The sequence below is a fragment of the Enterococcus sp. 5B3_DIV0040 genome, from assembly GCF_002140755.1.
Classification (GTDB): Bacteria; Bacillota; Bacilli; order Lactobacillales; family Enterococcaceae; genus Enterococcus_D; species Enterococcus_D casseliflavus.
Genome location: NZ_NGLC01000001.1, coordinates 297,808 through 355,478, shown reverse-complemented (window position 1 = coordinate 355,478; position 57,671 = coordinate 297,808). Strand labels below are relative to the sequence as shown.

The following is a 57,671-nucleotide window of genomic DNA, read 5'->3' as shown; positions in this document are numbered from 1 at the left end:
GATCAAAGTTGCTGAACGGTGATTCGGCAATCGCTTCTTTAAATGCATCACTTTCTAATACTTCCGTAACTGCCTTAGCAAAATCACTGTCTTCTTCTTCGGTGGACACCACAAAGACATTTTTATATTCTTCTTTCAACGACTCCAACGCCAAAGCATCTGCAGGATCAAGAGAAGCTGCCCAAGCGAAGTTTCCTGGTACTAAAGCTAAATCGACTGTATCTAACGAACGAGCCAATTGGGCTGCGTCTAATTCTTTAAATGTCAGATTCTTCGGATTTTCTTCGATATCATTCACCGTTGCCTTCGTTTCGTCGATATTGTCTGCGATGGTGATCAACTCATTGGCAGCTAACAGTTGCAAGGTCCGAGCTAAATTTGAGGCATCATTGGCAATCGAAACAGTCGCCCCGTCTGCTAACTCATCCAAGCTGGACAGTTGCTTCGAATAGATGCCCATTCCCAATGTTGGCACTTTTTGTAATGCCGTAAGAGATAACTGGTTATCTGCCGAAAATTTTTCTAGATAGGCCGTATGCTGAAACAAATTGGCATCGATTTGGCCATTCGCCAAGGCATTGTTCGGCTGAATATAATCATTAAACACTTTGGTCGTTAGTTGATACCCTTTTTCTTCCAGTAATGGAGAGATCATCTCTGTCACCATATCGCCATATGGTCCTGGTGCCACTCCAACGACTTTTTCTTCCACTGCATCTACACTGTTTTCAGCAGACTGTGTATCCTCTGTGCTGCTAGTATTGCCACAAGCTGCCAATGTAATTAAGACAGCAGCAGCAACTAACCCAACGATTCCCTTTTTCAACTGTTTCATTTTTTAGTTCCCCCTTTTTATAATAAAAAAACGTCCTTTCTCCATCATAGAGAAAGGACGAAACAACCATGTTCGTGGTACCACCTTTAATTCATTGGCACAAGCTGCCAACCTTATCAGTTTATCAACTGCTTTGCTGTAACGGGCAATCCCGCTGCACGCTTGCTTTTGCTCACGTCCAAACGCTCCAAGGCCATCTTCAGTCAAACGGCTGTGCTCTTTCTCACCAATCCGAGCTCTCTGATCCAATCGAAACTGACTTACTCTTCTTATCATCGCGTGTTTTTAAGTTGTGTTTAACTATACGATAGCCTCAAATGAATGTCAATTCTTTTTTTCACGAAAATATCATCTTTTTGCAATAATTTTCACAGTGTTTACAGAGCCAAATTCTCATCTAAAATCAAGCCTTCAGATACCATAACCGCATCGCCGATCAATTCTAATGCGACCTGATCAACATCAACTTCTACCGTTAACTCGCCACCCAACACGTGCAGCAAGACATTCGCTGCCGATTGCTGGTGACGTTTGGTCACGACATACGCAGTGGCACCAGAACCTGTGCCGCACGCATAGGTAAAACCTTCCACCCCTCGTTCATACGTGCGAACGATCAGATCACCCTTGTCATCTTCTTCATAGAAATTGACATTCGCCCCTTTGGGAAAAACCTCCCAATAGCGTATCTCTTTGGCAAGTTCAGCCAGCTGTTCCAACTCAGTTTCTGCCAGACCAGGATAGTGAACCACCGCATGAGGGATTCCTGGATCACCCAATTCCACATAGTCCACGAATGAAACCATTGGATTCGGGTACGCTTGATCAAATGTAGTCACGGTGGGTGGATTCAAGGTTACTTTGTAGTGTTTTGCCGACAAGCGCCATGCGGGGACATCGCCAGCAACTGTTTCGATGGTCATCTGCTCGCCAGCAATTCCCTTCTCAAAGGCATAACGGGCAATACAGCGAGCGCCGTTGCCGCACATTTCTGCTTCGGTCCCATCAGCATTGTAAAACCGCATCCGAAAATCAGCGGTTCCTGTGGGAAAATCCACAGCCATGACTGCATCCGCGCCAACAGAAAATTTCCGATGGCAAACCTGAGCAGCAAATTGCGACAGTTGTTCATGGGAGAATTTCAATGTGCGGTTATCGATTACGATAAAATCATTTCCTGCACCTTGCATTTTTGTATAAGGAATCGTCATGTTGTCACCTGCTTTTCAAAATTTTACTTGCTGGAAGCTCCCTCTTTTAGAAACGAAGGAACCACTTCATTTTGCAGCATTTGCTCGTAGGACTGGCGTTTAACGGCTAATTCCGCTTGGCCGTTTTCCACAAAGACGACTGCAGGAATCTGTAAATTATTGTAGCTGCTGGCCATCGAATAGCCATAAGCTCCTGTTGCGAACGTAGCAAACAGATCCCCAGTTTCAACGGGCGGTAATGCAAGGTCTTTTACTAAGATGTCCGTGCTCTCACAAGCTTTGCCAGAAATGGTGATCTTTTGTGTCGCAGCTTCGGAAGCGCGGTTGGCTAAGATCCCAGTGTAAGTTGCCTGATAAAGACCCGGACGAATATTGTCTGTCATGCCACCGTCAATGCTGGCGTATGTTCTGATTCCCGGCAATGTCTTGATACTGCCGATGGTGTGCAAACTGATACCTGCTTCTGCGACGATACTGCGCCCAGGTTCAATAACGATGGTCGGACGTTCGCTCTGGTGCTGCGCATAAAAGGCGTCGATTTTTTCCATCACAGGATCTAAAAAGTAGCTGTAGGGTTGGCGAATATCTGCATCTGTGTATCGAACGCCAAAGCCGCCGCCAACATTTAGTTCTTTGATCCAATAATCAAAGCGTTCATGAATGGTTTGGACAAGGGCCAAAGCCGCATCAACTGCCGCTAGATGTGAGCGATTGTCCGACAATTGACTGCCGACATGAAAATGCAGGCCATAGAAATCCAATTCAGGTGCTTGAATCACTTCTTCCACTAACGGAAATAAGATTTCTTCATCTAAAGGAATCCCGAATTTCGAATCTTTTTGTCCGGTCGAGATAAATTGATGGGTGCTGACCGAAACCTCGGGTGTGATGCGCAACAAAATTTTAGCAACGACTTGCTTTTCTTGACATAACGCGCGGATCAAGCCGACTTCTTGAATGCCATCAACGATGATCCGTCCTACGCCATAATCAAGGGCGGCTGCTAATTCTTCAATCGATTTATTATTGCCGTTAAACTCGATGTGTTCTGCTGGAAAATCAGCTTGGATCGCTGTATACAGTTCTCCACCGCTAACCACGTCTAATGAGAGTCCTTCTGACTTGATCACTTGCAGCATTGCTGTGGTGCAGAAAGCTTTAGCGGCATAGGCTGCCCGTGTCTTGCTGTAGCGCGTCAAAAACTGCGCCTGAATCTTTTGGCATTCTTCGCGAATTTCCGAAACGGAATACACGTAAAGGGGGGTTCCGAAGGTTTTTGCCAGCTCAACGGTATCACAACCGTCAATGTATAAGTGATTGTTCTTGATTTCTTTTGCCATCGCTTTACTCCTTGTCTGTTGGCTCGTTCAACGCCTCGATCAAACGAACGTAGCATTCGATGCCTTGCAATAGATTTTTTTCGTCAAAATTCATTTTGCTGCTGTGTAAAGGGTGGACATAGCCTTTTTCTTCATTTCGGGTACCCACAAAGAAAAAGACACCTGGGATCTCCTTTTGGTACATCGAAAAATCCTCTGCCAACATATATGGTGGTGTTTCTCGGTAGCTCTCCCCGACCACTTTTTCCAACACTTCCACCATCTCAGGATCATTGTCCACGACACGATAAAGATGTTCGAATTCGACATCCGCCGTGCAATCATATCCTTTGGCGATTTCTTGTGCGACGGTGGTGATTCTGCGCGTCATCGTTTCATAGACTTCATCTTCAAACGCCCGCATCGTTCCTTTTAAAACGACCTTACCGGGAATGATATTTTCCGCATCTCCCCCATGGATCTTCCCAAAAGTGATGACCCCAGCAGAAAGCGGGCTGATATTGCGTGAAATGATCGAATGCAATCCTTGAATAATCGCAGCCGCGGCTAAAATGGCATCATGTCCTTGATGAGGCTGGGCACCATGGGCACTCGTGCCGTTGATCGTTAGATTGATCTCGCCGTTACGGGCCATCATCGGACCTTTCCGGCTCGCAATGACTCCTTCGGGAAAGTCTGGGAAGACATGCAGCCCCACGATTTTTTCCACGCCAAAATCTCGTAAGATGCCTTCATCGATCATCAATTGAGCGCCACCGGGGCTTTCCTCGGCTGGTTGGAAAATCAAAACGATCGTTCCACGAATCACTTCAGGATGTGTTGCCAAATATTTAGCGAACCCTAGCATCGTTGCCATATGGCCGTCATGACCGCAGGCATGCATTTTCCCTTCATGTTTGGAAACAAAGGAAACACCTGTCTCTTCTTTGATCGGTAGTGCATCGATATCCGTTCGAAAGGCCAGCGTCTTTCCTGGGCGATCGCTGCGAAAGACCGCAATCAAGCCGGTTTCAATCACTGGATAGATTTCTTTGATCCCAAAGGATTGCAACTGACGCAGCAAGTATTCCTTTGTTTTGAACTCAGTTAACCCTAATTCAGGGATTGTATGTAATTCACGACGAAAACGAACCACGTCTTCGGTTAATTCTTTGACTGCTTGCGATACTTGCATGTTAAAACACCTTTCTATTCATTCCTTTTAAAAATATCCATAAAAACCAACGAATATTCAGTTTTTCATTGATATTGTTTAATATTATAGTATATAATTCGAATAATCTATAGTATAAATTGTCGAAATGTTTCGATTTTTATTGAAAAATTTACCCCTCGTTTTGGTACACTTATACGTAGAGTTACGAAAAATAAATTGGTTGAAAGGATGTGTCGTAGTTTGACAATATTCAAAGGTTCTGGCGTTGCGTTGATCACCCCTATGCTTCAAGATGGTTCGGTGGATTTCGATAAGCTGAAGGAGTTAGCGGAGTGGCATGTGCAGCAAGGAACGAATGCAATCATTGCATGCGGTACGACCGGTGAAGCATCCACGTTAGACGATGAAGAACATATCGCGGTGATCGAAGCGGTGGTAAAACAAGTTGCTGGTCGAATCCCCGTCATCGGCGGAACAGGCTCCAACAACACCCAACATGGGATCCATCTTTCAAAAGAAGCACAGCGCGTTGGTGCTGACGCATTATTGGTTGTAACACCCTATTACAACAAAGCGACCAAGAAAAGTTTAGTCGCTCACTATGAAGCAATCTGTCAAAGCGTTGAGCTGCCAGTGATCTTATACTCCGTCAGCTCAAGAACCGGCTTAAATTTAACACCTGAAGCTGTGGCAGAACTGAAAAAAATCCCTAATATCAAAGGCATCAAAGAAGCCAGCGGCGACATTTCGCAAATCGCAGAAATCGCTCGTCTTGCGGATGATGACTTTGCGATCTATTCAGGAAATGACGATCAAGTAACCCCAATTCTAGCTTTAGGTGGCTCTGGCGTGATTTCAACGATCGGCAATATCGCTCCGAAACAAACGGCACAACTCGTTGCTGATTTCTTAAATGGTGATGTAAAAGCCGCCATCAAAGAGCAATTGCGACAAAAACCGTTGATCGATGCGATTTTCAGTGAAGTAAATCCTGTGCCGATCAAAGCAGCGGTCTCCTTGCTAGGCAAATGCGAATTGCATTATCGTTTGCCTTTGGGTGTCCCAGAAGATGCGACCCTCGTTCATTTAGAAGAAGAAATGACCAATTACGGATTGCTGTAAGGAGGAGTTTTTGGTGAAACAGATTTTATTAAGCGGTGCAAACGGTCGTATGGGCAAAGTGTTGCAAAGCCTGATCGCAAAGCACCCTCAGTTAGAAGTGGCCGCCGGATTGGATCGTACCGAGCAATTAGATGGTCCCTTTCCAATCTATGATCGTCCAGAAAAAATCACGCAGCCGATCGATTTGGTGATTGATTTTTCTCATTATAGCAATGTCCCTGCCTTATTGAACTATTGTGTCGAACAGCAGCTGCCTATCGTGGTTGCTACAACTGGTTTGACGGAAGACACGCAGATGATGCTGCCGTTGGCTGCTAAAGTGATCCCAGTTTTCTATTCTGCCAATATGTCGTTGGGGATCAATGTACTGATCAAAGCACTACAAAGTATCACCCCCGCATTAGAAGCTGACTTTGACATTGAGATCATCGAAAAGCATCATAATCAAAAACTCGATGCACCAAGTGGTACAGCTTTGCTGTTGGCAGATAGTATCAATGACAGCTGCGAAACGAAAAAAGAGTATCTCTACGGGCGTGAAGGCAGTGATCTAGTAAATGACCGCAAGCAGATGGGCATCCATGCCGTTCGCGGCGGAACGATTCCTGGAGAACACATTGTCATCTACGCTGGGCAGGATGAAATCATTGAATTGAAACACACAGCGCTCTCCCGCGAAATCTTCGCCAATGGTGCGCTAAAAGCAGCGGAATTTTTAGCCAACCAACCAGCTGGTTTTTATTCCATGCAAAATCTAATCGACAAGTAAAGGTGGTCTCTCATGACAGAATTACAATTTTCCGATCCTTATCAATTAGCAAAATACATCAAAGAAGCAAATAAACAAACACCTGTAAAAGTCTATATCAATGGAGATCTTAGTAACGTCCAAGCAGATGGCATCCAATTGTTTGGTAACGGCACCTTCTATTTCGTGGTTGGTGACAGTCAAAAAGTGGCTGAGTTTTTAACCGCGCACCAAGACAAAATCACCGATCACTATCTGGAAAATGATCGCCGCAACTCAGCGATCCCTTTATTGGACTTGACGAAAGTCGATGCCCGTATCGAACCAGGTGCCTTTATCCGTGACCAAGCCATCATTGAAAAAAATGCCGTTATCATGATGGGGGCAGTGATCAACATTGGTGCCGTGGTTGGTGAAGAAACCATGATCGACATGGGTGCGATTTTAGGCGCCCGAGCAACCGTTGGAAAAAAAGCCCATATTGGCGCTGGTGCTGTCTTGGCTGGCGTTCTTGAGCCACCTTCAGCAAGCCCAGTCATCATTGAAGACAATGTTTTGATCGGTGCAAATGCCGTCGTCCTTGAAGGCGTCCGTGTCGGCGAAGGTGCAGTCGTCGCTGCAGGTTCTGTGGTGACGGAAGATGTCCCTGCTGGAGCAGTCGTTGCTGGCTCACCAGCCAAAGTCATCAAAATGAAAGACGAGAAAACGAAAAGCAAAACCGAATTTTTAGACGATCTACGGGGCTAAGCCGCGCTTTTCTCAAAAATAAACAAAAAAACGCAGTGCGGGTTCAGTGATGAGCCTGCGCTGCGTTTTGTCTAAAAAAGGGCGTGCCGAAAGCTTTTGGCACGCCCTTTTTCTATTGGTAAATGTTCTTGTAAAAGTGTTTATTCTGCTTGAAATTCTTTGATCGCTGCTTGGATCTCTTGATAGATCACGGCAACTTCTTCAAGGTCTTTTGCGTTTGCTCCACTGGCAAGGGGATGTCCGCCGCCATGATGGCGTTTGGCGATCTCATTGATCACTGGACCTTTCGAACGCATCCGCACCCGATAATAGCCTTCTGGTTGTTCGACAAAGATCGCCCAAGCCATCACTTCGTCGATTTTCCCTGGTAAGGAAACGACTGCTGAGGTTTCCGAATCCACTACGCCAAAACGCTGCTGCAATTCTTGTGATAGGATCACTTTGCCAGCACCAATCTCATCGATCTCGATGTTTTCGTAGACATACCCTGAAAGGCGAGCAACACTGCGAGAGACTTGATCCAATTGCCGATTGATCTTCGGTGCATCAAAACCGTAATCCAATAGTTCAGCCGCTAAGCGCAGCGTTGTCGCTGTCGTTGCCGGATATAAAAACCGTCCAGTATCACCAACAATGCCTGCATATAGCAGACGAGCCGCTTCTTGCGTCATCGTCAGCTCGTTTTGAAACATTTGCCAAAACGAAACGATCATCTCACTACAGCTGCTGGCATTCGTATTGACCCAGACCAGCTCTCCGTAAGGCTCATCATTAGGGTGATGATCGATTTTGATCAATTTCGCCCCTTGATCATAGCGTTGGTCACTGACCCGTGGTGCATTGGCCGTATCTGTAACGATCACCAACGCTCCTTTATACAAATCATCAGGGATCGTCTGCATCAGCGCCAAGTAATCCAATCCTTCAACAGGTCCGCCGACTTGATAGATTTCTTTTTTGGGAAAACTAGCTCGTAAAATTTCTGCCAAGCCCACTTGTGATCCTAATGCATCTGGATCAGGGCGCTGGTGCCGATGGATAATGATTCGGTCGAATGCTTTGATTGTTGCAAGTATTTCTTCTTGTACCTTCATGAATGGTCTCAACTTTCTCTCTAAAATTTTTCCATAAGTGCCGTTTTCGATGATTTATGGGCGTTCCATTACTTGGCATACCACGATCGCTTTTGCCACTAAGGAATTTTCGATCGATACTTCGATATCGATTTTCGCCGAACGTCGCCCCAGTTCTAGAATCTTCGGTTGAATGATGATCTCGCTTTCTAATTGGATCAAACGGAAGTAATGCAGATTGACTTGCTCGATCCAACTATTGCGCCGTTGATTCAACTGCATCGTTCGTTTCGCCGTATTAGCGATCACTTCACTCAAGACACCAAAAGAGATCGTTCCGACTTCATTGACCATTTGAGGCGTCACCGCAAAGCTGAAATGCGGCTGCGGCAATTTGTTCCCTTCAAAATCTTGTTCGATGACTTGCATCTGTCCCGAGATTTGGTCTGAAATCGTATCTGAAATTTGTGTTTGTCGTTGGACCATCTGCATCGCTTTCATGATGTCTTGGCGTGTAACGATCCCAATCAAAGAAAGGTCATCTGCTACGACGGGCATCACTTCTAAGCCATCCCAAATCATCTGATGGCTGGCAGAGGCCACACTCATCTCTTTTTTTACGACCCGTGGTTCCCGGGTCATGATTCGTTCGATGATCTGCGTGTCAGGCTTTTCTAGGACATCTTTGGCTGTGATGATCCCAACGACCCGCATATTCTTGTTGACAACTGGATAGCGGGAGTGATTGGTAGACTCCGAAAGCAGTTTGTAATCCTTGACCGTATCGAAGGTGTGCAGATACTTGGTTTTTTCCAATGGCATATAAATGTCACTCACCAGCATGATGTCCTTTTTGATCAGCTGGTCGCTCAAGGCACGGTTGATCATCGTTGCCACGGTAAAGGTGTCATAGGTCGTTTGTAAAATCGGCAGCTCCAATTCGTCTGCTAAGCGACAGATTTCCTCTGAGGTTTCAAAGCCCCCCGTGATCAAGACGGCTGCGCCATCTTCCAGTGCCAACTTGTGGACTTCATTACGGTTTCCGACGATCACTAAGGAACCAGGCGTGATGTAGCGTTCCATTGCCGATTCCTTCATGGCGCCGATAACAAATTTGTTCAAGTCTTTGTCTAAACCGGCTGCGCCGCCCAAAACATCGCCTTCAATGATTTGGACGACTTCGCCGAAAGTTAGTTTTTCAATGTGTTTCTTTAGTTTCCGTTCAATCCGAATGGTTCCCACACGTTGGATCGTTGAAACCAAGCCGATATTTTCCGCATCTTTGATCGCCCGATAGGCTGTTCCTTCACTGACATTCAAGTCTTTTGCGATTCCCCGCACCGAGATGCGATCGCCTACAGGCAGATTCTCGATATGCGCTAAAATCAAGTCGTGTTTTGTCGCCATAATTATCCCCTATTCCTACTACAAATCTTCCTGTTGCTTAAACTTCTAATGTCTCACCGACTGCAAGGATCTGGCCCACACCTGCCGGCAATAAATTCACGAAGGTTTGCGGATCTTGCTTGATCATTGGAAACGTATTGTAATGGATCGGTACTACTTTGCTCGCGTTTAAAAGCGCCGCTGCTGTTGCAGCATCTTGAACGCCCATCGTAAAATTATCCCCGATCGGTAAAAACGCCACATCGATGTCGAAACGTTCACCGATCATCGCCATATCGCTAAAGAGGGCAGTATCGCCAGCGTGGTAGATGGTTTTGCCTTCTGCTTCTAAAATGATCCCCACTGGATTGCCCATATAGATCATCGTTCCGTCTTCTTCAAGACCAGAGCTGTGTTTCGCTTCCACCATTGAGATTTTGCCAAACGGGAACTCAAAAGAGCCTCCCATATTCATGCCATGCGTCTCAGCAACGCCTTTGCGGGCTGCATAGCGGCAAATTTCAACGACACTGATCACTGGTGCTTCATTTCTTTTGGCGATCGGCACCATGTCCCCAATATGATCGCTATGACCATGCGTGATCAAAAGCCAATCGGTTTCCACTGTGTCTGCATCCAAATCAGTCAGAGCATTTCCAGTAATAAAAGGGTCAAACAACAATTTTTGGCCATCCGCTAATTGGATAGCAAGCACCGAGTGTCCGTGATACGTAAGTTTCATACAACATTCCCCTTTCCATCTAAGTAATACAGTCTAATATTTTTCATTATAACAGATAACGCCAGAAATCCAAAAGCACAAATTCTGGCAGCTTTATTACATCCGTCCTTTTTCTGGTTCTTGTCAAGAAAAATAAAAAAACTGTTCTACCCTTTCTGAATAAGGAATAGAACAGTTCGACCTGATGACTTCAAGCGATCATAGCGTTTTCTTACGTCCGCCTTGTTTATAGATGCGCCAGACTGTTAAGAATAACGCCGTGATACAAAGAAGGAACGCCCCAAAGAAGGTGATTTTCATGCCATAGGCAAAAATATCTGCCCGACCTGCGATATAGGTCGTCACATGCTTCCCATAGGCTTGACTCATTGCGGCATAAAGAATCGTCGTTGCTAAGGATATCCCTAAGACCATGCCCAAGTTACGGGCAAAGGAATTTAGACTACCTGCCACCCCAAGATTTTCTTTGGTGACGCTGCTCATCACCATCGTATTGTTGGGGGATTGGAACAACGAATTGCCTAACCCCATGATGGCAGTAGCGACGACATAGTACCAAATCGGCGTATGCTGATTCATAAACATATACATCAGCTGAGTGATGGACAGCAACGCTAAGCCAGCTAAGACCAAGATCTCCGGTCCTACACGGTCCGTCAAATAGCCGCTAAGTGGTGAACCGATGACCATCATCAAAGGAAAGACCATCATCAGCATTCCTGCCACACTCGGCGTTAAGCCTCGGGCACTTTGCAAGTAAAAGGGAATCACGACATTGACAAAAAAGTTTGCAGAAAAGATCAGCAACGCCGTGATCAGGCTCATGGTGAAAATTTTATTACGAAAGATCCCAAAGGTAATCAGCGGTTTGCTCACACGCGCTTCTACTCGCAAAAAGACGATGAATGCCACTAAGGCGATCCCCACCAACAGCAGCGGCAGCCACGTTAGAAAGCCACGCTCTTGTCCAAGAAAAATGCCGCCGAAGAAGCTGATAATTGCAATTGAAAACAGCACAAACCCGGTTTTATCGATGGAATCATGACTCATGGTGATATCTTTTGGCAACACCTTTTCTCCAGCAATCATCGTCAGAATACCGACTGGAACATTGATCCAAAAAATAAACGGCCAAGAAAAATGCGCCAAAATCACTCCGCCTAATCCAGGACCGGCGATGGATCCTAACGAAACAAAGGCACCAATCATCCCTAAGGCACGTCCTCGTTCACTCATAGGAAAAACTTCAGTAATGATTCCGGTATTTGTCGCCATCGTCATGCTGGCACCGATCGCTTGCACGACTCGGGCAAATAGCAGAAATGCTAAGGAATGATTAAACCCGCATAACAGCGAACCGATAATAAAAATTAGCATCCCCAAGCGGAATACTTTGATCTTGCCCCAACTATCCCCTACCTTACCGAATAACAAAAGGCAGGCACAAACGATCATCAAGTAGACGGATACGACCCACTCCGCTTGATTCATAGGGACACCCATATCTGCCGAGATCGTGGGCAAAGCGATATTTACGATACTCCCATCCAGTGTTGACATAAAGGTAAACATCGAAACAGCAATGAGAATCCACCACTTTCTCTGTTGTACTACGGGATTTTCTTGATAACTATTCACAAATCGACCATCCTCTCTTTGCTTGTTTTGTTCCTCTAGTCTTAGGGGGACAACTTTGTATTATTGATCGAAATCCATTCGCCGTCAATCCTTATCTGCTCATCACGACCAAAATAAGGGTCATTTTGTAAAAAAAACGCCACCTGTTTTCTTACATAAAAAAAGACAAAAGCTTCGGTGAAAAGAAATCGGCCGTCAAACGGCTATTCTTTCACCTGCTTTTGTCAGTAGGTCAAAACGAATTATTTACGGTTGCGATTTCTTTGGCTTGATTCCATGATGACCGGCAAGATGACTGGACGGCGTTTGGTTTGTTCAAACAAGAAACGACTCAAACGATCACGGATATCTTGTTTCAATTTGCTCCATTCAAACTCTTCATCATGAAGGTGTTTTTCTACGATTTCTTCCACGATCTCGCCACTTTCACGAATCAGATCGCGGCTGGCTTTCACATAGACAAACCCGCGAGAAGTGATTTGTGGTGCAGAAATAATTTTCTTTTCGCGACGATTGATCGTCACTACCGCAACGAAGATTCCGTCTTCAGATAAGACTTTGCGGTCTCGCAGGACGATATTCCCAATGTCACCGACACCGATCCCATCGATCATGACGTTTTCAGCTGGAACCGCACCTGCGGCAAGCATTTCGCCTTTTTTGTACTCTAACACATCTCCACGAGCAGTAATGAAGATATTTTTCATCGGAATCCCGACTTCTTGCGCCAAGTCCACATGGGCGGCTAATTGGCGGTACTCGCCTTGAATAGGGATAAAGTACTTCGGTTTCATCATATTCAACATCAGCTGCAGATCATTCGGGTTGGCATGACCAGAAACACGGAAATTATCCGAGATCTGTTTCACGGTACCGCCAGCGCGATAGATGATATCTTCCGTTTTCGCAACCACAGTTTCCATTGCCGTTGTCGGCGTCGTTGTGATGTAAACAAGATCTCCTTCTTTGATGCGCAGCGTCCGGTGAGAGCCGTTGGCCATTTTTTGCAACGCTTTGATTGGTTCACCCATACGACCTGTTTCTAAAATCAGCAACTGTTCGTCTGAGTATTTTTTCATTTCTTTTTGGGTGATCAGTAAGTCTTCGGCAGGTAATTTTAATTTCCCTAACTTCATGGCCGTTTTGATGATCCGACCAAAATCTTGCCCGGTCAAAACGACTTTGCGATCAGAACGAAACGCCGCATCTAATACTTGTTGCACCCGTTGCAAATTGCTGGCAACACTAGCGACGATGATCCGACCTTCCCAGTAACGGATATTGTCATAAACTTCATCTTGGATCGTCAATTCAGAAGCGATCGGCGTTGGATTTTCGGCATTTGAAGACGTGCTTAGCAATGCTAAGACGCCTTCTTTTCCAATTTCCGCTAAGCGGCCAAAATCGGTTTGATACATAGGGATCGCTGTTTGGTCAAACTTGAAATCTCCTGTATAAACGATATTGCCAGCTTCTGTTTTGACGCTGATCCCAACAGAATCAGGGATGGAGTGGGTCGTACGGAAAAAGCTGATGGTCGCATGACCAAAGTCGATCTCCGAATGTTCATCGATCACATGAAAATCTTTGAAGCGCTTGGTAGCTTCATTTTTATTCACGGTCAATTTTGCTAGTTCGATCGTTAACTCGGTCCCAAAGACCGGTACTTGGATATTCTCCAAGAAATAAGGCAATGCACCAATCGCATCTGCATGCCCATGGGTCAAGAAGACACCCGCCACACGGTCGGCATTTTCTTCTAAATATGTGAAGTCTGGAATCACTGTATCGATCCCTAATAATTCATTTTCTGGATAACGGACACCGCAATCCAGCACAAATATATCCTCGCCAACTTCAGCAATGTACATGTTCTTTCCGTTTTCGCGTACACCGCCAAGAGGAATGATTTTTATCGTTTCCACTTTTATTCACCTCTTAATTTTTTTCTACTGTATTATTTCCCAAGCATAAGCCGTCCCTATTATTATACAACAAAAAAAAGAAAAGCGTGGCATTCACCACACTTTTCTGAAAAACTTATGGTTTACACATGAACTAATCCTTGCTGATGCAGGCTTTCGGCGATTTGAACGGAGTTCCATGCCGCCCCTTTCAGCAAATTATCAGAAACGACCCATAAATGCAAGCCGTTTTCGACATCCAAATCTTTGCGAATCCGACCAACAAAGGTTTCTGTTTTGTCCACACTGGTCAAAGCTTGCGGGTACACTTGTTGACTCGGATCATCTTGCAAGACAGCTCCTGGCGCTTCGCTGATCCACTGTCTGACTTCCTCAACACTAGCATGGTCTTTGGTCTCGATATAAATCGACTCTGAATGACCGCTAAACACAGGGATCCGCACACACGTAGCTGCTACTTTGATCTGCGTATCTTCCATGATCTTCTTCGTTTCATTGATCATTTTCCACTCTTCGTAAGTATAATCCTCTTCGGCGAAAACATCGATTTGCGGCAAGGCATTAAACGCGATCGGGTAGTGCTTCTTGTCGCTGCCTGCTGGTAAAATCTCAGGGTTTAGTTCATCAGCGGCTTTGCCAGCTAATAATTCTTGAGATTCACGAGTCAATTCAGCCAAGGCTTGGGCGCCAGCACCTGAAACTGCTTGATACGTCGAAACCAAGACCCTCGATAAACCGACTTTTTGACGAATCGGTTCTAACGCCACCATCATTTGAATCGTTGAACAATTCGGATTGGCAATGATTCCTTTATGTTGCGCTAATGCATGAGGATTCACCTCAGGAACGACTAGAGGAACATTCGGGTCCATCCGAAAATGACTGGTATTGTCGATCACGACTGCACCGTGTTTGACTGCTTCTGGAGCAAATTGTTTTGAAATGCCGCCACCGGCACTGAACAATGCAATATCGACGCCTGCAAAGGAATCTGTGGTCAGCTCTTGAATAACGAGCGGTTCATTTTTGAACACAAGGGTCTTCCCAGCAGAACGTTTGGATGCCAACAACGTTATTTTTTTGATCGGCAACGTGGTCTTCTCCAACATCTCAATCATTTTTGTTCCTACTGCGCCGGTAGCCCCGACAACTGCTACGTGATACCCTGTACTCATCAAATCACTCCTCGAATAAAAATACATTTTTACTAGTTTATCATATCTTGTAAAAAAGAAAAGACCTTTCGTGGAAAGAAGCACAAAAAGAAGGCAATACTGTCTAAATTTTCAATCTTTTCCCCCTTTACAGAAAAAATCTACCTATATTTAAGGGTTATCATTTGTCACATTCAGGTGTTATAGGATATAATACCGACAGAAGGAATTTTGGGGAAGATTCTTTCCAACGTGCATGGGGAAATTAAAAATACCCAAAACATTGAATGAGGCAAGAATTGCATATGCAATTCTTGCCTCATTTTTATGCTTCATTCGATTCTTCGTTGTTTACTTTCACGATAGCAAAGCCTTTGTTATCAATAATCATCGTTTCATCTTCCAATTGGACAAACTGTTCCATCAGGATCGAATCAGGACGAGAAAGGGTGATTTGGTCATCGCCCGTATTGAAAATACCGATGATCCGCTGTGCCCCTAACTCTCGTTCGAAAATGATCAGTCCATCCTCTTCCGAAACCCAGTTCCAACTCAAGGAACCTTCTGATAAGACTTTCTGGTTGTCTTTGCGAATGCTGATCAATGAGCGAGTGAAATGCAGGAGATCACGATCTTGCTTTTCTTCTTCCCAAATCATACATTTACGGCAATCCGGGTCCATATCGCCGGTCAAACCGATCTCATCACCGTAATACAGGCAAGGAACGCCTTGTTGCAGATACGTAAAGGCCATCACTTGGCGCATCAAGTCTTTGTCTCCTCGAGCCAAAGTTAACAAGCGCGGGGTATCATGAGAATCCAAGATATTGAACTGCACTTGATTGGTTTGCTCCCGATACAACATCAGCTGGTTATTTAATTCCGAGACCATTTTCGTCATAGAGATCTCGTCTTTGACAAAATATTCAATGATTGCATCCGTAAAGGCGTAATTCATTACTGCATGAAACTCGTCGCCTTGTAACCACCGTTGAGAAGAGTGCCAAATTTCCCCAAGGATATAAAAATCATCTTTGGCATCATCACACACTTGGCGGAATTTTTTCCAGAAGTGGTGACTGACTTCATTGGCAACGTCCAAGCGCCAAGCATCGATATCAAACTCTTCGATCCAATAACGAGCGATCTTCAACAAATAATCTTGCACATCGGGATTTTCTGTATTGAGTTTTGGCATATGCGGCGTAAAGGCAAACACATCATAGGTGATGTCATAAGCATCTTCAAAGTTTTCCCCTTCTTTGTAGTTGACAGGAAACTCATTGATGTGGAACCAATCAGCAAAGGGCGAATCTTTGCCGTTTTTGATGACATCTAGCCATTGATGCGAAGTATCCCCCATATGATTGAACACAGCATCTAGCATGACTTTGATACCGCGTTTGTGGCATTCCTCCACTAAGCGTTTAAAGGTGTCGTTATCCCCAAACGCTGGATCGATGGCTAAATAATCGATGGTATCATACTTGTGATTCGAATAGGCCTCAAAAATCGGACAGAAGTAGATTCCATTGATTCCTAGATCAACGAGGTAATCCAAATGATCGATGACCCCTTGCAGATCCCCGCCGAAAAAGTCTTGGCGATCGGGATTTTTTGAACCCCATGGCAATACACCTTCTGGATCATTTGATGGGTCCCCATTTGCAAAGCGTTCAGGGAAGATTTGATACCAAACGGTTTCTTTTGCCCACTCGGGAATTTTGAAACGATCGGCTTCTTGGAAGTAAGGCATCCGAAAATAATTGTTGTTCATTTCTAAATATTGCTGCTCAAAAGGATAGACCCCGTGGTCTCCATAAAAGACATGCAACCCATCGTAACTTTCGATGGAAAAGCCGTAAGACAAACGGCGGAATTCTGCTCCGACCGATACTTGCCAATAATCATGCAAGTCCGTGGAAAGAATTTTTTTCATTTCAATTCTTTGCTGGTACCAAGCTTCTTTATACAGTGTGTAAGGATCACCGCAAAGCAGCTGGACATGGCGGACGTCTTGACGGGCGGTACGCAAACGGATATGCATTTTATCCTTCTCGTACAAATACGCAAATTCACTTTCGGGACGATGATAAATGGCAGTAGTATTCATAGCAGACTCCTTTGACTTGTTTGATATACTCATTGTCGCACAAATCAGAAGTCAAAACAAGAGAAAAACGCAATCGGTTGCTTTATCTAAAAAATCGATAATATAAGTTAATATGAAATTAATCCAGTAATTAAAAAGCAAACGATTGCTTCGCCTTTTTTTAATCAAACGGCGTATTTTGCTCACATTGATTGCCAGTCCGTAAAATGTCATATTTCCGCAAGATCCCCACTGCTTCCGTCAACGACTGACTCAACTGCTGGATATCTTCTGCAGCCATTTGAGCGGTTTTGGCATTCAAGCGGTCTTCCACTTGTTTTTTCTTTTGGACAAACAACTGCTTCCCAGCTTCTTCCAAATAAACATTGACGTTGCGGCGATTGACGTCGTTGGTTTTGCGGACCACAAAGCCAGCCTTTTCTAACCCCGAGATCGAACGACTGATTTGGACTTTTGACGTACCGATTTGCTGGGCCAACTCGGACATCGTGATTCCTTCATTACTAGAGATCACCACGAGTTCCAAGATTTCCATTTTGGTCAATTTTAAATCTTCCAGACCGATTTCTTCAAACAATATGTTTCCCATCAGCGAAAAGATCTCCGCAAATACCGCCATATTGAATGTTCCTAACGCTTTTTCCATACTCTCCCTCTTTTCTGTCTTTAGTTTAGTATAAATTATTTGTTTAAACAATGATAATCGTTGATTTTTGTTAACCATTATGATAGCGTGGTTACATAATGAAAATAATCGTGAAAACGGCAAGAAAAGAGTGACAGCATGTTAGAATTAAAAGATATCAAGAAGTATTATACGGTTGGCGCCAGTACTACAAAAGCCCTCGATGGTGTCTCCGTCGCCTTTCGTAAACAAGAGTTTGTTGCCATTTTAGGGCCAAGCGGCTCTGGGAAAACAACCATGTTGAACGTGATCGGCGGCTTAGATAATTACGATTCTGGTGATATGATCATCAACGGTAAATCAACGAAATCCTTTAAAGATCGTGACTGGGATGCGTATCGGAACAATTCGATCGGCTTTGTCTTCCAAAGCTACAATTTGATCAGTCATTTAGGCATCATCGACAACGTCGAGCTTGGGATGACCTTGAGCGGTGTGTCAAAAGAAGAAAAACGCGCCAAAGCAACCGATGCTTTGACGCGTGTGGGCTTAGCTGAGCATATGCACAAAAAACCAAATCAGCTTTCTGGTGGTCAAATGCAGCGGGTAGCGATCGCTCGTGCCTTAGCAAATGATCCTGATATCCTTCTTTGTGATGAACCAACGGGTGCCTTGGATTCAGAGACCAGTGTCCAAATCATGGAACTGATCCAAGAACTATCAAAAGAAAAATTGGTCATCATGGTTACTCATAATCCTGATTTGGCGCACAAATACGCTGGACGGATCATTGAGTTCAAAGACGGACGAATCATAAAAGATTCAAACCCTCATGTCGAAGGACAAAAGAAAGACCAATTCGAATTAAAGCACACAAAAATGAGTTTCATGACTGCCTTACGTTTGTCGTTTAACAATATCCGCACCAAAAAAGGGCGCACCTTCTTGACAGCCTTTGCTTCTAGTATCGGGATCATCGGAATCGCCATTGTTTTGTCCCTGTCAACGGGATTCCAAAAACAAATCGACAATACCCAGTCAGAAACATTAGCTCGTTTTCCGATCACGATCTCGCAAGTAGCCACTGAACAAGATCCATCGGCCATGGGGACGCGGGATAAATCGGAAGATTTCCCTTCAGATAAAGAGGTCACTGCCAAATTAAGTGATGCGGATCGCGCAACCCATATCAACAAAATCGATCAAGAGTTTCTCGATTACATCAACGACATTGATCCTGAATTAAGCAACAATATCGGCTACACTCGTTCCACTTCCTTGAACCTTTTCCGTAAGATCGACGATACTGTGGAACAAGTCAGCTTCTCCAATGCATCGCCTGACAATGAACAGACCAATGCCATGATGTCTGCCATGAGTGCCTCCACCGGGATTGGGGTTTCGACTTTCCCCGAGCAGTTATCAGAGGATAACGGCAATTTCTTAAAAGACAACTACGACCTTTTAGAAGGCAGCTACCCAAGTGCCAGCACAGATGTCGTTTTGATCGTCGATGAAAACAACGTAACGAATGTCAATGCATTGATCAATCTCGGTTTTGACATTGAAGATGGCGACAAGGTGTCCTTCGACGATATCGTGGGAACAAAAATCACATTGGCGTCTAATGATGCCTTTTACACCGAATTACCAACTGGAAACTTCATTCCAAATCAAGATTTAAATGACGTTTTCGATAACAGTAACAACAAAGAATTAACGATCAGCGGAATCTTACGTATCAAGCAAAACTCTACGATGAACTTGCTGTCAACTGGCATTGCCTACAGTGATGCCCTCGCGCAAGAAGTCATCAAAGAAAACCAAGACTCAGCGATCGTCCAAGCCCAAAAAGACAGCGACACCAACGTGATGACGAATGAACCCGTTGACGAAAGTGCCAAAGATTCATTGATCGCTTATCTTGGCGGCAGTGATTCACCAAACAGCATTATGATCTATCCGAATGATTTCAGTGCCAAAGAAAAAATCCTTGATTACTTGGATGACTTCAACAAAGGCAAAGACAAAGAAGACCAAATCGTTTATTCCGATTTAGCGGGTACGATGACTCAATTGACTGGTGGCTTGATGGATGCCATCACCTACGTCTTGATCGCTTTTGCAGGAATCTCCTTGGTAACTAGCATGATCATGATCGGTATCATCACCTACACCTCTGTGCTAGAACGTACGAAAGAAATTGGGGTCTTAAAAGCATTAGGTGCTCGTAAAAAAGACATCACCCGCGTCTTTGATGCCGAAACCTGTATTTTAGGGATCGCTTCAGGAGCTTTAGGTGTCCTGATTGCTTGGTTAGCCACATTCCCGATCAACGCGATCTTATATAGTATGACTGATCTGGAAAATGTTGCTCAATTAAATCCGGTCCACGGCCTGATCTTGATTGCTGTCAGCACCGTCCTAACGATGATCGGCGGCCACATACCAGCTCGAATGGCAGCGAAAAAAGATGCAGCGATCGCTTTACGCGCCGACTAATTTTATAAGAAAACCCAACAGACAGCAGCCATTCCTTTGGCTGCTGTTTTTTTGTCCTTCCTTCTGACTTCCAAAAGGTTTCTCTTGAAAAATTCATAAATGAGGAATACAATAGATTTGTTTTTAGGTATACCTAAAAAGATAGGACGTGAAACGATGAATGATGAAAAAAAATTGATCCAAGCGGCCAACGGTCCTAGCTTGGAAGAAATAAATAATACAGTTGCCATTCCAAAAAACGGCAGCTTTTGGCGCAATCTCTTAGCGTTTTCTGGTCCTGGGGCATTGGTAGCCGTGGGCTATATGGACCCAGGAAACTGGATCACCTCGATCGGTGGCGGTGCTGAATATGGCTATCTCTTACTTTCTGTGATCTTGATTTCCAGTTTGATTGCTATGCTGCTGCAATACATGGCAGCCAAGCTAGGGATCGTGACCCAGATGGACCTTGCGCAAGCAACTCGTAAACACACCAGCAAAGGCTTAGGCTTTGTCTTGTGGATCGTCACCGAATTGGCTATCATGGCAACGGATATCGCGGAAGTGATCGGAGGAGCGATCGCTCTCAATCTACTATTCGGCTTACCTTTATTAGTTGGGGTCATCTTAACGATTTTCGATGTACTGCTTCTGCTCTTTTTAATGAAATTGGGTTTCCGAAAAATCGAAGCGATCGTCATGACACTGATTTTGGTCATTATGCTGGTCTTTTGTTACGAAGTCATTATTGCTCAACCAAATTTGCCTGCTGTCTTGCAAGGCTTTATTCCCCAAAAGCAAGTCTTGAACCATGGACAGCTGACAATGGCGTTGGGGATCGTTGGTGCGACTGTGATGCCGCATAATCTCTATCTGCATTCTTCGATCTCCCAATCACGAAAAATCGATCGCAGCGATACCCAAGAAGTGGCAACGGCCGTGCGGTTCGCTACTTGGGATTCCAACATCCAGTTATCCGCTGCGTTTTTGGTCAATTGCCTGCTTTTGATCTTAGGAAGTGCCTTGTTCTTTGGTCATAGTGAAGAAGTCGGCACCTTCTCCGCGCTGTTCGATGCATTGCAAGATTCCTCCATTGCTGGTGCTGTCGCCAGTCCAGTTTTGAGCGTTCTGTTTGCCGTGGCGCTCTTGGCATCTGGTCAAAATTCAACGATCACTGGGACACTGACAGGGCAAGTCGTGATGGAAGGATTTATCCATATGAAGATCCCTACTTGGGCGCGACGTCTGATCACCCGTGGCTTATCGGTGATCCCCGTCTTGCTTTGTACGATTTACTTTGGCGGCAACGAACAAGCCTTGGACGATCTGCTGATTTATTCGCAAGTCTTTTTAAGCATCGCCTTACCCGTTTCGATGATTCCGTTGGTTCTTTTTACCAGCTCAAAAAAAATCATGGGGGAACGCTTCAAGAATCCGCTATGGGTCTCTACCTTAGGCTGGATCTGTGCCATTGCACTGACGGTCTTGAATGTCCGCTTGATCATCGAAACACTCGGCAGCTTCTAATAGAAAAAAAGCTTACGAGGTAGCCTCGTAAGCTTTTTTTGGTTAATTCGTTTCTAAATCATGTAAAAACAGACCGCTCAACAGTTTTGGTTCAAACCAAGTTGATTTTGGCGGCATAATTTCTCCCGCATCAGCTACTGCCAAAAGATCGGCCATTTGCGTTGGATACATGGAAAAGGCCAATGTCCATTCTCCGCTATCCACCAAACGTTCCAATTCTTCTGGACCACGAATTCCGCCGACAAAATCAATGCGTTTGTCTGTCCGCACATCTTGGATCGCGAAAATATCAGCCAGCACGTATTGTTGTAAAAGCGACACATCCAGCTGTCCTACCGCATCTTGCGGCACAGCTTCCGGCTTGATGGTCAACTCCCACCACGCATGGTTTAGGTACAGATGAATCGAACCACGTTGCGCTGGTTTCTTCCTTGTAGTTTCTCGAATCGTAAAATGCTGGGCTGCCTGCTCAAAAAAGTTTTCTGGCACTGGTACCCGCAAAACCCGATTGTATTCCCAAATCGCTAATTCATTTTCTGGGAATAAAATCGCTAAAAAGCGGTCGCTTTCTTGACTGCTTTGGCCATCGGCTCGCTTTTGCAAGCCGACTTTGACTGCTGACTCTGTGCGGTGATGCCCATCCGCAATATAAAGGGCATCTACAGCTTGAAACTGCTGGGCAAAAGAGGCGACTAGCGCTGGATCATCGATCAGCCAAACACGATGTTGCACCTCATGATAGCTGACAAAATCATAGATTGGCGCATGCTCTGCTTGCCACGCATCGATCGCTTCTTTGACTGCTGCTGGTTGGCGATAGCTCAAGAAAATCGGACTTGTATTGGCATCACATGCCAGAATATGATTGATCCGATCGATTTCTTTTTCTGGACGGGTAAACTCGTGTTTCTTGATTTTCCCAGCGACATAATCATCGATCGAGGTACAGGCGACAAGCCCAGTTTGGCTTCTACCAGCCATCGTCAATTCATACAAATAATATGCGGGCGCCGTTTCTTGAATCAACCAGCCTTCTTCTTGAAAAGATGCAAGATTTTCCGCCGCTTTTTGATACACCTGTGGATCATAAGGATCGATTCCTGGCAAGTCGATCTCCGAACGGTCGATGTGGAAATAGCTGTAAGGATTGCCTTGCGCAAACGCTGCGGCTTCTTGTGAATTGACCACGTCATACGGTAGCTCGGCCACTTTTTCTGCCAATGAGGCTTCTGGACGAATGGCTTTAAACGGAAATACTTGAACCATTAATACCCAACCTCCTGATTCTTGATGACCCGTACACGAACGATGTTTTCGTTCTCCCGCAGTTTATCTGCTAATTGATTCAATAAGGCTTCATCTTCAGAAGCGACATCGGCTAGGGTGTAAGCAAAGTCTTCCCGTCCACGATTCAGCATATTGTCGATATTGATTCCAGATTCCGCAATGATCGATGAAATCTGACCTAACATATTCGGTACATTGCGATTGATGATCGTCAGACGATAAGGCGAATGAAAAGCCATCTCAACAGTTGGAAAATTCACTGAGCGCTTGATGGTTCCAAATTCCAAGAATTTTTTCAATGTTCGGGCTGCCATTTTGGCACAGTTGACTTCGGCTTCTTCTGTTGATGCACCTAAATGCGGCAAGACGAGGACTTTTTCATTGTGCAGCAATTGTTCATCCGCAAAATCAGTCGTATAGCCCGCTAAACGGTCGGCTTTTAACGCACGTAAAACGGCATCTGTATCGACGATTTCTTTACGAGAAAAGTTGAATAGCTTCGTTGTTGGTTTCATTTTCGCAAGTTCGGCTTCCCCGACGAGATGATGCGTGTTTTCCATTAGCGGCACATGAACCGTAATAAAATCACAGGTTGAAAAGACTTCCGCAATATCATTGGCACGCTTGACCCGACGAGAGATCGTCCAAGCAGTATCCACTGACACGTAAGGATCATAACCGACTACTTCCATCCCTAGACGATAAGCATCGTTGGCGACCATCGCTCCAATAGAACCAAGGCCGATGATTCCTAACTTTTTGCCTTCTAACTCTGTTCCAGCAAATTGACTTTTTTGCGCTTCTGCTTGTTCTTCCACATTATCACCGCTCAAGGTTTGGACCCATTGGGCACCTCGTAAAATCGGACGGACACTTAAGAGCAGACTAGCGATCACTAATTCTTTGACCGCATTGGCATTGGCGCCTGGCGTATTAAAGACGACGATCCCTTTTTCAGTACATGCTTTGACGGGAATGTTGTTGGTCCCAGCCCCTGCACGGGCAATACCTAAGACACTTTCAGGAAAAGCGTAATCGTGCAATTTCTGGCTGCGCAGCAAAATCCCTTGCGGTTGGTCGCTTTCGTTGATGGCATACTTTTCTTTTTCTAAACGCTGTAATCCTTCTGGTGCGATCGCATTGAATGTTTTAATTTGGAACATTTATTTGACCTCCGCTTCAAATGATTTCATAAAGTCGACTAACGCTTGAACGCCAGCTAATGGAAAGGCATTGTACAAGCTTGCTCGCATTCCTCCAACGGAACGATGCCCTTTCAAGTTCTCAAAGCCAGCTTTGACAGCTTCTTCATTGAAGCGCTGATCTAATGCTTTATCCCCTGTCACAAAAGGAATATTCGTTAGTGAGCGGCTGTCAACAGCCACAGGACTACTGTAAAGAGCAGAGGCTTCGATCGTTTCGTATAAAAGCGCCGCTTTTTGGCGGTCTTGTTCTAAAATGACAGGAATGCCGCCTAATTCTTCCAACCATTCAAACACCAATTTAGCAATATAGATAGCATACGTTGGTGGTGTATTGTACAATGAGTCATTTTTAGCCTGTAGACGATAATCCAGCATTGGAGCGAAGACAGCATCATCATTGAGTAAATCTTCTCGGATGATCACTACAGTCAACCCTGCAGGACCAATATTCTTTTGGGCCCCAGCATAAATCACACCGAAGTCTTCTACGCGATAGTCATTGGCTAAAATATTTGAGGACATATCCGCTACGATCGGCACGTTGCCAGCCTGCGGAATCGTTTGAAAGGCCGTCCCTTCAATGGTATTGTTCGTGGTGATATGCAAATAAGCCGCTTCTTGATCGATCGCATCTTCTGAAATTTCTGGAATATAGGTAAAGTTTTGATCCTCACTAGAGGCAACAACTTCCACCGTCACGTTTCCAAGCGCTTTTGCTGCTTCAATAGCTTTCTTCGACCAAGAACCGGTATTTACGTATAAGGCTTTTTTGTTTTGTGCAAGATTTAAAGGGATCATACTGAATTGGAGACTCGCGCCGCCTTGTAAAAACAGTACCTGATAGTTTTCAGGAATTCCCATCAATTTTCGTAAAAGTGCTTCTGCATCTTTAATGATCGCTTCAAACAAGGAGGACCGATGACTCAGCTCCATAACGGACATCCCACTTCCGCGGTAATTCAAAAGTTCGGATTGTGCTTTCTCCAATACGGGACGGGGCAATACGGCAGGACCAGCTGAAAAGTTATAAACTGTCATACAAAAAATCTCTCCTTTATGTTAGATGTGAAAATCATTATAACAGATAGCAGAAAATGAAAAAAGCCTTAAAAGAGAAAATAATTTTGAATTTTCAGAAAAGACTACCAATTTCTTAACGTTCGTCATTTCGGCATTTTTTCAAACAGCCAGCGAGAAATTTCATTGTAAACGATCTCGCGGTTGCGCTCATTCAAAATCTCATGACGTCCCTGCTCAAGCAAATACATCGTCACGTCAGCATTTTGCTTCAGCTGCTGAGCCAATTGGCGGACGCTTTTGCCATAGTGCCCCACAGGATCATCTGCACCTGAAATCAAGAGCAGCGGCAATTCTGGATCAATCCTGCGCAGTTGATCCGGATCACTGGCAGCTTGCGTCAATGTAAAGAGATCCTTGTAAGCCGCTAAGGAAAAATGAAATTGCGTGTAAGGGTCCTTCAAGTAGCGATCCACTTGTTGCGGATCACTGGTCAACCAATCCTTGGCGGTCCGATTGGGACGAAAACGCCGGTTGTGCTGGCCAAAAACCAGCTGTTCCATTACGTGATAAGGCCATTGCTGAGCGGCAAACGGGCGCAACAAGCTCGTAACGAGTTTGCCTCCTTGCATCAGCACGGCTTTTTCCATCGTGGTGCCCATGATGATCGCTCCTGACAATGGATGTGGCTGACTAAACAAATAATTCCGTAACACCAGCGACCCCATACTGTGCCCTAAGATAAAGTATGGTCGGTCTGGGTAGCAAGCAGCTGCGTACTGATGGACCACTCCCACATCTGCCACTAAATAGTTGGCGCCCTCTTTTTCACCAAAATGCCCATAGGCCTGTGTTTCTTTCACGGATTGCCCATGCCCTAAGTGATCATGACCGACCACCGCATAGCCTTGCGCAGTCAAACATTCCGCAAACTCGTGGTAACGTTCAATGTGTTCGATCATTCCGTGAACGATTTGCACGACTGCTTTCGGCTGTTCTTCTGGCAGCCACGTTTTGACAAAAAGCTGATCCTTCCCATTTGATGAAGTCAGCTTTTCTTGATTCATCCTCATAGTTCGCACCTCTTTTGCTTTTTCTTTTCCCTTCGCCAAATAAAACGGTCGTTTTCTTTATTATACATGGAATTTTAGGCTATGGCGGTAGGTGTTGGGAATTTTCAAGGATAAAAAAATCCTGCCACATTGTCTAAAGACAAAGTAGCAGGAGTCAAACGATCATCACCCATGGCTTGGATTTAAAAAACTTCCTCATTATTCTTTATTGGAATTTGACGATTTCTAAACGATCAATACTTAGCGTGTCAACCCCAATCTCAGACGAAAGGGTGATTTCCTGCGATCCTTTCGGTAACTTCATGCGGACTTGTAGCGGTTGATAATATTCGGAAGGATAGACATCCACCACGTGACTTGCTTGTTTCGTTTCAATCTTGACCTGAATTGGGTCATTTAAGGAGAGATAATCAGTGGTTTTGACATAGGCAATCACCAGAAATTCATCTGATTCTTCAATCTGCGGGGTAAAGATAATTTTGTCAGTCGTTGATTCAAAGCCTTGGACGACTTTCTTAGAGAGTGCTGCCTCATCTTCGACAAGCGCTAAATCGCCTTCCAACAAAGCACGGCTAGCAGTTAACCGCAGTCGATTCGGCTCAGCTTTTGGCAACGCTTGAACATGCCACTCATCCAAAGGAGCTTCCAGTAGGACTTTATCCTCTTGATCCCAAACAAACTTTTGCAAGCGGATCGAACGGTCCCAGCCCGAATGATCCCACCGAGCAGCGTGATAAATCAACCAGTCTTCAGAACCATCTTTTGATTTGGCAAATCCATTATGACCAGGTCCATAGACAGTGTTTGTCTGTTGGAAAATCGGCTCTGGTTCCTTTTGCCAATTCGCTCTTTCTAGCGGATCATCAGCTACATCTAGGGTCATAAGACCAAGAGCGTAATCATTGTCCCAGCTTCCACTGGCAGAGTATACCAAATTGACTGTTTCGTCTTTGATAATCACTTGAGGGGCTTCATTGATCAATGGTGTTTGCCGCATTTCCCATTCATATTCTGGTTCTGAGATAAGCCGTTTCTCCCTAATCACTTCCGTAGGGGAGACCATTTCCGCTAAATAAAGATTTTGCGCAACATTTTCATACCCTTCCCAGCCCGACCAAAGGAAATAGCGTTTGTCATTGATCTCTAAAACTGTTCCATCAATCGCAAATTTATCATCCATCCCTTTGATCTCTTCCAATTGCCACTCACCCATGTAAGGATCTTTTTGATGATTGACCAATGCGTACATACGGTGCGTTTCTGAAGGACGATTAGCCGCGAAATACATCACCCAGCGATCATCTAAGTAATGAAGCTCGGGTGCCCAGATACTTTCAAATTCTGCTGGCATTTCCCAGACGACCTTTTTTTCACCAGCAGCAACGTGAGAGAGGTTTTCAGCACGCCAGAGCGTTAAATTATTCCCAGTCGTTTTGGTATAATAAAAGAACGCTTCCGTTTGCAAGATCCAAGGATCTGCCCCATCATTATCGATAATTGAAGTAAAATCGGACACTTCTTCCCCTGGATCAGTTCCAGTGCTACAACCGGTTATCATAAGCGCAGCAATCAAGATACTTACTCCACTGAGCCAAGCTGCTGATTTCCCCATCGGACATCGCCCCTTTCCTTACCAATCATTTTATTCTATCTGTGGTGGATGAAACTGCTCATTGATCTCTTTAATCGCTGCCAAATCAACTTTTGCTTGGCGGTCATAGGTCAGTAATCCATTGATTTCTTGTTCAACATCTGTCAACTGAGTGTAGCAATAGCCCCAGAGTCCGACAGAATCATAAACAGCTGTCATGATTCGCTGATAATCCTTCAAGAAATCTTGTTGATTTTCCACTGAGGTATAGCCCCAACCGAGTTGCCCCGAAACATCGAAGCCAATACCGCCAAACTCGGTCAATAAAATAGGCTGATCCTGATAAGAAAATCCTCCAGCGAAAATCGGCCATGGGGTCGATACTCGATTCACCAATTTTTCTCTCGTGCTGAGACTGTCTTTGAAGTATAGATATTTTTGCCGCTCAGATTCTTGCCCATGCGCATAATTATGAATCGCACAAATATCTGTCTCCGTCATCGCCCAACCATCATTTGAAATAACCAACCGTTGCTGGTCTAGCGAATGGATAAAGTGATACATTGCTTGAGAAAAATGCTGTTGCTGACGATCAAATGATATTTTTGGCACACCCCAGCTCTCATTGATTGGTACCCAAGTAACGATCGAAGGGTGACTATAGTCCCGAGTGATGATCTCTGCCCACTCTTGCATCAAACGCATCACAGAACGATCGGTATAGATTGCCGGCGCCGCACACTCTCCCCAAACAAGAAATCCTAATTTATCTGCCCAGTATAAAAAGCGTGGGTCTTCTGTTTTTTGGTGTTTTCGGCAACCATTAAATCCCATTTCTTTGGCCAATAAGATGTCTTGTTTAAAGTCCTCATCTGTTGGTGCAGTTAACAAGCCGCTCGGCCAATAGCCTTGATCGAGAACCAACTTCTGGTAGTAAGGCTTGTTATTTAAGTAAATCATACCGTTTTCTGTATGTATTTTACGCATACCAAAATAACTTTTTAGCTGATCGATGGCATTCCCTGCTTCTCTAAGCGTCAATTCAACATCAAATAATTGCGGCTTTTCAGGTGTCCAAGACCAGCCTTCGTGGTGAAAATTCGTCCGAAAAATTTCTTGCTGGAAAATATCAACTGCAAAACTCAACTTAGAAGTGATAAAGTCTGCCTTTCCGCTGGTAACTAAAGCATCTTTAAAATAGATTTGATATTCTAAGACTACTTGCGGCTGTAACTGGTTCAGTTCTACATCAATCTTCACGGCACCAGCATCAAAATCACTCGTAAATTTCACCTGTTGCAGATGGGTTTCAGCAACTACTTCAAGCCAGACTGGCTGCCAGATCCCTGTTGAGTTTGTGTACCAGATTCCTGCTGATTCTTCTTCCCAAAATTGTTTCCCCCGTGGAATGCTTTCATCAAAATGCGGGTCAAATGCTCGCACACTTAGTATTTGCTCTTGTCCAGATACTAGAGCATCCGTGATGTCTATAGCAAACGAGGTATGCCCTCCGCAATGATTTTTCACATGATTTCCATTGACAAACACATCTGCTTCATAGTCCACCGCCCCAAAATGCAAAAGGACACGACTTTTTTCAGGGACTTGCACATCGAAGGTCCGATAATACCATACAACGTCGTGCACTTCTCGATGATCAATGCCGCTCAATGCACTTTGATAGACAAAGGGAACATTGATCTTGTACGGATAGTTTGCTTCGTTTGTGTACCACTTTTCTTTTAAACCAAGATTTTGGTCATCAAAGGCAAATTGCCATTCACCATTTAAACTTAACCAATTTTCTCTCTCAAATTGCGGTCTCGGGTATTCTTCTCTACTCATATTTCCTCCAAAAACAAATTATTTTATGCCACTTTGCAACGACATTGACGCCATAAAGCTTTTTTGCGCCACCAAATACAATAAAAAGGTAGGGATCAAAGCCAAGATTGCTCCGGCAGTTCCAATTCCCGGATAGGTCATGTATTGCCCTTGTAGCAATTGCAGCCCCGGTGTAATCGGCAATTTATCAATATCGTTTATCACGATCGATGGCCACAAGAAGTCATTCCATGAGCCAGTAAAACTAAATAACGCAACCACCGTCAATACAGGTTTGATCAACGGTAAAATGATATGATAAAAGATTTGAAACTCGTTGGCCCCATCGATCACAGCCGATTCATCCAATTCTTTAGGAATCCCTAAAATGAACTGCCGAACGAGAAAAATGTTATAAACACCTGCTGCTCCAGGAACGATGACTGCCAGAAATGTATTGGTCCAACCTAACGTATCAACGATTTTAAAATTCGGGATCAAATTGACCACCCCGGGAAACATCATCGTTCCTAACAATAAGGCAAAAATCAAATCTCTCCCCTTAAAGGTGAGTCGTGTATAGCCATAAGCCGCAAACGAGACGATCACCATAACTAACAGCGTATGTGAAGTTGAAATAATCATTGAATTCACAAACCAGCGGAACACAGGAGAAGAATCATTGCCTTGTAACAAGCCCAAAAAGTTAGCCAGCGTCCAATCTTGCGGAATCAAACTGAACCCAACCTTTTGAATCTCTGCCTCCAATTTAAACGAGGTAAAAATTGCCCATATCAAAGGAAAGATCCAAATCACACAGACGATCGCTAGTAAAATAAAGGCAATTCTTTTCCCTAGTTTGTTTTCTCGCATCTTCATCCCTCCTATCTTTCCATTTTTTTGATGACCATAAATTGCACAATCGAAACTGCCATGATTACAAAACCTAGTAGAATGGCCATCGCTGAAGAAATTCCTGCAACCGAGGTACTACTACCAAAGGCATTTTCTTGGATGTACATCATCAACACGCGAGTAGAATTGTTGGGTCCGCCTCCCGTCAGCATTAGTGGCTGACCATAAATATTAAACTGAGCGATGGTCGTCATGACCGTGGTAAAAACAAGCTGGTTGCGAATACTCGGCAAAGAAATACGGAAAAATTTCGTGATACTATTCGCACCATCTAATTCTGCTGCTTCTAACTGCTCTTTGGAGACGCCATTTAATGCAGCAACATAAATAATTAGATTCCCACCTAATGTCCACCAAATCGTCACGATCAAAATAGCGATCCATGCCCATGGTTGCGTGCCTACAAAATTGATGTCGATACCGAATACTTCTTTGATCGGTCCAAAAGATTTGCTCAAAAGGAACCCCCAAATAATCATGACGGCAGAGATTGCAAATAATGTTGGCAGGTAGAGAATCGATTGAAAAAAACGCATCATTTTTGGTTTAGCAGATAATGCAACCGCTAGCAACAAGGGAATTACAATACATAACGGAACGGAGATTGCCGCAAAAAACAGCGTATTTTTCATTCCATTAAAAAATTGCGTATGATACAACGAGTCTTGATCAAACAAAATCGTTTTAAAATTATCAAACCCGACAAAAATCGGCGTACTGAACAGATCCCATTCAGTAAAAGAAACATAGATCCCAATCACTGCAGGAACTAAAAAGAATAAAAGAAAAAGGAGCATATGCGGACCAATAAAAACGATTGGCCAGCCATTTAACCTTTTTTTCATCAATACCCATCCTTCCTTGTATTTCTAGTGCAGCTCTCAACAAGAAACGACTGTGACAGCCCTTTAAGCCTCCCCATCAGAATTCCTACCCTATCAAAAAATGGACTGAATTCTTTTATGGTCGCTCTTCCTTCTGCCACAGCCTCCACGTGAGAAGATTATTTCATCTTTTCTTCTACAACTTTTTGGATCTCACCAAAAGTCGTTTGAATATCTGCTTTTCCTGTGATCATGTCCCATGAACGATTATCATATTCACCAAAGATATACGATAAGCCATCAACTGCGTTAACAGAAATTGCCGCTTGTCCTTTTTCTGTCTTCAATAAGAAGGATTGTGGCATCTCAACATATTCTTCATTGTCTAGCATTGCTAAGGAAGTAGGATTTGCACCTGATTTGACCCACTCTAATTGGTTTGCTTGTAACCAAGTCAGAAAGTCGACCATGCCACTTTTCTTTTCATCGGAACGTTCCTCGTTCGTTTTGAACATCGCAAACTGATCGACGCCTGAACCCTGAATGATATGTTCCGCATTCCATTGAGGAGTAAATGTTTGACCCCAAGTGAAGTCACTGATTTCTTCCATATTACTTAGCATCCATGTTCCTTCTGGAAGAAAAATCAGCTGCTGGTTTGCAAAAAGTTTATTTGCATCTTCACCATCTGGGACCATGTAGCCGGCATCGTATAGATCCTTAAACTCTTGAACGGCATTGTAAGAAAACTCATTATCGATATTGATGTTTCCTTGTGCATCTTGCCATTCCCCACCCATTTGTTGGTAGAGATTCGAATAATTCTGCATGCCCCATGTATAGCCAAAACTATAGATACCATCTGCTTTTGCTTTTTCCCCAGCTTGTCTGATTTCTTCGTACGTCACTACGCCATCATCCAACGCTCCTGGAACATATTTATCCACCAAATCTTGGTTGTAATACATCACCCACGAACCCATGGTTGCCGGAATCCCATATTGACTATCATCCACTACACCAGTGTCCCAAGCAGCTTCTACGTAGTTTTCCCGTGCCAATTCTGTCCCATCGATCATGTCATCCCAAGTTTCAAGCATGTCTTGGTGTTTATACGTAGGCAAAGCTTCTGAGGCGATCAAAGCCAAATCAGGGACACCTTTCCCTGATTTCCCCGCAGTCGTCAACTTTGAAGTAAAGGTGTCACCTTGCATGCTTACTAACTTCACTTTAAAGTCTGGGTCTGTTTCATTGTATTGATCAATCGTTTTTTTGATTTTTTCACCGTCCGGTCCTGTTGTCGAAGACCAAAGCAAAATTTCTGAATTATTACTTGAGCTACCACTTCCGCCACAAGCAGCTAACAACACTGTGCATAATAAGCTTGTCCCTACTAAAACAATTGATTTACTTACTTTCATTTTTTACACTCCTTTTAATTTAACTAAAAAGTAAAATGACATCCAGTTATCAATAAACATAATCGTTAGACTATCGTCGAATAATGTTTACACCGTAAAGTTACTATAAATATAAAGCGCTGTCAACATTATTTTAACAAGGGATATCCAAAAAAAATATCATTTTACTATTTTGTAAATTCACAAGGTTGTGTTATAATTAAACCATCTTTTCATTAAACATTTTAGTATAACGAGGTGATCGCTATGGAATTGGATCTAACGAACGCATCTTTACCGATCTACGAAGCACTGGCAAATGAAACTCGCTTAGCGATTTTAAGAGAATTAGGCGATAAGAAGAAAAGCATCAGTGAAATTGGACAAAAATTAGCAATCAGCAATGCTTTGATGACCAAACATATCCGTAAACTCGAAGAAGCTCAGTTGATCAAAACAGAAAAAGGATCGGGGCAAGACTGGAAGAAAAAATATTTATCTCTAAAAACTGATTTCATCAATATCAATTTCCCAGCAAAAGTGTTTCCAGAAATGAATCTAACCTCCCAATCCGTGAAAATTGGCCACTTCACCGATTTTAAAGCTGAGCCTTCTTGTGGAATGGCGACCAAAGACCGCTTGATTGGCGCCTTAGATGATCCAAAATCTTTTCTGGATCAAGAACGTGTTGATGCAAGTATCATCTGGCTAAATAACGGTTTTTTAGAATACAAAATCCCAAATCCTTTGAAAAATGGCGAAAAAATCGAATTACTAGAAATTAGTATGGAGATCGCTTCAGAGTTCCCAATTTCGAATAACTATTGGCCCAGCGATCTTTCCTTTTACTTAAACAATCACTGCATCGGTAGCTATACCGTACCAGGAAACTTTTCGGATGTCAGAGGTTCTCTGACTCCGCAATGGTGGATCGATGAGTTCAGTCAATATGGATTACTTAAGCATTTACGCATCAATCGCTATGATACTTCCCTCGATGGAGAAAAATTAACAGATCACAACCTGAATGAAATCGACTTAGACCACAGTGATTTTTTCACCTTTAAAATTGCTGCACCTGCAACTGCCGAAAATGCTGGTGGTTTGACCATCTTCGGCGATCGATGGGGAAATTATCCTCAAGATTTATTGTTCAATTTTTACGTATCGGAATAACTGTTATCGTTTCATTACACAAAAAAAGCACGTAGCGAAAAGAGATCACTCCCTCAGCTAGTGCTTTTTTCTATTCTCTTACGCTGTGGCAAAAATGCGTTCGATCAACTGCATCACTGCTCGGACTTCTTCGTTTTTAACGATAGGTTCGGCACCGTTGCGTACAACGTTGTAAAAATTCTTGTAGAAAGGTTCAAAATCCGCTTCGGCTTTCGGGAAAGGAATTTCTTTGGCTGCCAATTCCGATGGGGGTGCCATCGTTTTCGTCAAGCCGACGCCTGCTTGGACTGGTTTTGGTGCTGCCACATCTTCGCGACCTGTTGCTTGCACCATTTCCCCATTTAAATCCCAATCGGTGATGGTGGCTGTTCCTTCTGTTCCTTTGATGTACCAGCGAGGCAATTGCGTGTAATTGGAGGTTCCAACTTCCACGATTGCTTTGACCCCATTTTCAAAGGTAATCAAAGCGAAGAACCCATCATCGACTTCTTCCCCCAACACAAAGCTAAGATCCGCTTTAACATCTTTCACTGGACTGTCGATCAGCCATAGCATTTGATCCAGCAAGTGAACGCCCCAGTCTAAAAGCATTCCCCCACCTTGTTTTTTCACATGGCGCCAGTCTCCTGGGATGCCGTTTGCCCCTTGGACCCGTGACTCTAATTGGAACAAATCACCGATCTGTCCATTACGGTACAGTTCGCGTACAAGTAGAAAATCAGGATCCCAACGGCGGTTTTGGTGAACCATAAAGGTATTGCCAGTTTCTTGGGCAACCGCCACGATCTCATCTAGTTCCGCAGTATTCAGCGCAACAGGCTTCTCGCAAACAACATGTTTGCCGGCTTTCAACGCAGCGATCGATAACTCTTTGTGCAAGTCATTAGGTGTGGCGATCAATACTGCTTCGATCGTCTCATCGGCTAAGACTTCATCATAGCTTTTAAAGATCTTATGGCCTTTTTCTTGGGAGATCGCTTGACGTTCTTCATTGATATCGTAAGTTCCTACGATGTGGATTCGTTCGTTTTCATTTGGTAAGATATTGTGGACATGGTACGCACCCATGCCGCCATATCCGATTACTGCAAAATTGATTGCACTCATGTCTGACACTCCTCGGTTTTCTTCTTATGCCCACCACATGGATGAAGCTTCTTCACGGATCATAATCGTCTTCAAGTTACTGATGGCACGAGTCAGTCCTTCATCAATGGACATGATTGGATCTTCATGTTCAATACTCAAGACATAATCATACCCATAAATCCTAAGCGCAGAAATAATATCTGACCAGACTTGTAAGCTGTGGCCGCAACCGACTGAACGGAAGGTCCAAGCTCGGGTTTTGACATTGCTATATGGTTGCATGTCCGTCAAGCCATGCATGTTGATATTGTCTTGGTCCAAATACGTATCTTTGGCATGGAAGTGATGGATTGCATCGGCTTCCCCTAAGATTTTGACCGCTGCCACTGGGTCGATCCCTTGCCACCATAAATGGCTTGGATCCAAGTTACAGCCGATGGCTTTCCCCGCAGCATCCCGCAGTTTCAACATCGTATAAGGGGTATGTGCCAAAAAGCCACCATGAAGTTCGATTCCGATTTTAACACCAGCCGCTTCCGCTTCCGTGTTGATGCCTTTCCAATAAGGAATCAGTTTTTGTTCCCATTGATAATTATAATTGTCATCGTATTCCGTTGGCCATGGCAATACTGGCCAGTTGACTTGTGTATCTGTTGCATTTCCGCCTGAAACGCCTGAAAATCCATTCACAACAGGTACATTCATTAAGCTGGCTAATTTGATGGTTTTGCGCAAAAGTTCATCGGCTTCTTGCGCTTCTGCTTTTAATGGAGAGATTGGGTTGTTGTGACAGCTCAAAGCTGAGATTTCCAATCCTTTATCAGCTAATTTCGCTAAGTATTCTTTTCGCTCTGCTTCACTTGCTAGTAAACGGTCAATGTCTAAGTGGGCATTGCCTGGAGAACCACCGGTACCGATCTCGACGGTTTGCAGCCCTTTTTTCGCTACTTCATCGATCATTTCTTCAAAGCTAAGTTGATTGAATAACGGGGTAAAAACACCTAATTTCATTTTCTTTCCTCCTCAATTGCTTGAAAATGCCCATATGTTGGGTAACGATTTTCTGTTGGTGCACACCAGCGAGCCGCATTTTGGATCACTTTTTGCACTTTGGGATTGTAATAGCTTGGGAATGTCTCATGACCAGGCTGGAAATAGAAAATCTTGCCATTCCCACGGCGGAATGTACAGCCGCTACGGAAAACTTCACCACCAGGGAACCAGCTGACAAAGAGCAATTCATCCGGCGCTGGAATATCAAAGTGCTCGCCATACATTTCCTCTTGCTCTAGTTCGATCCATTCGCCGACTCCTTCAACGATTGGATGGCTTGGATTGACATTCCAGATCCGCGCATGCTGATCGTCTACTCGCCATTTTAAATCGCACGACGTTCCCATCAACGTTTTAAAGATTTTCGAAAAGTGGCCAGAATGCAAGACGATCAGTCCCATTCCTTCCCATACACGCTGCTGCACACGAGCAACGATAGCATCATCGACTTCTTCGTGCGCCATATGGCCCCACCAAACCAACACATCCGTGTCAGCCAATACTTGCTCCGTCAACCCGTGTTCTGGTTCATCAAGGGTCGCCGTTCGCACTTGGAAATCATCCTCTTCTAAAAACTTGGCAATTTGACCATGGATTCCTTCTGGATACATTTTTTGGACGGCCTCATTCGTTTTTTCATGACGAAACTCGTTCCATACCGTAACATGGATCATTGGTAGACCTCCTCTACGATGTTTTTTAATTGCAGATAATCAATCCCGCTGGCTTCTAAAGGAGCGAATTTTTGAAACGCTTCCTGCTCGACGATCAGCCATGGTAGTTCTAATGCTTTAGCTGCTTCTACATATGACTTGATTGGTAAAATCCCATTGCCGATCTCGGTGCTTTCCTGCGGCTGCTCTTGCATATCTTTGATATGAACCAAGCCGACCTTCGTTTCGCGTTCCTTTAGCCAAGGTAAAACAGCCACGTTTGCAAAGGCTAACCAGTAAAGGTCGGCTTCCAAACGCAGTTGCGGATTGTCTTTGATCAGTTCATCGATCATAGATTCTCCAGCAACTTCAGTAAATTCATGGGCATGGTTGTGGTAGTAGCAAGTCAGCCCTTCTGCTTGCAACTTTTGGGTGATCTGGGTCAGCTCCGCAGCAAAGGCTTGCCATTTTTCCAAAGAATCAAAGCTGGCATACGGAATCACGATCCGTTGATTGCCAATCGTTTTTTCAAAAGCGACGGTTTCTTCAAAACGATCTTGCAATGCTTCAAACGGGATATGGGAAGCCGCGACCGCCAAATCCAACTGCTCCAGCATTTCTTTGATCTGAGCAGCACTGTGTCCATGATAACCGGCAAATTCAACACCGTCATAGCCGTTTTGTTTTACTGTTTTCAACGCTTCAAAAAGGTCTGTCTTGCAGTCCTCTTGAATACTCCAAAGCTGTAAAGCGATTTTCGGTTTTGTCATTTACGCTCGCTCCTTTTCTTCCAGCAGTTCTTATAGGTAGACTGGCTCACCGGTTTGTGATGATTTGTAGATCGCTTCTAAAATCTCCGTCACGACCATTGCTTCTTCAGGTTTGACCACTGGTTCGGTATCGTTGATGATCGCATGGATCCACGATTGTGCTTCTAAAATTTCTGGCGTCTCGCCGTTTCCTTCATAAAAATCAACGCCGCCTGTTTCAAGTTCGATATTTTTTTCATACAGCAGGCTGTGGTCTTCTCCGTTGATGGTCAAACCGTTGTTCATATCCGCACCCGCTTTGCTGCCCATCAGTGTCGTTTTGGCTTCTTTCACATCCAAGCTGTTGAGCGCCCAGCTAGCTTCTAAGAAAATCGTTGCCCCATCTTCCATGACCACAAAACCAAAGGCCGAATCTTCTACTGAGAATTTCTCTGGATCCCAAGGGCCCCAAGCATTAGCGGCATTTTTGGTTTGCGACAACTCATGATACGCTTTTCCGACAACAAATTTTGGTTTGTAATTGTTCATCATCCATAAGGTCAGATCCAATGCGTGGGTACCGATATCGATCAACGGACCGCCGCCTTGCGCTTCTTCATCAAGGAAAACACCCCAAGTTGGCACAGCCCGACGACGGATCGCATGAGCTTTCCCAAAATAAATGTTTCCTAATTGTCCTTCGGCGCACACTTCATGAAGATAACGAGAATCTTTTCTAAAACGGTTTTGGTAGCCGATCGTGAGTTTTTTCCCTGTTCGGTTAGCTGCTTCGATCATTGCTTTGGCTTCTGCCGCTGTTTTTGCCATTGGTTTTTCACACATGACATGACAATCCGCTTCTAGTGCGGCAATCGTCAACTCAGCATGTGAGGCGTTTGGTGTACACACATGGATCACATCTAGATCAGCTTGTGCCAACATTTCTTGATAATCGCTGAATACTTGGGCATCTTCGGTCCCAAATGCTGATTTCGCTTCAACTGCACGTTCAACCAGCAGATCACAAAAGGCAACCATTTCTACTTCTTCTACTTGAGACAAGGCAGGCATGTGCTTGCCGTTTGCGATCCCACCGCACCCAATGATTCCAACTTTAACTGTCATATCTTTCCTCCTGAAAACGCTTATTATTTTCTACCCCCTCATTATAGCGAAACATCGAAAGCAGTTCTTCCCAGTTTCCATTGAAAAAATTCCCGAAAATTATCTTATGAAACTTTAACAAAAAGAACCACTCCACAATTTATGCAAAGCGCTTAAAAAACACTATCGAGAAAAAAATAGTGCCAAATTGACAAAAAAACAGTCGACAAGCAAAGGCTCATCGGCTGTTTCTATCAATTTTGATTCAGTTGTTTCTGGTACTGCAACGGTGATTGACCAACGGCTTCCTTAAAGACATGGTGAAATGTTTTGACACTGGCAAAACCTGCTTTTTCAGCGACTTCTGCCATGGGGATCTTTTCATTGGCCAAGATAAATTTGGCTTGATTGATGCGGTATTCCGTCAAAAACTGCATGAAGGTCTTGCCAGTATTGGTTTTAAAGAAACGCGTGAAATAATGGGGACTAAACCCTACATGTCTTGCGGTGTCCTCCATCGTCAAGACTTCTTGGTAATGAGATTCGATGTACTCAAAGACATCATTCAGACGCTGCAAGGTTTCTTTGTATTGTGCGGCCGTTCGTTTTAGCGGATTGACGGCTTGTTTGCGCTTTGGCAAACTTTGATAGCACTCCCCAATCAACTGGTAAAGCAGCCCGAGAGTCAAATAACGCTTCCCAACAACATTTTCCTCTTCCAACTGATACAACTCGATCAAGAGACCTGTTATTTTTTCCGTAAAACTCGTTGGCCAATTTTTGCTGTGGGGCTCCCCTTCTTCAAAGAGTGTCATCAAGGATACTTCATTTTCTCGAAGCAACGGCTCTTCAAAAAGCTTCATATCAAATTGATAGACATAGCGTTCACTCTCAGGCGATGCTAGAAAATAGTGGGGTTGCCCGCTGGAAAAAAGATACAGATCCCCTTCCTCCAACTCAATGATCGTATCGTCAACACCAATATTGACCGTGCCGCGCTTAGCGTAAATGATCTCGATTTCTTTATGGACATGGGGGTAAACGATGGTCAACCCATCATTTAGAAACGTTCGAAAACGAAATTCACTTTCAAATTCAGGAATTTCAAGGTACATACTCATGGCTGACCGACTCCTTCGCTCTATTCTTATTTATTATAAGCGAAAAATTGTCCAAGAGAAAACCTTTTCTCAGCCAATCATAGTTTCTTCTGCTTTTTTGTGGTATCGTATTCAAGAAAAGGAGTCTTGTTTATGAATTATTATGATCAACATCTGCATACATTTTTGTCTTTTGATTCAGATGAACAGTTTGAGAATTATCTTGCTTACCAGCCTGCCTACTTCGTTGCGACAGATCATTTCGATTTGAAGAACCCCTATTCGGGATTCCGTGATGATATTCCTGACTATGAATTACTAGTAAATACCCACCAGAAGCTGCAAGAGACCACAGCGACGAAACTCTTAAAAGGCATTGAGATTGGTGTCGTGCCTGGTCAAGAACAAGAAATCTTGCGCTATCTTGAAAGCCATCCCTATGACTTGAAATTGATCAGTATCCATCAAAACGGTACCTTTGATTATATGGACGATGCCGTGTTGAACAAGGACAAATTTGCAGTCGCCAAACAATACTTTGACCAAATGGCCCACGTGTTGGACTCGTTTTCTGACGGGCACATCGTGACCCACTTTGATTATGGCTTGCGTCGTTTCCAATTTACAGCTGAGGAATTGGCCGCCCATTTTGAAACAGAGTTAACGACGATCTTCAAAAAAATCGTTGCCCGTGACTTAGCGATGGAAATCAACGCGAAGAGCTTTGGCCCCTATCAAAATGCCCACCTTTATCAATATGCAATCCCGCTGTATCAAAGTGTCGGTGGTAAATTGTTCACCCTCGGCTCTGATGCCCATAAAGCCAGTGACTATCGGTTAGATTTTGCAGCGATGAGCGATCTATTGCGTTCCTTTGGTGTCAATCAATTAGCGGTCTTTCAAGGTAGCGAACGGTTTATGGCGGATCTGCCGACAGAATAAGCTTATTCTTTGACTATCATGCAAAAAAATTAAAAATGACCAGCCAAGGAAAGGAGGATTCCAGCTTCATTAGCAGTTATCCTTTCCTAGGTTGGTCATTTTAGTTGTGCGTATTATTTGATGGTTTTCAATTCTTGCACATTCAGGTCACGAAAATCAATAATCGTTTGATCCGCTGGCAGACCTTGCACAGGGAATGCTGGATTCGCAAAACCAATACAGTACATACCCGCAGCTTTGGCAGCTTTACAGCCATTGATCGTATCTTCAATGACGATACATTGCTGAGGGTTCGCGCTCAACAACGACGCTGCTTTCAAGAATACGTCAGGAAAAGGCTTCGAGCGTGCTACCTCTTCACTACTGACGATCTCAGTAAAATAGTTTCGCAACTGCAATTGATCCAGGTTCTCCTCAATCTCTTTTTTAGGAGAAGAGGAAGCAACACCAAGCTGAAAGTTCGCTTCTACTAACTGCCGAATCAATGTTTGCACATGAGGAATCGCTTTGACGCCATCACGTTTGATCAACGCTTTTCTTCTGCGATTCATTTCTTCAATGTACGCTGAAACAGATTTTTGTAACTGTAATTCTTCCTTCATTTTTTCCCACATAAATTCTGCAGTGGTCCCCATGAACTGATAGTGATATGACTCATCTACAAGGTGTCCTTCACTATGAAGCATCGCTGTTTTTGATTCTAAAAACGTATACTCAGAATCTACGATAACCCCATCCATATCAAAAATTACCGTTGTCGTCATTGGCATAACCCCTGAATCGATGGCGACTTAAACGTCTCGACCCAGTCATTGTGAAAGTCCGTTACTGCTTTTTGAATGGAAGGCATGGCTAATCCTTGTCGATAGATGTCTGGATCAGCAGTGAGCGCATGTGCCCCTGCACGAATCGCGCGATTCATTTGCGTAGTGTTCTTAAAGCTTGCGGCAAGGATCTTACTTTGTGCTTGAGTGGTACGAATCGCTTGTGCCAATGATTCAATGACTGTTGGTGCATCAACATTGATATTTTCCATACGGTTATAGTATGGCGCCAAATAATCGACTCCAGCACCAATCGCTAAGAACCCCTGCAATTCGGTATAAATGGCTGTAGCTGTTAAGTTGAATTCACGCTCTTTTAAGCGTTTGATGGCTTCTAACCCATTTTCATTGACAGGGATTTTGATATAGACTTCTTTTCCCAGCTTATTGATAATCGTTTCTGCATCTAGGATCATCTCATCGACGGTTTCCCCAACCACTTGAACATGTAAGGATGCTTCTCCGATTCGTTCTTTCACTGCTTGCAAATGAGTAAAAAAGTCGATGTTCCCCGCAGCTTTCAAAATCGTGGGGTTCGAGGTTACTCCTGCCAGCGGGAGTACCTTTTGATAGTGGGTGATTTCCTCAAGATTTACTGTATCCAAAAAGAATTCCATTGCTTACACTCCTTCAATCTTACGTTTTACTAGACAGTTTCCTTACTTAATGCTGATTTTCGTTCCTTTTTCAATCACAGGGATCGTTTTTGCTTCTACATAAAGTGTGCCTGGTAATTCAGAGGTCGAACTGCCGTCAAATTTAATCGTGATGTGTCCTAATTCTTGTAAATTTCTTGATACCACATCGCCTACCGAGGTAATTTGATAGCTTTGATCATCGATCCATAATTTTTGTTCAGATGTAATCGTGCCATTCATCGGCTGTACTTCAATATTGTAACAATAGTCAGCTAACGCTGCCGGTGCATCTTTGCCAAAAAGAATGATCATATTTTCTTCGCGAAATAATTCCGCCTCCACACCGATTGAAAGAACTGTCGTAGTAAAAACTGCCATTTCTGCTTCCTCCTATACTGATTTAACTATAAAGTCCAAAACTTGCAAGCCATGCTACGAAGACCCGTGGTACACCATTTAAGAAACGAGAATAAAGAACAGAAGGTACCCCAACCTCAACCGTTTCCGCTTCTGCCTCTTCTAATCCTAACCCAACTGGAATAAAATCACAGGCATTTTGAGTATTGATCGCAAATAATGCAGGTAGAGCAAGTTGTGGTGGAATCGTTCCTTTGCCGATCTCGACCCCAATCAGTGTCCCGATCACTTGACTGATCACTGCCCCTGGTCCAAGTAACGGGGAGAGAAATGGCAAGGAACAAATAAAGCCGATGATCATCAATCCCCAAATATTGCCAGCCAATGGCGCCATCACATTCGCAAAGAAATTTCCAACGCCTGACCCTTGAATGATCCCAATCAACAGGGAAACAAATGCCATGAAGGGAATGACGGTATTGATCATCGTCTGAACCCCGTCTCGTGCAGATTGGTTAAAGGTCGCAACGACTTTCCCGGCGCCCATCCCGATCTTGGCAATAAAATTTTGCTGCTCGGCTTTTTGCTCTGTGATTTTTTTCGAAGTATCGTAGGTGAATTCCCGCTTAGGAGCTGTTGCTTCATTGGCGACGGTGGTTGCTTCTTGCTCTTCACTTAATGAAATTTGGTCGACCCCAACCGCCGAAACATAGATCTGTTCATTGATATATTGTGCTAATGGCCCACTTTTCCCCGTTGCGACGACATTGATCGTCGGAATCCCTTTTTTGGGATAAATACCGCAACGTAGTGTACCACCACAGTCAATGATCGCCAATGCAATTTCATCATCGGGAATCGATGTTTTAAAGCCATTGACTGCTTCCATTCCCGTTAATTCAACAATTTTATCAACGATTGCAGGTCGCTCACCACCACCAGTAATGTAAATAAATTTATGTCTTTCTTCTGTCGGCGTGATCACTAAGGGACCGCCATAACCGCCGCTGCCTTTGACTACTCGTATACTTTTGTACGTCATCTTGATTCCTCCTTATTCTGCCGCTAGTTTGACTGTTTTACTCAAAGTGATGCCTTGCTGCTTACACACGTAAGCAGTCGTAAAGTCGGTGACCCAACCGCCAATAAAGTTCATGATCATACCGACCAATAGGTAACGAATCGCCAGCTCCATCGAGTTTAAGCCTAATGTTGTGATTCCTTGGGCAATACCCAACCATACAAAGAGTTCTCCCGGATTGATATGAGGAAATACCCCATTACTGGTGTGACAAAATTGCGCTTGTGAAGCATAATAGCTAGGCTTATAATATTCAGGTAAAAAGCGAGCCATAGTAAACGACATTGGGTTTCCTAACATAAAGGCAGATAGGAAAGGTAAAAGCAAATAGCGAGTGAAAGGATTTTTTGAAGATAAACGTGCCACTTTGGTCACGCGTTCTTCTCCTAAGAAAGCAATCAACGTATTCATGGCGACCATCAGCATTAGCACCACTGGAACGATACCTGTCATCCATGAGATAAAGGTCTCTGCTCCGGTTTGAAAAAGGCTCATAAAACCTTCAGCAAATTTTGTAATATACTCCATTATTTTGCACTCCTTTTTTCTTTCATATATATTTTTTCTTTCCATGTTTGTATTTGTATTTTCATCAGTGTTACAGGCGACACTCCCTGACTTTCGGTATAGTTCCCGGCTTCTGTGCGCAAATAGATTTCTCTGGCATTTTCCATCGCTTGAATCGTCAACTTGTTTTCTTTCTGCACTTTGGGATGGTACTTATCGATATAATGAATATCTTCTCCTAGATAGACCGGCAGCTCTTTAAACTTCGCCAACACGGTTACCCCTTGCATCTTTCTGGCATCAAGAATGATTCCTGCTGGATCGACCGCAAGTAAAACGATCGTTCCTGCTTTTATTTTTCCAGCTCTGCGTCCAATCGCTACCTTGCCTTTTTTGCGCAGTTGCTGATAGTTTTGATTAAAGTGTTTGATCTGTTTCAACCCAAAAAGAATTTGTAACAAATAGGCGCCTAAGGCAAAAATACCAAATAGATAAACAAAACTCATATAATCAACTCCTTCTGATAAAGCCATTCTTTCAATGCCAATAGATTTTCTTGGGCACTGATTTCTTCTCTGAAATCCGCATTGCCAGCAATCGCAAATAATTCATCATAAATGCGCAACAAGTCTTGTTCGTTTTTCCCTGTCAATTCACTTGGAATACCTAACAAAAAAATCAGTTTGATATTACCCTCAGGAGTAACCAATTTCCTTTTGAACACACCTATCGACAGAACGATTTTATCTGTTTGATCATTGATCGCATGGGGAAAGCCAATCTCAGAATCAAAAATCGTGGCATGTTTTTCCTCTCTTTGTCTGATTCGTTCCAAAAAGCACTCATCTACTATATGCTCCTTTGTTAATTCGGCGATCATTGACTCGACATTCTTTTGATAGGTCAAGTCAGGATCTAAGTGGTTAAAGTGTAAGAGGATCGACTGCTTCCCTACTGACTGCAAGCGTTCGGCTTTTTCCCACTCATTGCGCAACCAATGATCGTCAAATAAGTTGGTCAATTTAATGATTGGACTTTTCACTTGCTCTAAATGTTTTAATGGGATCGTCGTAAAAATGGCGAAGTAATCGGTCAGATTTTCCTGATGATAGGCTTCCTCTGATAAATGGGTGATGCGAATATCATTGCCTAAGACTCGTTCCAATTGACGACGTATGATCATCGCCGTACCTCTGCCACTGTGACAAACTACAGCAATTTGCTTTTTGGCTGGTTCGTTTTGTTGGCTTTTCAAAGCAAGTTCAAAATAAAGTGCTAGATAACTGATTTCGACTGTGGGTATGGTTCGACCAACCATTTCTTCAATCTCTTGTAGACCGACTTTGGCTAATTCATAGGCAAAGGGATATTGTCGCTCGATTTCGCCGTAAAACAAATCGCTTAATTTTGCATGGACCACGATTCGGTTGATCATATACTTTAAGTGTTCTTTCATTTCTAAAAACAAAACTTTCTCATTGATATCCAAAACGAGCGTGCGATGGATTCGCTTTAGCATCGCTTTAAAGTACTGTTCGACTGCTGTCGGGACAACCGTACGCTCAATTAAGGAATTTGCAGATAAATTTAACGGGAACCAGAGAAAGTCCTGTTCTGTTTGACTTAAAGTCACTCGGTATTTGGTCTCTAGATGATAGATCAACTGCTCGATTTGTTCTTCTTCTTTGATGAAATTTGTATAACAATTCGGTATCGTCTCTAAATAATTCCCTTCAATGATCCTTTTCATGGAAATAGAAATCACTTTATACAGTAAACGACCATAATACTGCGGAATCCCTGAGAGAGAAATGATTTTTTGGATCATTGCTCGTGTATCGTTTTCTAAATAATTTTCATAAAAATAATCTTGTACATAATAGATGTAAAGCAAACGCAGATTAAATTCACTTCCTTTAATCTGAATCCCTCTATTTGGCGTTCCAACTACTTCTGTATCAAAAGGCTTGAGTAGCTTTTTTAGCATCCGAAAATCATTATAGACAGTACTCCTACTGATCCCTAGCGCTTCAGACAGATCGTCAATTAAAATAAATGACTTTTCCTCGATCAATTGTTTTAGGATAAATGCTACCCGCTTACTTGCTGAGTTAAAATCGGTTTCTTTTTTCAACTTTCCAGCCAAAATGAGTTCAAATTCTTCAGCATCTTCTACCTCAATCGAATAGCTCTTTTTCCTTTGCACGATTTTCGCAATACCAATTAGTTCTTCATTAAGCAGATCAATACTACTCTTTACTGTTTTTGAACTACTGCTCAACTTTTTCTGTAAATCAATGATTGAAATATCCTTATGGGTTATTAACAAGTCTAAGATTTGATACCATCGATTTACGAATGCCATTTTATCCCCCTATTTCTATCCCCTAGTTTTTCCTCCCGCTACATTTGTTGTCACTCCTGTAATATAACTGGATCGGTCAGACAGGTAATAGCAGACCAAGTCAGCTACTTCTGTCAATTTGCCACTCCGACCTAGAGGAATTGTACTCGTTTTTGTGTATCCTTCTCGCAGTTTTTCAACTGTCGTCCCTCTTGTGTAAGCCAGTGCCTCCTCATAGGCAGACGTTCTCAAGCCCGTTTCTTCCATGATGCCCGGTGCAATACCCACCACTCGAACATTTGATTTTCCTAATTCTTTTGCCCAGGATCTTGTATAGCTATTGAGTGCCGCTTTGGTAGCAGCATATGCACTTTGCCCTTCAGATCCTTCAAGCCCTGATTCTGATGACATATTGATGATGACTCCAGATTTTTTATTGACCAATTCTCGGGCTACTGTTTGCGTCATTAGGAAAACGCCCTTTTGATTGATTGCACTCATCTTGTCAAAAATAGGATCTGATAATTCATATTTCCCATGAGGGTCTTTCTTATCTACTAAAAGACGTGGAATATTGATCCCTGCATTGTTCACTAAACCATCGACAGTTCCAAACCGCTCAATGACTTTTTCTACACCTGACTCCACCTCTTCCCTTACTGAAATATCCGTTTCAACAAACAACAAATTGTCATGTTGTTGCGTAGCTTCTGTAAGGTCAAAATTTGCCACATTCACCCCTTGCTCTAATAAACTTTCAACGATCCTCTTTCCGATTCCTGAAGAACCCCCTGTTACGATCACGGTTTTTCCAGCTATATTTAACCAGTCTTTCATACGTTCCCTCCTACAATTTGATTACGCTTTCAGTATAAGCGTTGACCAATAATAATTAAGACAGGATTTTTTCAAAGATCTGGAAAAAAAGTGTACGAATTTCACTGAATAATCTTCAGATCGTTTGCCTTAAAAAACAATGCAATTTTATTTTGCAACCGAAAGAATCATGTTGAAGCGACTTCTATTCTATCCTATCTTCTCCTTAGATGGAGTCATCCGCTCTTTTTTTAAAGGACGGTTTGTGAATGCGACTTAATTAATTGCTCTCGATGTTTCCACAACAAAGCCACTCCAATAACATGCAGTCAAAGAAAGAAAAACTCCCACCTTTTTCTTCCACAAAAAAAGCTTAGGAAAGATTCCCTAAGCTTTTTGAAACGATTAAATTAGAGTGTATTAAAAAGGCGGCGATTGGTTGGTACGCTCCTTAAGAATGACCCAACTCGTTGACTTTTCCAAATAAAGACTTCGGCGAAAGTCAATCTCAGATATCCGTTTAACCGTCTGGAAGCCAGCACATGTTGACACCTTATTTCCCTAAGTTCAGATATTCCCATTGAAAGAAATCATTCAGTTGTTGCCTGACAAGAAGAAGCTGTTTCCATTAGCACCTCATTCAATGTTTCGATGTTTTTTCTACCGTCTGTTTGCATCCATTGTCTTGCAGCAGCTTCTCCTTTAGTGGCAAATACCTTAACACCATCTGCCCAAGTTGCTCGCCCGCATAATACACCATTGAAGGTTGAACCAGCTGCTTTGGCAAAGCAGAGGGTTTCTTGAAAAAGCTCCGCACTGACGCCCCCGCTAAGAAAAATAAATGGACAAGTAGCCATCTGGCTTTGTTCTTTAAAGAATGCTGCAGCCTCTTTTTGTGTATAGACAACCTCATTCCCGAACCCTTCAACAAACTTCATATTGACAGGAACTTCTACTTTCAAAACAGCTACGTTATAGCGCGACTCTGCAAAAATCTTAATCATTTGATTGACTTTATGTGGTTTGACCGTTGCGTATTCTTTCGATGTGTTATCCGGAATGGTCGCATCATAGGAGACTAGCTCTAAGAAAAAGGGCAGCCCTTCCGCCAGACATTCAGAACCGATTCTTTCTATATAAGCTTTCTTTTGATCGTTGATCGCATCGCTTTCGTCTACATCATAGTAGAGTAAAAACTTACAGGCATCTGCTCCTGCCTCTTTGAGCTTCTTGACTGACCAATAATTTAAGGAGTCTGGGAGTCTCCCTGGCGTCGTTGCGTCATACCCCGTTTTTTCATAAGCCATCAATAGACCGGTTTGCTGAGCACGTTGTTTTGCTGCCGGAAGGCCGTATTCTGGATCCAATAAAATAGCCGATGCATATGGTGTTAGTTCTTCAGAGACGATGGTTTTAAATTGCTCGATCGCTGCGTCCGACACTTCTTTTTTATATTGACTTAGCATTCGCTTTAATGCGCCTCTTTGATCGATCGCCAATGCACTGATGATTCCTTTTGAATTACAAAGTTTTGTTACTGTTATCGGTTGCTTCATTGTCGTAGTCATTTTTTCAATTCCCTTCTAGATACTGATTCATTGCTTGTAGTACAGCTGTTTTAGAAGTAGCTGCTTGGATCGCTTTTTTAAACTCTTCTTTCATCAGCATCCTTGCCACTTGAGACAAAATCGTAAGGTGGGTGGTCCCAGCTTCGTTCTCTGGTATAAACATAGCGATGATCGTATGGATTTTTTGTCCGTCTAAACTGTCCCAATCGATTGCTTCTCTAAGTTTGATTACACTAATAAATGGTCGTCTAATAACACTGCTCTTCGCATGAGGAATGGCAAAGCCATCCATCATGCCTGTAGAGCCTTGTTCTTCTCGAAGGATAAATGCTGCTTCCACTTCTGAAACATTCGTAGCATCGCCTTGCCTCTTACTTTCTTTTGCTAGAAAAGATAGCGCTTCCGCTTTATTCTTTAGGAGGGAATCGACAAAAATATATTCTTCCGTAATCATGCTTTCACGTCCATTCTCTGTTTGGCAACTTTTCTTTTTTGAACCAATCCTAGCAACAACCCACCTGCGATCGATCCTGCCAAAATCGCACTTACCCATAAAAGACCATGAGTAACAACGGGTAATACCAGAAAGCCACCATGGGGTGCAGGCACTTGCACTTTGAAGAGATAGGTCAGTACAGCAGCAATCGAAGAACCAAACATCATGATCGGTAACACTCTCAGCGGGTCTTTTGCCGCAAAAGGTATCGCGCCTTCTGTAATATGTGTTGAGCCTAAGATAAAGTTGACTAATCCAGCATTTTTTTCATTTGCATCAAAATACTTCCCAAAGAATAAAACGGCAAAACCTGTGATCAACGGTGGGGCAATGCACGCTGCGGATACTCCTGCCATGAAACTAGTATTTCCTTGTGCCAATAAAGCAGTACCTGTTACATAAGCTGCTTTATTGATTGGTCCTCCCATATCGAATGCACACATACAGCCAACAATAATGCCTAATACAAAAGGACTAGAGTTTTCGAAACCAGCTAAGAAGGACATCATTGCTTCGTTGATCGTTGCCATCGGTCCTGACACAAAGTCCATAATCAGTCCTGTAATCAAGACTCCTAAAACAGGATAAAGAAAAATTGCTTTCAAACCATCTAATGATTTAGGTAAAAGAACCAATGCCTTCATCAGCCCTAGCACAACATAACCGGCTAAGAAACCTGAAACGATCCCACCTAAGAAGCCAGTTCCGCCATCTGCCGCGATCAAGCCCCCAACAAACCCAACCACTAGTCCTGGTCGTTTCGCGATACTCTCAGCAATAAATGCTGATAGGATCGGGACCATCATACTCATAGCAAAACCACCGATTCCATTGAGTCGTGCAGCAAATTCGTTGTACTGAGCGTTAGTTGGATCCGCCGAATAAATCCCCCAAAGAAATGAAATAGCAATCAAGACTCCCCCACTGACCACAAACGGTAACATATGAGAGACACCATTCATTAAGTTTTTGTAAATCGTATGTCCAATCCCACTGACGGCTACTTCTTCTTTATCAGTCGGAACAGATTGCTTCGACTGTTTGATTTTCCCTGCACCATCTAAGGCATCAGCGATCAATTGATCCGCATTTCGAATTCCTGAGGCTACTGGAACATCAATGATTTTTTTGCCTACAAAACGTTCGGCTTGAACATCTTTATCAGCCGCGATAATGACTGCGTCGGCAGCTTCGATCTCTTCAGCAGTCAACGCATTTTCGATCCCAATCTGTCCATGAGTTTCTACTTTGATCGTAATGCCTCGCTTCTTAGCGGCTTGCTCTAATGCTTCTTGTGCCATATACGTATGCGCGATCCCCGTCGGACATCCCGTCGCAGCTACTATCTGAAATTTTGTCATTTATGGACTTCCTTTCTATGAACATGTATTTGCGCTTCCAATTCAAGGATATCTAAAAAGTCAGTCAATCCCTTTTTAAAAGCAGTTGAACTTCCCGCAGCAATACTTCTTTTCAATGTATGAGAAACCTCCTCCTCGCGAACCATCCCGGCAATAAAGGTCCCTAATAAGCTATCTCCCGCACAGGCTGTATTAACCACTTTGCCTTTTGGGGCATTAGCGATCAGACAAGTTGCTTCATTAAAAAAAATCCCCCCCTCACTTCCTAAAGACAGCAACACATTTTGCGCTCCTTCTGCAATTAACATTTGACCGTATTTCTGATAATCTTCGGGTGCGATCGTGGCGACATCAAACAGTGTCGCTAACTCATCTTCATTTGGTTTGATCAAGTAAGGACGATACTGCAAACACTCCCGAACTTCCTTATAACTACTATCAATAATCAGCTTGACTTCTCGTTCCTGACAGATTTTACTGATCTCAATCAAAACCGTCGGCTGAACACCTTTTGGTAAACTCCCAGAAACACAAAGAAAATCACCTGGAACAAGAGTCTTGATTTTTGCTAACAATCGCTCCACATTTTCTGGACTGATCGCTGGCCCTTGATTGACCAATTTATATTCTTTGTTTTCTTCGTTGACTTGTGTAAAGACATTTATTCTGGTCATTCCATTAACCGCTACAAAATCGGTCTTGATGTGCTTTTCGCTTAAAAAATCTTCAATATATTTTCCTGTAAAGCCACCGCTAAATCCTAAAGCAGTGCTGGGAATGCCTAGCATCTTCAAAATAAGAGAAACGTTCACCCCTTTGCCATTGGCTTGGATCTCATCATCTAGTGTACGATTGACAACTTGAGGCAAAAGCTGTTCTGTTTCGATAAATAAGTCAATCGCTAAATTCATCGTGCATGTGTAAATCGTTCCCATAATTGTTCCTCCTTGCTGTACCTTAAGTATGCACTGTTTCTGAATGTACATGTTTTCTAAAACGATCCATTCTGTTGAAAACATTTTCAATCTTGTTTGATTCCATTTGATTTTCAGATACAATCACACTAAAATAGCGATAAGAGGTGGCAAGATGGACAACAAATTAAGTGAAGCAGAACTATTTTTATGGAATTACATTACGCAAAACCTTTCAGAAATTCCGAGCCTTTCGATTATCAAACTAAGTGAACTGGCAAATGTTTCAACGACAACGATCGTCCGAACCATGAAGAAAAAGGGCTATGAGGGCTACACCTCTTTTAAACATCATTTAAAAGAGCAATCGAATATGACCTTGAATTTTTCAAACGTGGAAATGGTGGATGAAGAGATCCGTCGCTCCATTATTAAAAATGAACAAGAAGTCATTCGTACCTTAAATATGCTGGATACGGGCACTATTGAAGATGCGATCCAAAAAATATACAACGCGAAACGAATCGTTATTTTTGCACGGGGCTTTTCAGAATTGATTGGGGAAGAAATGAAAACAAAATTTCAGCTGGTGGATAAATATTGTGAGTTGTACACTGATCCCAATATTATCACTACGATCAGTAAGCGTTTACGCAAAGAAGATACCGTGATTTTTGTTTCGTTAAATGGGGAGACCGAAGAATTAGTCATTGCGGCTCAAAATTGTTACGATAAAGAAATCGGATCGCTTTTGATCACCGCCTCAAAAGAAAGCCGCTTGCTGGAATTAGTCGAGCTTTCTTTGATTGGCTTCAAATCAGAAATTTCCTTTTTCCCTGATTATGAAGTCCGCTCACGACTGCCCTTATCGGTCATTGCTCGAATCTTGCTGGATTCTTATGCGATACGCATCAAGAAAAAATAAGCAGACTCACTCGAAATCAATAAAAAAAGTCTTTTCGCCCTCATAGTGTTTCTTCTATGAGTGAGCGAAAAGACTTTTTTGCTGAATGATTTGGATGCAGTCTCTTGATATCGCTACTGACTGCTAGCGATTTTACGAGTTATTACCTTCGCAGAAGTGTTATTCTGCTGCTAAAATATCTTCCTTAGCATGGATCATTTGAGTCAAAAAGTCGCAATAAGGCGTTGGCACTTGGTACTTGCGGCCTTTTCGCGAGATTGCGCCATTGATATAATCGATCTCGGTTTTGCGATGATTATTGATCAAATCTTGATACATGGATGGATAGTGCATTCCGATGCCTTCTGGATCATAGGTTTCTTCAATATGGTGGACTACTTCGGATACATCCAGTTCAACAGATTCACGGGCAGCAACTGCCGCAAATTCTTCCACGATCGTTTGGACCATCGCACGCGCCGTTGAGGTTTGTCCGAATTGGGCAATATTCACATTTAAAATCGAACACAAGCCATTTAGGGTGCCGTTGACACAGGCTTTGCGATAGATGGAGTAACGGATGTTCTCAGAATAAGACGCATTCAACCCAGCATCAGCCAAGACTGCCGCCAATTGACGGGCATCTTCTTCTTTCCCCGGTTCGATGTTTTGCAGTTCTACAGAACCAGCCCCAAACAAGCGAACATTACCAGGACCAATCAAGTCCGCCGTCCAAATGGTATTTCCTAAAAAGATTTTATCCGTGCTGACATATTTTTCAATCGTGTCCTCATGACCGATCCCGTTTAATAAGCATAAGACTTTCGTTTGCTCTCCGATCATCGGTTTGATCGTTTGCATCATTTGATCCAGTTGCATCGCTTTAGTAAAGACCAGGATCAAGTCTGCTTGTACAGTCGTTGGGATCTCATTTTGCGAATAGATCGAAAAAGGGACTGCGATCTCTTCACCGTTTAAGTTCGCTCGTAATCCGTGTTCACGGATCGCTTCGATATGCGCAGGCCAGCCGTCGATTAACGTGACGTCATTTCCGCCTCTTTTTAGCATAATAGCAAAACGGCTGCCCATAGCACCTGCACCAGCAATAACAATTTTCATCTGAATTCCTCTTTCCTCTTCCACAATTAGGTATAGTTTACTCTAAAATCGTGAAATATGCGAGAGCCTTGCGTTTTTTCTCGATAGGAAAGAAAAAAGAACAATTGGAATAGTTAGATTTTTCAGATAATTAAAAAACAATCGTTTCCAATTCTGTCCATTCAAAAAAGCCGCACGGAAGGTGGAAAAACTGACTGAGCTAAGCCAGTTTTCGGACTCACGTGCGACTCTTTTAATCCTTCATTTCCTGTGAAACAGTTGTCGGTCTAGGCAGTGACTGTTTCATTTTTTGTTGCAAAGTTTTTTAACCGTTCAGCTTTTTCTGTTTCTGTGATCCCATGTTGCTCCACGTAACGGTTGTGTTCGTGGATGGCACAATCATAGCTGCAGGCACCTAAATGGGCAGCCTGATTTTCCTCAGAAGTTAAGAATTGGCGATTGCATTCTGGGTTGGCACAGTTTACATAGCGCTCGCAAGGTGTCCCATCAAACCAGTCGCGGCCGATGACTTTTTTATCTACATGATTGATTTCCACACTGATGCGTTCATCAAAGACGTACATTTTCCCATCCCAAAGCTCGCCTTGAACTTCTGGGTCATTCCCATAAGCAAAGATACCGCCATGGAGTTGGGCCACATCATCAAAGCCTTCGCGCAGCAACCAGCCTGAGAATTTTTCACAACGGATACCACCAGTACAATAAGTAACGACTTTTTTATCCATAAATTTTTCTTTATTATCGATGATCCATTGCGGCAACTCACGGAAGCTGCGGATATCGGGACGAACGGCTCCCCGGAAATGGCCTAAGTCATATTCATAATCGTTACGGGCATCGATCACCACGGTATCTTCATCTAACAACGCTTCTTTGAACGCTTTAGGATCTAAATATTTTCCAGTCATTTCTAATGGATCGATGTCGTCTTCAAGGTTCAATGAAACCAATTCTTTGCGCGGACGAACGAATAGCTTTTTAAACGCATGTTCTTCTACTTCGTCAATCTTATAAAAAATCCCTTTAAAACGGGGATCAGCTTCCATTTTTTCCATATAGCGATCCGTTGCTTCAACCGTTCCAGAAAGTGTGCCATTGATCCCTTCGTTGGCTACTAAAATACGGCCCTTGATGCCAATTTCTTTTCCAAATGCTAAATGCTCCTTGGCGAAGCTTTCCGGATCTTCAATTGTTGTGTATTTATAAAATAATAAAACGCGGTATGTCAAACCAATTCCTCCTTTTTTTGCACCCTACAGTATAGGTTATCACGTGACAAAAAACGAGTTTTATGCTTGTACCTTTTCACACAATCTTTTTCCTTGCGCAAACAGTGTCATGGATTGGTTTTATTGAGCTCTGCCACGAAAAAAGCTGTGACTTGATCCATCGTTTCTCCACGAACCAGATGGCGTTCTTCTCGCGAGATAAACTGCAAATTTGCTTCTGGATTTTCTGCCACAAAGGCTTCCACATCACCATAAGGAATTTTCTCGTCTTGGGTACCATGCCAAAACAAAAGAGGACGCTGTCCTAATTTCTCTGGTTGAGAAGACAGGTCGTAAGCATCCATCCAGCTTAAAAGCTGACCATAATCCTCGGGTACAAAGAACCCAGCAGCGCCAGCGTGCATTTGGATGCGGTCACGGTATTTCAACATGGAAGGAGAACCCATGATACAAGCTGCCGCTGTAATTTCTGGATGCTGGCACAATAAACCGCACGTGGTCATCCCTCCCATGGAGACTCCGCCAACTGCGATCTGACCGTTGACCAAACCAAGGTTTTCAAAAAAATCGACTAAGTAAGAAAACTCAAATAGATTGGTTTGGATACTTTGCCAAAAAGTTAAAGAAGGAATCTCCGATAGCTGGGTCTTGCGCTCCCCATGATTGGCTGCATCTGGCAAGACCACCCGAAAACCTTCTCTAGCTAACTTTCTGCCTTGTGTCAACACTAATTCTTTACTCGTCTGCCAGCCATGATAGTAAATAATCAATGGCAGCGGCTCATAAATCATTTCTTCTGGTACGACTTCTAAGACCGGAATATTCCCGATTTTTCTTTTTCGAACAGCTAATTTCATTCTTTTCCACCTCAGCTTAAGTATACAAAAAGTCGCCAAAAGCGCCACTGATACGCTGCAAAAAAAGATCATACCCGAAGAGTATGATCTTTTTTTTATTTATGAATGTAAGACCGCTTCTCGAGCCAATGCCAAACAACCGAGGGTTCCAGCGTTGTCTTCCAATGCTGGGGTCACGATATATTTGCTTAACTCAGGTGTTTCGACATAGCCATTGACCAATTTTGCAAATGCGTCGTGGACGTTTTGCAGCATATGGCGTTGTTTCATCACACCACCGCCAAAAATGATCACATCTGGAGAAAACATCAAGGTTGTATTGTAGGCACATTGAGCAATATAGGAGGCTTCAATTTCCCAATAAGGATCATCTTCTGCAACCTCTTGCCCTTTTTTCCCTAAGCGTTTTTCGATGGCGGGTCCAGCGGCCATCCCTTCTAAACAGTTGCCATGAAATGGACAGCTGCCAGCAAAGTCATCTTCTGGATGAGGGACGACCAGCATATGCCCCATTTCTGGATGACTAAACCCTTCGATAAAGCGCCCTTCTTGTAAGGCACCGCCACCAACACCTGTACCGATCGTGTAGTAAACGACACTGCTCAATCCTTTGCCACTGCCGAAGACATACTCACCATAGGCAGCCGCATTGACATCTGTTGTCCAAGAAATCGGGATCGGAAATTCTTTTTTCATGGTACCGATGAAATCAAAATTTTGCCATGCCAATTTCGGGGTCGAGGTAATGTACCCATAAGTGGCAGAATCGCGATGGATATCGATGGGCCCAAATGAGCCAATCCCAATCCCTGCTAAATCTGCTTGGTATTGTTTGAAGAAATCAATGACTAAAGGCATTGTTTCCTCAGGTGTCGTTGTCGGAAAGCTCACTCTTTCCTTGATCGTCATTTCTTCATCGCCAATGGCACACACAAATTTTGTGCCGCCTGCTTCAATCGAACCGTATAACATGCACATCGCTCCTTTTTTTCTAACTACTTGCTGAACTTGACGCTGCGGCATCATCTGCTTTGACGCGATCGATGGCTACCACTAATGCAATGATCAGGTCATCTAGATCTTCTTCATAGATCACAACTTCATAGGTATCCCCCCAAGAGATCCATTTTTTGTGGATCTCTGCGATCCGTTTGCCGTTGCGGTTGACCACAAAATCCATATCCCACCAATTGCCGTCCACATCGATGCCTTCTGCACTGATGGAATAGCGGGCTTTAAAAAATGTGAAATGTTTTTCTAAAACGATCGCTTCTTGGCCGTGGACTTCCACAAAAAATTTCGGTAATAAACTGAACACTTTTTTGGTGATCTCCGCAATCGGTCGCTGCTGCTCATTGAAGATCGTAAAACTTTTCGGGATCTTAAAAAAACTGCCTTCGACATAATAGCGAGGGTTTTGTAAATCATCAGTGACGGTAAATTTTTCACCGATGCTGAAAACCTTCTGTTTGATGTAAAGTTTCTTCAAATGCTACACTCCTTTCTCTTTGACATCGCCCGTATTGATCACCGGCTGCGTGCCTTTATCGGTAATGATCGACACCAATAAATTATTGATCAGTTGGACTTTGCGGTCATCTGTGAAATTGATGTCCTGTCCGTCTTCGATTTGTTCTAACGCCATTTGTGTCATGGAGACGGCCCCTTCAACAATGATTTGCCGTGCTGATAAAATTGCTTTAGCTTGTTGGCGCTGCAGCATCGCACTAGCGATCTCAGTCGCATACGCCAAATGGTTTAAGCGAGTCTCCAAGACTTCGACCCCAGCAACAGCCAATCGTTCTTGCAATTCTTTTGCCAGCTCCTCCGA

At 43.4% G+C, this 57,671-nt stretch carries 53 protein-coding genes and 1 other annotated feature (2 of these 54 only partly in view); of the genes, 8 read left to right on the top strand and 45 right to left on the bottom strand.

Annotated features, from left to right (window positions below):
- The 4 genes from A5883_RS01780 to A5883_RS01760 form a co-directional block, all read right to left on the bottom strand.
- Positions 1-835, bottom strand: partial view of a MetQ/NlpA family ABC transporter substrate-binding protein gene (locus tag A5883_RS01780; protein WP_010749975.1) — the 5' portion only. The gene continues 23 nt to the left of window position 1, outside the view; 835 of the gene's 858 nt are visible here — the first part of the coding sequence; it begins with the start codon at positions 833-835; its stop codon lies beyond the left edge, outside the window.
- A 50-nt stretch (positions 836-885) separates the two neighbouring features.
- Positions 886-1,120 (bottom strand) — a binding site (T-box leader).
- Positions 1,121-1,212: 92 nt separating this feature from the next.
- The gene (dapF, locus tag A5883_RS01770; protein WP_086337891.1) at positions 1,213-2,046 is read right to left on the bottom strand and encodes a diaminopimelate epimerase; all 834 of its coding nucleotides are present in this window, start codon (positions 2,044-2,046) and stop codon (positions 1,213-1,215) included.
- A gap of 23 nt (positions 2,047-2,069) precedes the next feature.
- Complete coding sequence (gene lysA / locus A5883_RS01765; RefSeq protein WP_010749977.1) at positions 2,070-3,386, bottom strand: diaminopimelate decarboxylase; 1,317 nt, start codon at positions 3,384-3,386, stop codon at positions 2,070-2,072.
- A 4-nt stretch (positions 3,387-3,390) separates the two neighbouring features.
- Positions 3,391-4,560: a M20 metallopeptidase family protein gene (locus A5883_RS01760; protein ID WP_005228259.1), complete on the bottom strand. Its 1,170-nt coding sequence runs from the start codon at positions 4,558-4,560 to the stop codon at positions 3,391-3,393.
- Between the two features lie 222 nt (positions 4,561-4,782).
- Between A5883_RS01760 and dapA the strand changes: the two genes are divergently transcribed.
- The 3 genes from dapA to dapD are packed head-to-tail and all read left to right on the top strand — an operon-like array spanning position 4,783 to position 7,159.
- Positions 4,783-5,664 (top strand): 4-hydroxy-tetrahydrodipicolinate synthase, encoded by an 882-nt coding sequence (gene dapA / locus A5883_RS01755; protein WP_008380503.1) that lies wholly within the window; start codon positions 4,783-4,785, stop codon positions 5,662-5,664.
- Positions 5,665-5,677: 13 nt separating this feature from the next.
- A complete protein-coding gene (gene dapB / locus A5883_RS01750; protein WP_015510324.1) occupies positions 5,678-6,433 on the top strand; it encodes a 4-hydroxy-tetrahydrodipicolinate reductase in 756 nt (251 codons plus the stop codon).
- Positions 6,434-6,445: 12 nt separating this feature from the next.
- Positions 6,446-7,159 (top strand): 2,3,4,5-tetrahydropyridine-2,6-dicarboxylate N-acetyltransferase, encoded by a 714-nt coding sequence (gene dapD / locus A5883_RS01745; RefSeq protein WP_005228253.1) that lies wholly within the window; start codon positions 6,446-6,448, stop codon positions 7,157-7,159.
- 140 nt (positions 7,160-7,299) lie between these two features.
- Here the strand turns inward: dapD and A5883_RS01740 are convergent, their stop codons facing one another.
- From A5883_RS01740 to A5883_RS01705, 8 genes are all read right to left on the bottom strand, one after another.
- On the bottom strand, positions 7,300-8,253 hold the full coding sequence (locus A5883_RS01740; protein ID WP_086337890.1) for a DHH family phosphoesterase: 954 nt from the start codon (positions 8,251-8,253) through the stop codon (positions 7,300-7,302).
- 54 nt (positions 8,254-8,307) lie between these two features.
- On the bottom strand, positions 8,308-9,639 hold the full coding sequence (locus A5883_RS01735) for a DRTGG domain-containing protein (RefSeq protein WP_005228249.1): 1,332 nt from the start codon (positions 9,637-9,639) through the stop codon (positions 8,308-8,310).
- Between the two features lie 37 nt (positions 9,640-9,676).
- Positions 9,677-10,360, bottom strand: a complete 684-nt coding sequence (locus tag A5883_RS01730; RefSeq protein ID WP_005228247.1) for a metal-dependent hydrolase — start codon at positions 10,358-10,360, stop codon at positions 9,677-9,679.
- A 198-nt stretch (positions 10,361-10,558) separates the two neighbouring features.
- Complete coding sequence (locus A5883_RS01725) at positions 10,559-11,998, bottom strand: MFS transporter (RefSeq protein ID WP_015510327.1); 1,440 nt, start codon at positions 11,996-11,998, stop codon at positions 10,559-10,561.
- 242 nt (positions 11,999-12,240) lie between these two features.
- Positions 12,241-13,923, bottom strand: a complete 1,683-nt coding sequence (locus A5883_RS01720; protein WP_010749981.1) for a ribonuclease J — start codon at positions 13,921-13,923, stop codon at positions 12,241-12,243.
- Between the two features lie 122 nt (positions 13,924-14,045).
- Positions 14,046-15,098: an aspartate-semialdehyde dehydrogenase gene (locus tag A5883_RS01715; RefSeq protein WP_010749982.1), complete on the bottom strand. Its 1,053-nt coding sequence runs from the start codon at positions 15,096-15,098 to the stop codon at positions 14,046-14,048.
- Between the two features lie 304 nt (positions 15,099-15,402).
- Entirely contained in the window at positions 15,403-17,190 is a 1,788-nt protein-coding gene (locus A5883_RS01710; RefSeq protein ID WP_005228237.1) for a glycoside hydrolase family 13 protein, read from the bottom strand.
- Between the two features lie 160 nt (positions 17,191-17,350).
- Complete coding sequence (locus A5883_RS01705) at positions 17,351-17,836, bottom strand: MarR family winged helix-turn-helix transcriptional regulator (protein ID WP_086337889.1); 486 nt, start codon at positions 17,834-17,836, stop codon at positions 17,351-17,353.
- Positions 17,837-17,974: 138 nt separating this feature from the next.
- Between A5883_RS01705 and A5883_RS01700 the strand changes: the two genes are divergently transcribed.
- Both A5883_RS01700 and A5883_RS01695 read left to right on the top strand, forming a co-directional pair.
- Positions 17,975-20,317, top strand: coding sequence for an ABC transporter ATP-binding protein/permease (locus tag A5883_RS01700; RefSeq protein ID WP_086337888.1), 2,343 nt, complete (start codon positions 17,975-17,977; stop codon positions 20,315-20,317).
- A gap of 156 nt (positions 20,318-20,473) precedes the next feature.
- On the top strand, positions 20,474-21,823 hold the full coding sequence (locus A5883_RS01695) for an Nramp family divalent metal transporter (protein ID WP_086337887.1): 1,350 nt from the start codon (positions 20,474-20,476) through the stop codon (positions 21,821-21,823).
- A 42-nt stretch (positions 21,824-21,865) separates the two neighbouring features.
- On the opposite strand, the gene A5883_RS01690 is transcribed toward A5883_RS01695, so the two are convergent.
- The 9 genes from A5883_RS01690 to A5883_RS01650 form a co-directional block, all read right to left on the bottom strand.
- Positions 21,866-23,089 (bottom strand): DUF1015 domain-containing protein, encoded by a 1,224-nt coding sequence (locus A5883_RS01690; protein WP_010749987.1) that lies wholly within the window; start codon positions 23,087-23,089, stop codon positions 21,866-21,868.
- On the bottom strand, positions 23,089-24,273 hold the full coding sequence (locus tag A5883_RS01685) for a phosphoglycerate dehydrogenase (protein WP_016609459.1): 1,185 nt from the start codon (positions 24,271-24,273) through the stop codon (positions 23,089-23,091). Before A5883_RS01685 ends, A5883_RS01690 begins: the two co-directional genes overlap by 1 nt.
- Positions 24,274-25,353 (bottom strand): 3-phosphoserine/phosphohydroxythreonine transaminase, encoded by a 1,080-nt coding sequence (gene serC, locus A5883_RS01680; protein ID WP_086337886.1) that lies wholly within the window; start codon positions 25,351-25,353, stop codon positions 24,274-24,276.
- 125 nt (positions 25,354-25,478) lie between these two features.
- Positions 25,479-26,405, bottom strand: coding sequence for an alpha/beta fold hydrolase (locus A5883_RS01675; RefSeq protein WP_086337885.1), 927 nt, complete (start codon positions 26,403-26,405; stop codon positions 25,479-25,481).
- Positions 26,406-26,610: 205 nt separating this feature from the next.
- Entirely contained in the window at positions 26,611-28,017 is a 1,407-nt protein-coding gene (locus A5883_RS01670) for a glycoside hydrolase family 43 protein (RefSeq protein ID WP_086337884.1), read from the bottom strand.
- Between the two features lie 30 nt (positions 28,018-28,047).
- Positions 28,048-29,841, bottom strand: coding sequence for a glycoside hydrolase family 2 protein (locus tag A5883_RS01665; RefSeq protein ID WP_086337883.1), 1,794 nt, complete (start codon positions 29,839-29,841; stop codon positions 28,048-28,050).
- A gap of 18 nt (positions 29,842-29,859) precedes the next feature.
- Positions 29,860-30,693, bottom strand: coding sequence for a carbohydrate ABC transporter permease (locus tag A5883_RS01660; RefSeq protein ID WP_086337882.1), 834 nt, complete (start codon positions 30,691-30,693; stop codon positions 29,860-29,862).
- Positions 30,694-30,704: 11 nt separating this feature from the next.
- On the bottom strand, positions 30,705-31,580 hold the full coding sequence (locus tag A5883_RS01655) for a carbohydrate ABC transporter permease (protein WP_016609464.1): 876 nt from the start codon (positions 31,578-31,580) through the stop codon (positions 30,705-30,707).
- Between the two features lie 158 nt (positions 31,581-31,738).
- Positions 31,739-32,980, bottom strand: a complete 1,242-nt coding sequence (locus A5883_RS01650) for an extracellular solute-binding protein (RefSeq protein WP_086337881.1) — start codon at positions 32,978-32,980, stop codon at positions 31,739-31,741.
- A gap of 246 nt (positions 32,981-33,226) precedes the next feature.
- On the opposite strand from A5883_RS01650, the gene A5883_RS01645 reads away from it, so the two are divergent.
- Complete coding sequence (locus A5883_RS01645; RefSeq protein WP_008380365.1) at positions 33,227-34,135, top strand: ArsR/SmtB family transcription factor; 909 nt, start codon at positions 33,227-33,229, stop codon at positions 34,133-34,135.
- Positions 34,136-34,213: 78 nt separating this feature from the next.
- Here the strand turns inward: A5883_RS01645 and A5883_RS01640 are convergent, their stop codons facing one another.
- From A5883_RS01640 to A5883_RS01615, 6 genes are all read right to left on the bottom strand, one after another.
- A complete protein-coding gene (locus tag A5883_RS01640; RefSeq protein WP_010749991.1) occupies positions 34,214-35,242 on the bottom strand; it encodes a Gfo/Idh/MocA family protein in 1,029 nt (342 codons plus the stop codon).
- A 24-nt stretch (positions 35,243-35,266) separates the two neighbouring features.
- Positions 35,267-36,235: a sugar phosphate isomerase/epimerase family protein gene (locus A5883_RS01635; protein ID WP_005228209.1), complete on the bottom strand. Its 969-nt coding sequence runs from the start codon at positions 36,233-36,235 to the stop codon at positions 35,267-35,269.
- Complete coding sequence (locus A5883_RS01630; protein ID WP_086337880.1) at positions 36,232-36,951, bottom strand: ThuA domain-containing protein; 720 nt, start codon at positions 36,949-36,951, stop codon at positions 36,232-36,234. The genes A5883_RS01635 and A5883_RS01630 overlap by 4 nt, the downstream gene beginning before the upstream one ends.
- Positions 36,948-37,700 (bottom strand): sugar phosphate isomerase/epimerase family protein, encoded by a 753-nt coding sequence (locus A5883_RS01625; protein ID WP_086337879.1) that lies wholly within the window; start codon positions 37,698-37,700, stop codon positions 36,948-36,950. The genes A5883_RS01630 and A5883_RS01625 overlap by 4 nt, the downstream gene beginning before the upstream one ends.
- A 30-nt stretch (positions 37,701-37,730) precedes the next feature.
- On the bottom strand, positions 37,731-38,804 hold the full coding sequence (locus tag A5883_RS01620) for a Gfo/Idh/MocA family protein (protein WP_005228203.1): 1,074 nt from the start codon (positions 38,802-38,804) through the stop codon (positions 37,731-37,733).
- 233 nt (positions 38,805-39,037) lie between these two features.
- Positions 39,038-39,904: an AraC family transcriptional regulator gene (locus A5883_RS01615; RefSeq protein WP_060791484.1), complete on the bottom strand. Its 867-nt coding sequence runs from the start codon at positions 39,902-39,904 to the stop codon at positions 39,038-39,040.
- A gap of 132 nt (positions 39,905-40,036) precedes the next feature.
- On the opposite strand from A5883_RS01615, the gene A5883_RS01610 reads away from it, so the two are divergent.
- The gene (locus A5883_RS01610; RefSeq protein ID WP_015510339.1) at positions 40,037-40,825 is read left to right on the top strand and encodes a PHP domain-containing protein; all 789 of its coding nucleotides are present in this window, start codon (positions 40,037-40,039) and stop codon (positions 40,823-40,825) included.
- 113 nt (positions 40,826-40,938) lie between these two features.
- Here A5883_RS01610 and A5883_RS01605 read toward each other — a convergent pair whose 3' ends face one another.
- From A5883_RS01605 to pfkB, 12 genes are all read right to left on the bottom strand, one after another.
- Positions 40,939-41,589, bottom strand: coding sequence for an HAD family hydrolase (locus A5883_RS01605; RefSeq protein ID WP_086337878.1), 651 nt, complete (start codon positions 41,587-41,589; stop codon positions 40,939-40,941).
- A complete protein-coding gene (locus tag A5883_RS01600) occupies positions 41,586-42,266 on the bottom strand; it encodes a fructose-6-phosphate aldolase (RefSeq protein ID WP_086337877.1) in 681 nt (226 codons plus the stop codon). The genes A5883_RS01605 and A5883_RS01600 overlap by 4 nt, the downstream gene beginning before the upstream one ends.
- A gap of 42 nt (positions 42,267-42,308) precedes the next feature.
- On the bottom strand, positions 42,309-42,665 hold the full coding sequence (locus A5883_RS01595) for a PTS glucitol/sorbitol transporter subunit IIA (RefSeq protein ID WP_015510342.1): 357 nt from the start codon (positions 42,663-42,665) through the stop codon (positions 42,309-42,311).
- Positions 42,666-42,687: 22 nt separating this feature from the next.
- Positions 42,688-43,686, bottom strand: coding sequence for a PTS glucitol/sorbitol transporter subunit IIB (gene srlE / locus A5883_RS01590; RefSeq protein ID WP_074934133.1), 999 nt, complete (start codon positions 43,684-43,686; stop codon positions 42,688-42,690).
- Positions 43,687-43,698: 12 nt separating this feature from the next.
- Entirely contained in the window at positions 43,699-44,253 is a 555-nt protein-coding gene (gene srlA / locus A5883_RS01585; protein WP_074934132.1) for a PTS glucitol/sorbitol transporter subunit IIC, read from the bottom strand.
- Complete coding sequence (locus A5883_RS01580) at positions 44,253-44,738, bottom strand: transcriptional regulator GutM (RefSeq protein ID WP_015510345.1); 486 nt, start codon at positions 44,736-44,738, stop codon at positions 44,253-44,255. The genes srlA and A5883_RS01580 overlap by 1 nt, the downstream gene beginning before the upstream one ends.
- Positions 44,735-46,597: a BglG family transcription antiterminator gene (locus tag A5883_RS01575; RefSeq protein WP_086337876.1), complete on the bottom strand. Its 1,863-nt coding sequence runs from the start codon at positions 46,595-46,597 to the stop codon at positions 44,735-44,737. The genes A5883_RS01580 and A5883_RS01575 overlap by 4 nt, the downstream gene beginning before the upstream one ends.
- A gap of 15 nt (positions 46,598-46,612) precedes the next feature.
- The gene (locus A5883_RS01570) at positions 46,613-47,413 is read right to left on the bottom strand and encodes an SDR family oxidoreductase (protein WP_086337875.1); all 801 of its coding nucleotides are present in this window, start codon (positions 47,411-47,413) and stop codon (positions 46,613-46,615) included.
- A 569-nt stretch (positions 47,414-47,982) separates the two neighbouring features.
- Positions 47,983-48,960, bottom strand: coding sequence for a tagatose-bisphosphate aldolase (lacD, locus tag A5883_RS01565; RefSeq protein ID WP_086337874.1), 978 nt, complete (start codon positions 48,958-48,960; stop codon positions 47,983-47,985).
- 4 nt (positions 48,961-48,964) lie between these two features.
- Positions 48,965-49,414: a PTS sugar transporter subunit IIA gene (locus A5883_RS01560; protein WP_015510356.1), complete on the bottom strand. Its 450-nt coding sequence runs from the start codon at positions 49,412-49,414 to the stop codon at positions 48,965-48,967.
- Entirely contained in the window at positions 49,411-50,817 is a 1,407-nt protein-coding gene (locus A5883_RS01555) for a PTS fructose transporter subunit IIC (protein ID WP_086337873.1), read from the bottom strand. The genes A5883_RS01560 and A5883_RS01555 overlap by 4 nt, the downstream gene beginning before the upstream one ends.
- Positions 50,814-51,752: a 1-phosphofructokinase gene (gene pfkB, locus A5883_RS01550; protein ID WP_086337872.1), complete on the bottom strand. Its 939-nt coding sequence runs from the start codon at positions 51,750-51,752 to the stop codon at positions 50,814-50,816. Before pfkB ends, A5883_RS01555 begins: the two co-directional genes overlap by 4 nt.
- Positions 51,753-51,906: 154 nt before the next feature.
- Here pfkB and A5883_RS01545 point away from each other — a divergent pair, with 154 nt between their 5' ends.
- Entirely contained in the window at positions 51,907-52,656 is a 750-nt protein-coding gene (locus A5883_RS01545; RefSeq protein ID WP_008380325.1) for a MurR/RpiR family transcriptional regulator, read from the top strand.
- A gap of 159 nt (positions 52,657-52,815) precedes the next feature.
- On the opposite strand, the gene A5883_RS01540 is transcribed toward A5883_RS01545, so the two are convergent.
- The 6 genes from A5883_RS01540 to A5883_RS01515 all read right to left on the bottom strand — a co-directional run.
- The gene (locus A5883_RS01540) at positions 52,816-53,754 is read right to left on the bottom strand and encodes a 2-dehydropantoate 2-reductase (protein ID WP_086337871.1); all 939 of its coding nucleotides are present in this window, start codon (positions 53,752-53,754) and stop codon (positions 52,816-52,818) included.
- Between the two features lie 266 nt (positions 53,755-54,020).
- Positions 54,021-54,983 (bottom strand): oxygen-dependent tRNA uridine(34) hydroxylase TrhO, encoded by a 963-nt coding sequence (trhO, locus tag A5883_RS01535; RefSeq protein WP_016621858.1) that lies wholly within the window; start codon positions 54,981-54,983, stop codon positions 54,021-54,023.
- Positions 54,984-55,090: 107 nt separating this feature from the next.
- Entirely contained in the window at positions 55,091-55,840 is a 750-nt protein-coding gene (locus A5883_RS01530) for an alpha/beta fold hydrolase (protein WP_015510359.1), read from the bottom strand.
- Positions 55,841-55,939: 99 nt separating this feature from the next.
- Positions 55,940-56,812 carry a fructokinase ScrK gene (gene scrK / locus A5883_RS01525; protein ID WP_086337870.1) on the bottom strand — a complete coding sequence of 291 codons (873 nt, stop codon included), beginning with the start codon at positions 56,810-56,812 and terminating at the stop codon, positions 55,940-55,942.
- Positions 56,813-56,831: 19 nt separating this feature from the next.
- The gene (locus A5883_RS01520) at positions 56,832-57,329 is read right to left on the bottom strand and encodes an LURP-one-related/scramblase family protein (RefSeq protein ID WP_005233908.1); all 498 of its coding nucleotides are present in this window, start codon (positions 57,327-57,329) and stop codon (positions 56,832-56,834) included.
- A gap of 3 nt (positions 57,330-57,332) precedes the next feature.
- Positions 57,333-57,671, bottom strand: partial view of an SPFH domain-containing protein gene (locus tag A5883_RS01515; protein ID WP_060791488.1) — the final stretch only. 537 nt of this gene lie beyond the right edge of the window; the window shows 339 of its 876 coding nt (coding positions 538-876); its start codon lies off the right edge, out of view; it ends in the stop codon at positions 57,333-57,335.

What these genes read in the sequence shown, in the direction of transcription:
- dapF (WP_086337891.1), bottom strand. Translation starts at nt 2,046, where the DNA reads ATGACGATTCCTTATACAAAAATGCAAGGTGCAGGAAATGATTTTATC.
- lysA (WP_010749977.1), bottom strand. Translation starts at nt 3,386, where the DNA reads ATGGCAAAAGAAATCAAGAACAATCACTTATACATTGACGGTTGTGAT.
- A5883_RS01760 (WP_005228259.1), bottom strand. Translation starts at nt 4,560, where the DNA reads ATGCAAGTATCGCAAGCAGTCAAAGAATTAACCGAAGACGTGGTTCGT.
- dapD (WP_005228253.1), top strand. Translation starts at nt 6,446, where the DNA reads ATGACAGAATTACAATTTTCCGATCCTTATCAATTAGCAAAATACATC.
- A5883_RS01740 (WP_086337890.1), bottom strand. Translation starts at nt 8,253, where the DNA reads ATGAAGGTACAAGAAGAAATACTTGCAACAATCAAAGCATTCGACCGA.
- A5883_RS01735 (WP_005228249.1), bottom strand. Translation starts at nt 9,639, where the DNA reads ATGGCGACAAAACACGACTTGATTTTAGCGCATATCGAGAATCTGCCT.
- A5883_RS01730 (WP_005228247.1), bottom strand. Translation starts at nt 10,360, where the DNA reads ATGAAACTTACGTATCACGGACACTCGGTGCTTGCTATCCAATTAGCG.
- A5883_RS01715 (WP_010749982.1), bottom strand. Translation starts at nt 15,098, where the DNA reads ATGAGTACAGGGTATCACGTAGCAGTTGTCGGGGCTACCGGCGCAGTA.
- A5883_RS01710 (WP_005228237.1), bottom strand. Translation starts at nt 17,190, where the DNA reads ATGAATACTACTGCCATTTATCATCGTCCCGAAAGTGAATTTGCGTAT.
- A5883_RS01705 (WP_086337889.1), bottom strand. Translation starts at nt 17,836, where the DNA reads ATGGAAAAAGCGTTAGGAACATTCAATATGGCGGTATTTGCGGAGATC.
- A5883_RS01700 (WP_086337888.1), top strand. Translation starts at nt 17,975, where the DNA reads ATGTTAGAATTAAAAGATATCAAGAAGTATTATACGGTTGGCGCCAGT.
- A5883_RS01695 (WP_086337887.1), top strand. Translation starts at nt 20,474, where the DNA reads ATGAATGATGAAAAAAAATTGATCCAAGCGGCCAACGGTCCTAGCTTG.
- A5883_RS01690 (WP_010749987.1), bottom strand. Translation starts at nt 23,089, where the DNA reads ATGGTTCAAGTATTTCCGTTTAAAGCCATTCGTCCAGAAGCCTCATTG.
- A5883_RS01685 (WP_016609459.1), bottom strand. Translation starts at nt 24,273, where the DNA reads ATGTTCCAAATTAAAACATTCAATGCGATCGCACCAGAAGGATTACAG.
- serC (WP_086337886.1), bottom strand. Translation starts at nt 25,353, where the DNA reads ATGACAGTTTATAACTTTTCAGCTGGTCCTGCCGTATTGCCCCGTCCC.
- A5883_RS01675 (WP_086337885.1), bottom strand. Translation starts at nt 26,405, where the DNA reads ATGAGGATGAATCAAGAAAAGCTGACTTCATCAAATGGGAAGGATCAG.
- A5883_RS01670 (WP_086337884.1), bottom strand. Translation starts at nt 28,017, where the DNA reads ATGGGGAAATCAGCAGCTTGGCTCAGTGGAGTAAGTATCTTGATTGCT.
- A5883_RS01665 (WP_086337883.1), bottom strand. Translation starts at nt 29,841, where the DNA reads ATGAGTAGAGAAGAATACCCGAGACCGCAATTTGAGAGAGAAAATTGG.
- A5883_RS01660 (WP_086337882.1), bottom strand. Translation starts at nt 30,693, where the DNA reads ATGCGAGAAAACAAACTAGGGAAAAGAATTGCCTTTATTTTACTAGCG.
- A5883_RS01655 (WP_016609464.1), bottom strand. Translation starts at nt 31,580, where the DNA reads ATGAAAAAAAGGTTAAATGGCTGGCCAATCGTTTTTATTGGTCCGCAT.
- A5883_RS01650 (WP_086337881.1), bottom strand. Translation starts at nt 32,980, where the DNA reads ATGAAAGTAAGTAAATCAATTGTTTTAGTAGGGACAAGCTTATTATGC.
- A5883_RS01645 (WP_008380365.1), top strand. Translation starts at nt 33,227, where the DNA reads ATGGAATTGGATCTAACGAACGCATCTTTACCGATCTACGAAGCACTG.
- A5883_RS01640 (WP_010749991.1), bottom strand. Translation starts at nt 35,242, where the DNA reads ATGAGTGCAATCAATTTTGCAGTAATCGGATATGGCGGCATGGGTGCG.
- A5883_RS01635 (WP_005228209.1), bottom strand. Translation starts at nt 36,235, where the DNA reads ATGAAATTAGGTGTTTTTACCCCGTTATTCAATCAACTTAGCTTTGAA.
- A5883_RS01630 (WP_086337880.1), bottom strand. Translation starts at nt 36,951, where the DNA reads ATGATCCATGTTACGGTATGGAACGAGTTTCGTCATGAAAAAACGAAT.
- A5883_RS01625 (WP_086337879.1), bottom strand. Translation starts at nt 37,700, where the DNA reads ATGACAAAACCGAAAATCGCTTTACAGCTTTGGAGTATTCAAGAGGAC.
- A5883_RS01620 (WP_005228203.1), bottom strand. Translation starts at nt 38,804, where the DNA reads ATGACAGTTAAAGTTGGAATCATTGGGTGCGGTGGGATCGCAAACGGC.
- A5883_RS01615 (WP_060791484.1), bottom strand. Translation starts at nt 39,904, where the DNA reads ATGAGTATGTACCTTGAAATTCCTGAATTTGAAAGTGAATTTCGTTTT.
- A5883_RS01610 (WP_015510339.1), top strand. Translation starts at nt 40,037, where the DNA reads ATGAATTATTATGATCAACATCTGCATACATTTTTGTCTTTTGATTCA.
- A5883_RS01605 (WP_086337878.1), bottom strand. Translation starts at nt 41,589, where the DNA reads ATGACGACAACGGTAATTTTTGATATGGATGGGGTTATCGTAGATTCT.
- A5883_RS01600 (WP_086337877.1), bottom strand. Translation starts at nt 42,266, where the DNA reads ATGGAATTCTTTTTGGATACAGTAAATCTTGAGGAAATCACCCACTAT.
- A5883_RS01595 (WP_015510342.1), bottom strand. Translation starts at nt 42,665, where the DNA reads ATGGCAGTTTTTACTACGACAGTTCTTTCAATCGGTGTGGAGGCGGAA.
- srlE (WP_074934133.1), bottom strand. Translation starts at nt 43,686, where the DNA reads ATGACGTACAAAAGTATACGAGTAGTCAAAGGCAGCGGCGGTTATGGC.
- srlA (WP_074934132.1), bottom strand. Translation starts at nt 44,253, where the DNA reads ATGGAGTATATTACAAAATTTGCTGAAGGTTTTATGAGCCTTTTTCAA.
- A5883_RS01580 (WP_015510345.1), bottom strand. Translation starts at nt 44,738, where the DNA reads ATGAGTTTTGTTTATCTATTTGGTATTTTTGCCTTAGGCGCCTATTTG.
- A5883_RS01575 (WP_086337876.1), bottom strand. Translation starts at nt 46,597, where the DNA reads ATGGCATTCGTAAATCGATGGTATCAAATCTTAGACTTGTTAATAACC.
- A5883_RS01570 (WP_086337875.1), bottom strand. Translation starts at nt 47,413, where the DNA reads ATGAAAGACTGGTTAAATATAGCTGGAAAAACCGTGATCGTAACAGGG.
- lacD (WP_086337874.1), bottom strand. Translation starts at nt 48,960, where the DNA reads ATGACTACGACAATGAAGCAACCGATAACAGTAACAAAACTTTGTAAT.
- A5883_RS01560 (WP_015510356.1), bottom strand. Translation starts at nt 49,414, where the DNA reads ATGATTACGGAAGAATATATTTTTGTCGATTCCCTCCTAAAGAATAAA.
- A5883_RS01555 (WP_086337873.1), bottom strand. Translation starts at nt 50,817, where the DNA reads ATGACAAAATTTCAGATAGTAGCTGCGACGGGATGTCCGACGGGGATC.
- pfkB (WP_086337872.1), bottom strand. Translation starts at nt 51,752, where the DNA reads ATGGGAACGATTTACACATGCACGATGAATTTAGCGATTGACTTATTT.
- A5883_RS01545 (WP_008380325.1), top strand. Translation starts at nt 51,907, where the DNA reads ATGGACAACAAATTAAGTGAAGCAGAACTATTTTTATGGAATTACATT.
- A5883_RS01540 (WP_086337871.1), bottom strand. Translation starts at nt 53,754, where the DNA reads ATGAAAATTGTTATTGCTGGTGCAGGTGCTATGGGCAGCCGTTTTGCT.
- A5883_RS01530 (WP_015510359.1), bottom strand. Translation starts at nt 55,840, where the DNA reads ATGAAATTAGCTGTTCGAAAAAGAAAAATCGGGAATATTCCGGTCTTA.
- scrK (WP_086337870.1), bottom strand. Translation starts at nt 56,812, where the DNA reads ATGTTATACGGTTCGATTGAAGCAGGCGGCACAAAATTTGTGTGTGCC.